This is a genomic window from Nostoc sp. C057, assembly GCF_013393925.1.
Classification (GTDB): Bacteria; Cyanobacteriota; Cyanobacteriia; order Cyanobacteriales; family Nostocaceae; genus Nostoc; species Nostoc muscorum_A.
In genome coordinates this window covers 230,686-288,189 of sequence record NZ_CP040288.1, presented here as the reverse complement: position 1 = coordinate 288,189, position 57,504 = coordinate 230,686, and the positions used below count along the sequence as shown (strand labels likewise).

At 41.3% G+C, this 57,504-nt stretch carries 60 protein-coding genes and 1 pseudogene (2 of these 61 cut by a window edge); 30 read left to right on the top strand and 31 right to left on the bottom strand.

What is annotated here, in order from left to right; all coding sequences use genetic code 11:
- From FD724_RS35985 to nrtS, 14 genes are all read left to right on the top strand, one after another.
- On the top strand, nt 1-377 hold the 3' portion of the coding sequence (locus FD724_RS35985; RefSeq protein WP_179076432.1) for a nitroreductase family protein. 235 nt of this gene lie to the left of the window's left edge; only the last 377 of its 612 coding nucleotides appear in the window; its start codon lies beyond the left edge, outside the window; it ends in the stop codon at nt 375-377.
- Between the two features lie 37 nt (nt 378-414).
- Complete coding sequence (locus FD724_RS35980; protein WP_179076431.1) at nt 415-801, top strand: nuclear transport factor 2 family protein; 387 nt, start codon at nt 415-417, stop codon at nt 799-801.
- A 159-nt stretch (nt 802-960) separates the two neighbouring features.
- Nucleotides 961-1,899, top strand: coding sequence for an NAD(P)-dependent oxidoreductase (locus tag FD724_RS35975; protein WP_179076430.1), 939 nt, complete (start codon nt 961-963; stop codon nt 1,897-1,899).
- 20 nt (nt 1,900-1,919) lie between these two features.
- The gene (locus FD724_RS35970) at nt 1,920-2,327 is read left to right on the top strand and encodes a hypothetical protein (RefSeq protein WP_179076429.1); all 408 of its coding nucleotides are present in this window, start codon (nt 1,920-1,922) and stop codon (nt 2,325-2,327) included.
- A gap of 126 nt (nt 2,328-2,453) precedes the next feature.
- Nucleotides 2,454-3,197 (top strand): SDR family oxidoreductase, encoded by a 744-nt coding sequence (locus tag FD724_RS35965; RefSeq protein WP_179076428.1) that lies wholly within the window; start codon nt 2,454-2,456, stop codon nt 3,195-3,197.
- Between the two features lie 216 nt (nt 3,198-3,413).
- The gene (locus FD724_RS35960; RefSeq protein ID WP_179076427.1) at nt 3,414-4,061 is read left to right on the top strand and encodes a nitroreductase; all 648 of its coding nucleotides are present in this window, start codon (nt 3,414-3,416) and stop codon (nt 4,059-4,061) included.
- Between the two features lie 114 nt (nt 4,062-4,175).
- Nucleotides 4,176-4,703 carry a universal stress protein gene (locus tag FD724_RS35955; protein ID WP_179076426.1) on the top strand — a complete coding sequence of 176 codons (528 nt, stop codon included), beginning with the start codon at nt 4,176-4,178 and terminating at the stop codon, nt 4,701-4,703.
- A gap of 128 nt (nt 4,704-4,831) precedes the next feature.
- Complete coding sequence (locus FD724_RS35950) at nt 4,832-5,113, top strand: hexameric tyrosine-coordinated heme protein (RefSeq protein ID WP_179070272.1); 282 nt, start codon at nt 4,832-4,834, stop codon at nt 5,111-5,113.
- Between the two features lie 382 nt (nt 5,114-5,495).
- A complete protein-coding gene (gene dps / locus FD724_RS35945) occupies nt 5,496-6,050 on the top strand; it encodes a DNA starvation/stationary phase protection protein Dps (protein ID WP_179076425.1) in 555 nt (184 codons plus the stop codon).
- Between the two features lie 135 nt (nt 6,051-6,185).
- Entirely contained in the window at nt 6,186-6,893 is a 708-nt protein-coding gene (locus FD724_RS35940; RefSeq protein WP_179076424.1) for an alpha/beta fold hydrolase, read from the top strand.
- 157 nt (nt 6,894-7,050) lie between these two features.
- Nucleotides 7,051-7,770, top strand: a complete 720-nt coding sequence (locus FD724_RS35935) for an alternative oxidase (protein WP_256874719.1) — start codon at nt 7,051-7,053, stop codon at nt 7,768-7,770.
- A gap of 184 nt (nt 7,771-7,954) precedes the next feature.
- Nucleotides 7,955-8,233 carry a hypothetical protein gene (locus tag FD724_RS35930; protein WP_179076423.1) on the top strand — a complete coding sequence of 93 codons (279 nt, stop codon included), beginning with the start codon at nt 7,955-7,957 and terminating at the stop codon, nt 8,231-8,233.
- Nucleotides 8,234-8,657: 424 nt separating this feature from the next.
- The gene (locus FD724_RS35920) at nt 8,658-10,217 is read left to right on the top strand and encodes a GMC family oxidoreductase (RefSeq protein ID WP_179076421.1); all 1,560 of its coding nucleotides are present in this window, start codon (nt 8,658-8,660) and stop codon (nt 10,215-10,217) included.
- A 146-nt stretch (nt 10,218-10,363) separates the two neighbouring features.
- The gene (nrtS, locus tag FD724_RS35915) at nt 10,364-10,594 is read left to right on the top strand and encodes a nitrate/nitrite transporter NrtS (RefSeq protein WP_179076420.1); all 231 of its coding nucleotides are present in this window, start codon (nt 10,364-10,366) and stop codon (nt 10,592-10,594) included.
- 105 nt (nt 10,595-10,699) lie between these two features.
- Here the strand turns inward: nrtS and FD724_RS41375 are convergent, their stop codons facing one another.
- Nucleotides 10,700-10,921 (bottom strand): hypothetical protein, encoded by a 222-nt coding sequence (locus FD724_RS41375; RefSeq protein WP_199346486.1) that lies wholly within the window; start codon nt 10,919-10,921, stop codon nt 10,700-10,702.
- Nucleotides 10,922-11,191: 270 nt separating this feature from the next.
- Between FD724_RS41375 and FD724_RS35905 the strand changes: the two genes are divergently transcribed.
- The 3 genes from FD724_RS35905 (at nt 11,192) to FD724_RS35895 (ending at nt 13,606) form a co-directional block, all read left to right on the top strand.
- Entirely contained in the window at nt 11,192-11,635 is a 444-nt protein-coding gene (locus FD724_RS35905; protein WP_179076419.1) for a globin family protein, read from the top strand.
- Between the two features lie 165 nt (nt 11,636-11,800).
- Entirely contained in the window at nt 11,801-12,283 is a 483-nt protein-coding gene (locus FD724_RS35900) for a transposase (RefSeq protein ID WP_179076418.1), read from the top strand.
- Between the two features lie 543 nt (nt 12,284-12,826).
- Nucleotides 12,827-13,606, top strand: coding sequence for a cyclopropane-fatty-acyl-phospholipid synthase family protein (locus tag FD724_RS35895; RefSeq protein WP_179076417.1), 780 nt, complete (start codon nt 12,827-12,829; stop codon nt 13,604-13,606).
- A 1,247-nt stretch (nt 13,607-14,853) separates the two neighbouring features.
- On the opposite strand, the gene FD724_RS35890 is transcribed toward FD724_RS35895, so the two are convergent.
- The 3 genes from FD724_RS35890 to FD724_RS35880 form a co-directional block, all read right to left on the bottom strand.
- The gene (locus tag FD724_RS35890) at nt 14,854-15,003 is read right to left on the bottom strand and encodes a hypothetical protein (RefSeq protein ID WP_179076416.1); all 150 of its coding nucleotides are present in this window, start codon (nt 15,001-15,003) and stop codon (nt 14,854-14,856) included.
- 87 nt (nt 15,004-15,090) lie between these two features.
- A complete protein-coding gene (locus FD724_RS35885) occupies nt 15,091-15,408 on the bottom strand; it encodes a helix-turn-helix transcriptional regulator (protein WP_179076415.1) in 318 nt (105 codons plus the stop codon).
- A gap of 327 nt (nt 15,409-15,735) precedes the next feature.
- Entirely contained in the window at nt 15,736-16,056 is a 321-nt protein-coding gene (locus FD724_RS35880; protein ID WP_179076414.1) for a hypothetical protein, read from the bottom strand.
- Nucleotides 16,057-16,158: 102 nt separating this feature from the next.
- Here FD724_RS35880 and FD724_RS35875 point away from each other — a divergent pair, with 102 nt between their 5' ends.
- Nucleotides 16,159-16,479, top strand: a complete 321-nt coding sequence (locus tag FD724_RS35875; RefSeq protein ID WP_179076465.1) for a helix-turn-helix transcriptional regulator — start codon at nt 16,159-16,161, stop codon at nt 16,477-16,479.
- 307 nt (nt 16,480-16,786) lie between these two features.
- Nucleotides 16,787-18,246, top strand: a pseudogene (locus FD724_RS35870) (ISLre2 family transposase).
- 376 nt (nt 18,247-18,622) lie between these two features.
- On the opposite strand, the gene FD724_RS35865 reads toward FD724_RS35870, so the two are convergent.
- From FD724_RS35865 to FD724_RS35850, 4 genes are all read right to left on the bottom strand, one after another.
- The gene (locus FD724_RS35865; RefSeq protein WP_179076413.1) at nt 18,623-19,066 is read right to left on the bottom strand and encodes a hypothetical protein; all 444 of its coding nucleotides are present in this window, start codon (nt 19,064-19,066) and stop codon (nt 18,623-18,625) included.
- Nucleotides 19,067-19,895: 829 nt separating this feature from the next.
- Nucleotides 19,896-20,147: a hypothetical protein gene (locus FD724_RS35860; RefSeq protein WP_179076412.1), complete on the bottom strand. Its 252-nt coding sequence runs from the start codon at nt 20,145-20,147 to the stop codon at nt 19,896-19,898.
- Nucleotides 20,148-20,273: 126 nt separating this feature from the next.
- On the bottom strand, nt 20,274-21,677 hold the full coding sequence (locus FD724_RS35855; protein WP_179076411.1) for a DUF4157 domain-containing protein: 1,404 nt from the start codon (nt 21,675-21,677) through the stop codon (nt 20,274-20,276).
- A 369-nt stretch (nt 21,678-22,046) separates the two neighbouring features.
- Complete coding sequence (locus FD724_RS35850) at nt 22,047-23,564, bottom strand: cryptochrome/photolyase family protein (RefSeq protein WP_179076410.1); 1,518 nt, start codon at nt 23,562-23,564, stop codon at nt 22,047-22,049.
- A gap of 236 nt (nt 23,565-23,800) precedes the next feature.
- On the opposite strand from FD724_RS35850, the gene dinB reads away from it, so the two are divergent.
- Entirely contained in the window at nt 23,801-24,892 is a 1,092-nt protein-coding gene (dinB, locus tag FD724_RS35845) for a DNA polymerase IV (protein WP_179076409.1), read from the top strand.
- Between the two features lie 145 nt (nt 24,893-25,037).
- Here dinB and rppB read toward each other — a convergent pair whose 3' ends face one another.
- The 9 genes from rppB to FD724_RS35800 form a co-directional block, all read right to left on the bottom strand.
- Complete coding sequence (gene rppB / locus FD724_RS35840; protein WP_179076408.1) at nt 25,038-26,450, bottom strand: two-component system sensor histidine kinase RppB; 1,413 nt, start codon at nt 26,448-26,450, stop codon at nt 25,038-25,040.
- Nucleotides 26,437-27,189 carry a two-component system response regulator RppA gene (rppA, locus tag FD724_RS35835; RefSeq protein ID WP_179076407.1) on the bottom strand — a complete coding sequence of 251 codons (753 nt, stop codon included), beginning with the start codon at nt 27,187-27,189 and terminating at the stop codon, nt 26,437-26,439. The genes rppB and rppA overlap by 14 nt, the downstream gene beginning before the upstream one ends.
- Before the next feature lie 735 nt (nt 27,190-27,924).
- Nucleotides 27,925-28,410 (bottom strand): DUF2808 domain-containing protein, encoded by a 486-nt coding sequence (locus tag FD724_RS35830; RefSeq protein WP_179076406.1) that lies wholly within the window; start codon nt 28,408-28,410, stop codon nt 27,925-27,927.
- 283 nt (nt 28,411-28,693) lie between these two features.
- Nucleotides 28,694-29,173: a DUF2808 domain-containing protein gene (locus tag FD724_RS35825; protein ID WP_179076405.1), complete on the bottom strand. Its 480-nt coding sequence runs from the start codon at nt 29,171-29,173 to the stop codon at nt 28,694-28,696.
- Between the two features lie 402 nt (nt 29,174-29,575).
- Entirely contained in the window at nt 29,576-30,070 is a 495-nt protein-coding gene (locus FD724_RS35820; RefSeq protein ID WP_179076404.1) for a hypothetical protein, read from the bottom strand.
- A gap of 165 nt (nt 30,071-30,235) precedes the next feature.
- Nucleotides 30,236-33,346 (bottom strand): efflux RND transporter permease subunit, encoded by a 3,111-nt coding sequence (locus FD724_RS35815; RefSeq protein ID WP_179076403.1) that lies wholly within the window; start codon nt 33,344-33,346, stop codon nt 30,236-30,238.
- A gap of 303 nt (nt 33,347-33,649) precedes the next feature.
- Nucleotides 33,650-36,775 carry an efflux RND transporter permease subunit gene (locus FD724_RS35810; protein ID WP_179076402.1) on the bottom strand — a complete coding sequence of 1,042 codons (3,126 nt, stop codon included), beginning with the start codon at nt 36,773-36,775 and terminating at the stop codon, nt 33,650-33,652.
- Nucleotides 36,776-36,777: 2 nt separating this feature from the next.
- Complete coding sequence (locus tag FD724_RS35805) at nt 36,778-38,451, bottom strand: efflux RND transporter periplasmic adaptor subunit (protein WP_179076401.1); 1,674 nt, start codon at nt 38,449-38,451, stop codon at nt 36,778-36,780.
- Between the two features lie 239 nt (nt 38,452-38,690).
- Entirely contained in the window at nt 38,691-39,413 is a 723-nt protein-coding gene (locus FD724_RS35800) for a DUF305 domain-containing protein (RefSeq protein ID WP_179076400.1), read from the bottom strand.
- A gap of 181 nt (nt 39,414-39,594) precedes the next feature.
- Here FD724_RS35800 and FD724_RS35795 point away from each other — a divergent pair, with 181 nt between their 5' ends.
- Nucleotides 39,595-39,738: a hypothetical protein gene (locus FD724_RS35795; RefSeq protein ID WP_218651556.1), complete on the top strand. Its 144-nt coding sequence runs from the start codon at nt 39,595-39,597 to the stop codon at nt 39,736-39,738.
- Nucleotides 39,739-39,949: 211 nt separating this feature from the next.
- Here FD724_RS35795 and FD724_RS35790 read toward each other — a convergent pair whose 3' ends face one another.
- Together FD724_RS35790 and FD724_RS35785 are read right to left on the bottom strand one after the other, a co-directional pair.
- Entirely contained in the window at nt 39,950-41,272 is a 1,323-nt protein-coding gene (locus FD724_RS35790; RefSeq protein ID WP_256874716.1) for a hypothetical protein, read from the bottom strand.
- 1 nt (nt 41,273) lies between these two features.
- Nucleotides 41,274-41,519, bottom strand: a complete 246-nt coding sequence (locus FD724_RS35785) for a hypothetical protein (RefSeq protein WP_100897114.1) — start codon at nt 41,517-41,519, stop codon at nt 41,274-41,276.
- Between the two features lie 185 nt (nt 41,520-41,704).
- On the opposite strand from FD724_RS35785, the gene FD724_RS35780 reads away from it, so the two are divergent.
- The 4 genes from FD724_RS35780 to FD724_RS35765 all read left to right on the top strand — a co-directional run bounded on the left by FD724_RS35780 (nt 41,705) and on the right by FD724_RS35765 (nt 45,791).
- Nucleotides 41,705-41,899 (top strand): heavy-metal-associated domain-containing protein, encoded by a 195-nt coding sequence (locus tag FD724_RS35780; RefSeq protein ID WP_179076398.1) that lies wholly within the window; start codon nt 41,705-41,707, stop codon nt 41,897-41,899.
- A 52-nt stretch (nt 41,900-41,951) separates the two neighbouring features.
- The gene (locus tag FD724_RS35775) at nt 41,952-44,213 is read left to right on the top strand and encodes a heavy metal translocating P-type ATPase (RefSeq protein WP_179076397.1); all 2,262 of its coding nucleotides are present in this window, start codon (nt 41,952-41,954) and stop codon (nt 44,211-44,213) included.
- A gap of 11 nt (nt 44,214-44,224) precedes the next feature.
- Nucleotides 44,225-45,130 (top strand): cupredoxin domain-containing protein, encoded by a 906-nt coding sequence (locus tag FD724_RS35770; RefSeq protein WP_179076396.1) that lies wholly within the window; start codon nt 44,225-44,227, stop codon nt 45,128-45,130.
- Nucleotides 45,131-45,377: 247 nt separating this feature from the next.
- Nucleotides 45,378-45,791 (top strand): heavy metal-responsive transcriptional regulator, encoded by a 414-nt coding sequence (locus tag FD724_RS35765; RefSeq protein WP_179076395.1) that lies wholly within the window; start codon nt 45,378-45,380, stop codon nt 45,789-45,791.
- A 183-nt stretch (nt 45,792-45,974) separates the two neighbouring features.
- Here the strand turns inward: FD724_RS35765 and FD724_RS41365 are convergent, their stop codons facing one another.
- A complete protein-coding gene (locus tag FD724_RS41365) occupies nt 45,975-46,106 on the bottom strand; it encodes a hypothetical protein (RefSeq protein ID WP_256874715.1) in 132 nt (43 codons plus the stop codon).
- Between the two features lie 65 nt (nt 46,107-46,171).
- Here FD724_RS41365 and FD724_RS35760 point away from each other — a divergent pair, with 65 nt between their 5' ends.
- Nucleotides 46,172-47,050, top strand: coding sequence for a hypothetical protein (locus FD724_RS35760; protein WP_179076394.1), 879 nt, complete (start codon nt 46,172-46,174; stop codon nt 47,048-47,050).
- A gap of 40 nt (nt 47,051-47,090) precedes the next feature.
- Here the strand turns inward: FD724_RS35760 and FD724_RS41785 are convergent, their stop codons facing one another.
- The 9 genes from FD724_RS41785 to FD724_RS35715 form a co-directional block, all read right to left on the bottom strand.
- Nucleotides 47,091-47,363 (bottom strand): DUF1392 family protein, encoded by a 273-nt coding sequence (locus FD724_RS41785; RefSeq protein WP_306297119.1) that lies wholly within the window; start codon nt 47,361-47,363, stop codon nt 47,091-47,093.
- Between the two features lie 2 nt (nt 47,364-47,365).
- A complete protein-coding gene (locus FD724_RS35750) occupies nt 47,366-47,647 on the bottom strand; it encodes a hypothetical protein (protein ID WP_256874714.1) in 282 nt (93 codons plus the stop codon).
- Complete coding sequence (locus FD724_RS35745) at nt 47,644-48,009, bottom strand: four helix bundle protein (RefSeq protein WP_179076393.1); 366 nt, start codon at nt 48,007-48,009, stop codon at nt 47,644-47,646. The genes FD724_RS35750 and FD724_RS35745 overlap by 4 nt, the downstream gene beginning before the upstream one ends.
- A gap of 11 nt (nt 48,010-48,020) precedes the next feature.
- Nucleotides 48,021-48,248 carry a hypothetical protein gene (locus tag FD724_RS35740; protein WP_256874713.1) on the bottom strand — a complete coding sequence of 76 codons (228 nt, stop codon included), beginning with the start codon at nt 48,246-48,248 and terminating at the stop codon, nt 48,021-48,023.
- Nucleotides 48,245-48,640, bottom strand: coding sequence for an ASCH domain-containing protein (locus FD724_RS35735; protein WP_179076392.1), 396 nt, complete (start codon nt 48,638-48,640; stop codon nt 48,245-48,247). Before FD724_RS35735 ends, FD724_RS35740 begins: the two co-directional genes overlap by 4 nt.
- Before the next feature lie 5 nt (nt 48,641-48,645).
- Nucleotides 48,646-49,179: a DnaB-like helicase C-terminal domain-containing protein gene (locus FD724_RS35730; protein ID WP_179076391.1), complete on the bottom strand. Its 534-nt coding sequence runs from the start codon at nt 49,177-49,179 to the stop codon at nt 48,646-48,648.
- A gap of 677 nt (nt 49,180-49,856) precedes the next feature.
- Complete coding sequence (locus tag FD724_RS35725) at nt 49,857-50,024, bottom strand: hypothetical protein (protein WP_179076390.1); 168 nt, start codon at nt 50,022-50,024, stop codon at nt 49,857-49,859.
- Nucleotides 50,025-50,269: 245 nt separating this feature from the next.
- The gene (locus FD724_RS35720) at nt 50,270-52,321 is read right to left on the bottom strand and encodes a VWA domain-containing protein (protein WP_179076389.1); all 2,052 of its coding nucleotides are present in this window, start codon (nt 52,319-52,321) and stop codon (nt 50,270-50,272) included.
- Between the two features lie 284 nt (nt 52,322-52,605).
- Nucleotides 52,606-52,812 carry a hypothetical protein gene (locus FD724_RS35715; protein WP_179076388.1) on the bottom strand — a complete coding sequence of 69 codons (207 nt, stop codon included), beginning with the start codon at nt 52,810-52,812 and terminating at the stop codon, nt 52,606-52,608.
- 297 nt (nt 52,813-53,109) lie between these two features.
- Between FD724_RS35715 and FD724_RS35710 the strand changes: the two genes are divergently transcribed.
- On the top strand, nt 53,110-53,307 hold the full coding sequence (locus FD724_RS35710) for an NblA/ycf18 family protein (RefSeq protein WP_179076387.1): 198 nt from the start codon (nt 53,110-53,112) through the stop codon (nt 53,305-53,307).
- Nucleotides 53,308-53,460: 153 nt separating this feature from the next.
- Here FD724_RS35710 and FD724_RS35705 read toward each other — a convergent pair whose 3' ends face one another.
- Nucleotides 53,461-54,525, bottom strand: coding sequence for a macro domain-containing protein (locus tag FD724_RS35705; protein WP_179076386.1), 1,065 nt, complete (start codon nt 54,523-54,525; stop codon nt 53,461-53,463).
- Between the two features lie 52 nt (nt 54,526-54,577).
- Nucleotides 54,578-55,174 carry a DUF4433 domain-containing protein gene (locus FD724_RS35700; RefSeq protein ID WP_179076385.1) on the bottom strand — a complete coding sequence of 199 codons (597 nt, stop codon included), beginning with the start codon at nt 55,172-55,174 and terminating at the stop codon, nt 54,578-54,580.
- A gap of 171 nt (nt 55,175-55,345) precedes the next feature.
- Here FD724_RS35700 and FD724_RS35695 point away from each other — a divergent pair, with 171 nt between their 5' ends.
- The 3 genes from FD724_RS35695 to FD724_RS35685 all read left to right on the top strand — a co-directional run.
- Nucleotides 55,346-55,555 (top strand): hypothetical protein, encoded by a 210-nt coding sequence (locus FD724_RS35695; protein ID WP_179076384.1) that lies wholly within the window; start codon nt 55,346-55,348, stop codon nt 55,553-55,555.
- A 346-nt stretch (nt 55,556-55,901) separates the two neighbouring features.
- On the top strand, nt 55,902-56,417 hold the full coding sequence (locus FD724_RS35690) for a hypothetical protein (protein WP_179076383.1): 516 nt from the start codon (nt 55,902-55,904) through the stop codon (nt 56,415-56,417).
- 195 nt (nt 56,418-56,612) lie between these two features.
- Nucleotides 56,613-57,504 carry the 5' portion of a tetratricopeptide repeat protein gene (locus FD724_RS35685; protein WP_179076382.1) on the top strand. 299 nt of this gene lie beyond the right edge of the window, so only the first 892 of its 1,191 coding nucleotides appear in the window; it begins with the start codon at nt 56,613-56,615; the stop codon falls past the right edge of the window.

Sequence of the window (57,504 nt, the reverse complement as noted above, 5' to 3'; positions counted from 1 at the left end):
AGATATGGGCGCAAAACGCTCCGGTTGTGGCTCTGGGCATTGCCAGTCTCAGATTTACTCGCAATAACCAAGAGAACAAGGCTGCTATTCACGACCTCGGACTTGCTAGCGGCAATCTTGTGGTAGAGGCAACGGCACGCGGAATTTGTGTCCATCAGATGATCGGTATCCTTCCCGACAAAACGCGCGAGTTGTTTGACATCCCTCAAGGTTTTGAAGCGTGGACAGCTATGGCAATTGGATATCAAGGAGATCCGATGACACTCCCAGATGCTCTCAAGGAACGTGACCTGATGCCCAGGCAACGAAAGCCGCTGAATCAATTCGTATTCAGTGGGAAGTGGGGTAATCCCTCGCCGTTGGTGCTGAAGCAGTAACACCTAACCAGGCTTAACTCAATGAGAAAAAATGCAAATGAACGCTCTAGAAATTGTCAAGCAGGCTTACATTTACCTAAACAAAAAAGATATTCCTCATTATTTTTCTCTGATGTCTCCTAATGTCGAATTCTATCAAACAGAAGAACTTCCTTGGGGCGGTCACTATCGTGGCTTTGATGAAAGCAAGATTTTTTTCTCCAAGTTTACACCTCTAATTGATTCAGAAGTCGAGATATCTCATTACATTCAAGCGGGCGATCGCATCGTTGCGATTGGTAAGACTAGTGGCGTCGCAAAGCAAACCGGAAAGGCATTCAGTTGTAACTTGGCTCACATTTGGACAGTCAAAGATGAAAAAATTGTTCGATTAGAAGTTTACATCGATACTCATGTCATCAAAGGCGTACTAATATCAGCCTAATTAGTCGTTTTAATTCGTCTTATCTATTATAGTTGTCGCCTAATAAGGTTTTTGGATTTTTCAAGCCAGGCAGAGCAAGAATTCCACACACCAATTTTTTATAAAGCGACAAGTCTATTCTCTAAAAATAATTCACAGATATTAGCAGGAGGTTTACAGATGAAGATTTTTGTTGCAGGCGCAACCGGAGTAATCGGTCGTCCGCTAATCGCACAATTGCTTGCCAAAGGTCACGATGTGGTTGCATTGACCCGTTCTTCAGAAAACATGCAAACTTTTACCGAACAAGGTGTAGAACCTGCGATCGCAGATGTATTTGATGCAGATGCTGTCAAAGCGGCTCTAGTTCGCGCTCAACCGGAAGTGGTAATCGAACAACTCACCGCACTACCCAAAACCTACACTGGCGAATCAATGAGTGCTGCCGCACCATTCAATCGGCGTATTCGTTTAGAAGGGGGTGCTAATGTCTTGGCAGCAGCACAAGCGGCAGGCGTGCGCCGTTACCTGAGACAGTCGATCGCATTCTGGGCAGTTCCCGGTACTGGATTGGCAGATGAAGAAACACCGCTATCGTTGGATGCTTCGCCCGCCGTTGCTACCGATGCACACACTGTCACCGAAATTGAGCATCGCCTCCTGGAAAGGCCCAACCTAGAAGGGATTGCCCTGCGGTATGGCTTCTTCTACGGTCCTGGTACTTGGTTTGCTACTGATGGCGACGTTGCCAACCAGGTGCGACACCAACAATTCCCAATCGTTGGGAATGGAAAAGGTGTATGGTCGTGGTTACACGTTGACGATGCAGCGATCGCCACAGTTGCAGCAGCAGAGCGAGGCAATCCTGGCATTTACCTAATTACGGACGATCAACCCTTAGCGGTGCGCCAGTGGCTTTCTGCTTATGCCCAATGGCTCAATGCTCCACCACCTTTGCAGGTATCGGTTGAGGATGCTCTGCGAATTAGTGGTGCGGATGCTGTTTATTATGGTACCCAGATGCGAGGCGCATCGAATGCTAAAGCAAAACGCGAATTAAATTTTCAGCCTCGACCCTTGGAATGGATGGTTAACACCGCCGTGGCTCATGCCAGTTAAAAATTTAAGGGAAAGTAAAGATGAAGATTGCTCAATATGGAACAGCGATCGTGGTCATCCATGCGATTGTACATGGACTACATGGTTTAGCACATGTGGAAATCCCAGTTCCTCTCTCAATACTTCAGAGTTTATTTGTGGGTATTGTAATTTATGCGATTCCCATCATTGCAGTAGTCTTACTTTGGACACAGTTTTACCGTATTGGTAGCTGGCTCTTGCTGAGTTCAATGGCAGCATCAGTCCTTTTTGGAATCTACAATCATTTGATCGTAATTAGTTCGGATCATCTGTCTCAAGTTTCTTTTGCAGGTTGGGGATTGCTATTCCAAATCACAGCTATTCTGACATTAATTGTGGATGGATTCGGCTGTTGGATTAGCATCTGGGCATTGAAAACCATTCAGGAACCAGAAAAGGTTATATGAATTGTTTCGATCATTTTCATCACTATCATCTGTTATTGTTTACTTGCTTGCTCCCAATTTAGAGCAGTTTTCTTCCATTAGAAATACACACTGAATTATCCAATTTCTCATTGCACGGGATCTAATATGAATCACATACTCAAGAATAAACGCGCACTCATTACTGGAGGCAGTCGCGGCATCGGGGCAGGGATCGTCAAGCGTTTAGCAAGTGTTGGTGCTGATGTCGCTTTCACCTATACTAGTTCACCCGATCGGGCTAACGAAATTGTGCAGGCAGCGCAGGCACTAGGTGTTCAAGCTCTTGCTATCCAAGCCGATAGTGCCGATGCCAGTGCGGTAGTCGCGGCTGTTGAAGAGACTGTGAACAAATTGGGCAGCATTGATATTCTCGTTAACAATGCGGGCGTACTGGCGATCGGCCCAATCGACGATTTCACGCTGGCAGACTTTGATCGAACCTTTGCCATTAACGTGCGTGCTGTATTTGTGGCGACGCAAGCCGCAGTCAAGCACATGAAAGAGGGCGGACGCATCATCAACATCGGCAGCACCAACGCCGAACGTATGCCATTTCCTGGTGGCGGCGTATATGCCATGAGTAAATCTGCTTTGCAAGGGCTTGTGCAAGGACTGTCGCGTGACCTTGGCCCACGCGGGATTACGATTAACAACGTGCAGCCCGGGCCGATCGCTACAGATATGAATCCCTCAGAGGGGGAGTTTGCCGAGATGCTCAAAAAGCACATTGCGGTAGCCCGCTACGGCACGGTTGACGAGGTTGCGGGGCTGGTTGCTTATCTGGCTGGCCCTGAATCCGGTTACATCACCGGCGCAAACCTGATGATTGACGGAGGGTTCAGTGCATAACTGCCGTAGGTGGATGCCTAATACCAATTCGTAATTCAGCAAGCCGGATCTATGCTGGGCTTGGCTCTGTTGCTTGATTTTAGAGAATTGGTATAAGTCAGGGGTAAATTCCTGGCTTAGGCATCCAAGTAAGGATTAAAAGAGCATATTTATTAGGTAAATTTCTTGAATCCTAGTTTGGCGATCACATTTATTTCTCATAGAGGTTGATAAAATATGTTTGATCTTGATCAAACTATTAAAGACCGACACTCAACACGCAAATTCTTATCTCAACCAGTACCACGGGCTTTGCTCGATGAAGCCCTGGCTCTAGCGCAGCTTTCACCGTCGAATTCAAACATCCAGCCGTGGCGATTGGTGTTTGCCCAAGGCGGATGTCGTGATCGCTTGCAAGAAGCTTTGCTAAACCTTGCCAAGCAGCAACCCAACATCTCTCCTTTGCCTTCCACCTTCCAGCATTACCGCCAGGAACTGGGAGCGCAAGTCTACGGAGCGATGGGGATTGCTCGTGACGATAAAGCGAACAGACAGTTGGCCGTTCTGCGTAATTACGAATTTTTTGGCGCACCAATGGTTGCTATTGTCTGTATGCACCAAGATTTGGGTGTTGCCGATGCTTTAAGTGTGGGGATGTATTTACAAACGCTGGTGTTAAGCCTAACCGCTCGTGGCATTGGCACCTGCGTAGAGGTTTCGCTAGCGACTTATCCCGAAATCATCCGTAACGAATTGAACATCCCACCGGAATTATTAATCATTTGTGGTTTAGCCGTTGGCTATCCCGATCCTGATTTTCCCGCTAATCATTTGCATATAAGCCGTGAGTCCGTTGAGAACAACGTCTCGTTTCAGGGCGATTGACAAAAAGCTATCTTTTTTCTACTAGATGCTAAACACAAGTGCAAAAGAGTATCTGCGTTCTTACTGCCATTAATGGTTGAAAAATTCTTTGATTTGTTTGATCCAGGAGATTTTATGTTTAGCAAGATTCTAGCTGCAATTGACCGTTCCCCAAATGGTAATGCTGTTTTTGATGAAGCGCTTACTCTAGCAAAGGCAACTAAAGGAAGCCTAATGCTGTTGCATATTCTATCTAGTGAAGAAAAGGATAGCCCCCAAATACCTTCACTGATTACTCTCGAATATCATCCATTACATGGAGAACTTCTAGAGGATTATTGGAAGCAGTGGCAAAGTTACGAAGAAGAGGGTTTCAAATTATTGCGATCGTATACAGAAGCAGCAACCAATGCCGGGGTGAGTACTGAATTCACCCAAAATTCTGGCAACCCCAGCCGGAATATCTGTGAACTTGCTCAAACTTGGGGCGCTGACTTAATTGTGATCGGTCGTCGAGGACATTCTGGTTTGAATGAGTTGATATTAGGCAGCGTGAGTAATTATGTTTTTCACCATGCTCCTTGTTCCGTGCATGTTGTTTATGCTCCAGTTCCTCTTAAATCTGAAGTCCCCGTAGCCAATAAAGTTCAAGTAGTTCATTAAGAATGGACTGTAAATATCTTTGTTGGTAGTAATGCAAAAGTTAGGTTCATAAACTTCAAGCTTTTGCCTTAGTTTTGCCGTGGAATCGAAATTGTTCTCAAGTAAACATTAATTCAGGAAATTTTGACATGGATAATGTAATAGCCCCGACCAATTCATCTGTTGTAAAACCACCTGAAGTTACATTGGTGCCTAATAACTCACTATTGACTGAAACACCAGAAGCAGGACGACAACTGGCAGTCAAAATGGCACGGCTAATTATTAAACTGACTCAGCCTGATGAAGAAAAACGCAACCAACTGCGAGATGTTTATGGCAATGATGCCATGATGCTGATTGCAGTTGGACAGACGGTTGCAACAGAGTTTGCCACGATTGCAGCTGCTAATAACTACTGGCAGAAGTAATATCAATACGGTTCGCTTAAAGGGGAAAGGGACTCATGTTTTGAATACATCCTTTCCCCAGACCACAAGGAAAGTGAAAAAACTGCTTACTGCACACTTGCAAATCGAGTCCCCCGTTTAGAGATTCAAAAAATTTCTCTACTCCAAAATTGTGTTGAAATCGTTTGTTCATATTTACTTCGGTCATTCACCTCTATCTAAACTTGTGTTTCCCTAAACGTTTACTCACAGGACTTACGCAAAATACGTCTCAAATTCTTATTCCTCCATGTTCTCTGTGTCTCTGTAGTAACCTGCGGCAAGCCGCTTTGCATCTACATCTTTTAACTATCTGTGCGTAAGTCCTAACTCATTACAAAACAACATATTGGGAGTAGAACTTATGGTTGCAACAACTAAGCAAAATGACACTAAATCATTCGTTTACTCAACCCGAATTGATATTCCCGTAGAAATCCGATCGCAAGTAAATACGTTACTCAATCAAAGCTTGGCAACTGCGATCGACTTGAAGACCCAGATCAAATATGCTCACTGGAATGTTAAAGGTAAAGATTTTTATCAACTGCATCTACTGTTTGATGAAATTGCTTCCGAAGTTGAAGAATTTATTGATTTGATTGCCGAACGGATCGCAACATTGGGGGGAAAAGCACTGGGAACCGCCCGGATTGCTGCCAAAGAATCCGAATTGCCTGAGTATCCCTTCGATGCTGTTGATGGCACAGATCATGTCATTGCACTTGGCGATCGCTTGGCAATTTATGCCAAATCTCTCCGCAAAAACATTGATAAAACAAATGATCTGGGTGATATGGATACCAATGATCTCTTTATTGAGATTTCACGGGTGATAGACAAGCGGTTGTGGTTTCTAGAAGCGCATCTGCAAACCTCATTTCAGAACAAAGATCATTCAGACCGAAGCGAGGAGTGATTGATGAAGAATAACTTATTTACACGTCGAAGATTATTGAATGTAGGAATTTTCATAGGTTTAGGTTTTACTACTACCCCACTGATTGCACTTGCAAAACCTCAGAAGCATTCACATCAAACGAAGGAGACTAAAATGGCTGCTAATAATATCGTGCTGGTGCATGGAGCCTTTGCCGACAGTTCAAGTTGGAGCAAGGTGATCCCACTACTGCAAGACAAAGGCTTTCGTGTTACAGCAGTGCAGATTCCGCTCACCTCCCTTGCAAACGACGTTGCTGTAGTAGAGCAGGTTCTTGCAGCTCAGACAGATCCGACAATTCTCGTCGGTCATTCTTATGGAGGTGCAGTCATTACAGTTGCTGGAGCCAATGCACCAAATGTTATTGGATTGGTGTACATTGCAGCTTATGCACCCGATACAGGAGAAAGCCTTGGCGACTTAAATGGGCGTTTCCGCACCCCATCTGGTTCTTCCCATGTCCGTCCTGTTTATAATAATCAGTTCCTTGAGATTGATCCTGATACTTTTCAAGAGGCATTTGCTCAGGATGTTGAAACTGTTCAAGCACGTGTGATGGCTGCTGTACAGAAGCCGATCGCAATCAAGAACTTTGACGATAAAGTGACCAAACCAGCCTGGAAGTCTAAGCGATCGTGGTATCAAGTATCTGATAATGATCGCATGATTTCACCAGAACTAGAGCGTTTTATGGCGAAGCGTATCGGGGCAACGGTCATTTCATTACCATCAAGCCATGCCTCAATGGTTTCACATCCTGTGGAAGTAGCAAATCTGATTATTGAAGCAGCAAAGGTAGAAGCCTCAAGTAAAGTTCATTAACCTTAATTATTTATACGCTGGTTAAGCGATCGCTAACCCTTATGGGCGTTGGGTTGACGCATTAAATCAAACCTACGTCTATCGGATTTTGGAATCGGCAAATCAGGAAAGTGTTCTGATTTTAGAGGAATTCACCATGAAAGTTTTGATTTAAGCGATCGTCAGTTTTTTTGTATTTATTGTCGATTTCGTCTACGGAAATCGTTCTTACCCTCGGTTTTATGTGCTGGAAACGATCGCTCGCGTTCCTTATTTTTCCTATCTCTCGGTGCTGCATCTTTACGAGACGCTGGGTTACTGGCGCAAAGCTGACTTGTTGAAACTTCACTTTGCTGAAACCTGGAACGAATTACATCATCTGTTGATTATGGAATCACTGGGTGGCGATCGCTACTGGATTGATCGCTTCATTGCTCAACATGTAGCTGTAGCTTACTACTGGGTAGTCGTGCTGATTTACATGCTGTTTCCCTCCTACGCCTACTACCTGATGGAACTGATTGAAGGTCATGCCTACTATACCTATGACGAATACTTGAAAACCTATGAAGCCCAACTGAAAGCTCAAAGAGCGCCCCAAGTCGCAATCAACTTCTATCGTGATGGTGATCTCTATATGTTTGATGAAGTTCAGACTGCACCAGACCATGAATTTCGCCGTCCCAAGGTAAATAATCTCTACGACGTATTCGTGAACATCCGTGATGATGAATGTGAACATGTGAAAACAATGGTGGCACTCCAAAAACCAGAAGCGCGGCTAACCTTCACAAGTCCCCATACAGTTTTAGTTTTTGAAGGGAACGCTGCGATCGCTGAAGGCGAAGCTTCTCTCCAAGACGCTACGCGAACGCGCATCACAGATAAACCAGACTGATCTGTGTTCCCTGTCTCCATGCATCAATTTAATTTTGTCCTTGAACAGGCATATCTAACTGGGTAATAACTATGGTGAAAAGCCTTTTCTGCTCAAACGTAAGGGAATAATTCACCAACAAGAGCAGCAAAGAACAGAAAACTGAATAAAACTCAAAACGCTTAATTTGTAAGGAGAAATTTGGATGAAAGTATCAACAACCTGGATAAGAAGTATTAGTTTACTTATTGGTACTTCTGCTGTGGGAATCGCTGCATTTTCTCAATTTAACTTCAAAGCTGCGGCTACTGCATCAAATATTTCACCAGCATTGACTAAACTTAGCGATAAATCTTATTTACTCACTTGGACAGATAATTCTACGGTATATGTCTCTTGCTATCCCACAGTTAAACCCAGAATGAAACCTGCACCAATTAAGCAAACACCAAATAGGTATGTGATTACCTGTAAAAATAAGTAAATTGTGAGCAAAAAATGAAACTTTACTATCGCGGACTTAGTTACGAATATAACTCAAGAGAAGCGGCTAAAAGAGCAATACGACCATTTGCACCAGTTCATTATCAAGGTTCTGCTTATAACCTAACCTATCGTGGGCAAACCAAACCTATCGTGTTGACCCGAATATCGAGCCTGCGAAAGTTTCTACACCACGAGTAGCTTATCAATTAATTTATCGGGGAGTCACCTATTTTGTGGAGAAAACGCATACAGGAGAAGTTTATACAACATCCTCTCAACCTTTTAATGCTCTAAAAGTTAGAAACTTTTTCATCAATATTTTGGGATGGCAAAAATAATAATGAAAAATTTTCTTTAAAAATTTTGTCGTACTAGCTCGCAATTTTATTTACCGAAAAACAGCAAAGGTACAGGAGAATTTCATGACTCAATATGACTACATTGTGATTGGTGCAGGTTCGGCAGGCTGTGTAATTGCCAATCGTTTGACAGAAGACCCTGATACAACTGTGTTATTACTCGAAGCAGGTAATCCAGATACGAAACCAGAGATTCAGATTCCGTTAGAATGCACAAATCTATTAGGCACTGAGGTGGACTGGGGATATTTCTCCCAACCAGAACCCTACCTAAATAACCGCAAAATCTTTTGTCCCCGTGGCAAAGTTTTGGGGGGTAGCAGTTCGATTAATTTCTTAATGTATATCCGAGGTAATCCTCACGATTATGACCACTGGCAGGAATTAGGTAATCCCGGTTGGAGTTACCAAGATGTGTTGCCCTATTTCAAGAAATCTGAAAACCAGCAACGCGGTGCTTCTAAATACCACGCTGTTGATGGCGAGTTGAGTGTCACCGATTTCATTTCCCCTACTACAATATCCCAGCGATTTGTAGACGCTGCGGTGGCACTAGGATATGACCACAATCCTGATTTCAACGGAATGCAGCAGTCAGGAGCGGGGCCTTTTCAGTTGACAGTCAAGGATGGGAAAAGACACAGTGCTGCTGCGGCATTTCTAGTGCCCATTCTCCAGCGTCCCAATTTAACAACAATAACAGGCGCGTTGGTAACTCGATTGTTGTTTGAGAGTACCTGCACTGTTGGAGTGGAATATCTACGCGAAAGAACGCTAAACCAAGCCAGGATCAACTCCGAAGTGATTTTAAGTGCGGGCGCGTTCGATTCGCCCAAACTGCTAATGCTGTCGGGTATTGGGGATGCAGAACAATTACAAGCCTTGGGGATTGAACTCGTAGCTAATCTGCCAGGGGTTGGTCAAAACCTCCAAGACCACGTTGTTGTTCCTGTGCCATACGAGGCAACTGTTGATTTGCATACTGCAATTACTAGTAATGGCATTGCTGAATCTGGATTATTTTTACATAGCGAGGGTAATCTAGACACTGCACCAGATTTAGAACTGATCTTCGGCCCCATTCTGTTCGCGCCTCCTGGCTATGCTCACTCTAGTTTGGGATTTACAGGTTTAGTCACTTTGACCCACCCCCAAAATATTGGCAGTGTCAAGTTGCAATCCCTTGACCCCAAAGACCCACCGATCATTCAGATGAACTATCTGCAAAGTCAATCTGATGTCCAAAAGCTCATTGAGGGAGTTAAATTAATCCGCAAATTGTTTCATACAAGTGCCTTTGATGAGTTTCGAGGCAAAGAAATTGCGCCGGGTGCCGACGTGACTAGCGATCCAGCACTCGAAGCCTATATCCGGGAAACCTGCGGTACGGTGTATCATCCAGTTGGTACCTGTCAAATGGGTACTGACTCAATGGCAGTTGTAGACCCTGAACTTCGGGTACATGGGGTTAAGGGGTTGCGTGTCGTTGACGCATCAATTATGCCAAAGCTAACCACGGGGCATACGAACGCGCCCACCATTATGATCGGCGAAAAAGCAGCCGATTTAATTAAAGCCAAAGGTCGCGTTTCACAGCAAGTATCGGCGGCAATTGCAAGCTAACAGCGCGCGCCTCAAGACGCGGTGGCTGTCTGGAGCCAGCCATCAAAAATTTCGGCAAAAGATCAAAGTTCGCAGTGCTTGAGCAGCACATTAACCTTTTGGAATCACCGTCTCTTCTACCTTATGAATATTAGGAACCTACAAGGATGAAGACGATCAATCAGTTCTATGCGGCTTGGACTGACCCCTCCTTGAAGCCAACTGCAATTCGTGTTGCCTTAGTCGTTGGAACAACCCTATTTATCTTGAATCATGGGGCAGCTGTTCTAGAGGGAAAAATGAACCGCAATCGTTGGCTTGCTGGACTTGTAACCTATCTTGTTCCTTACACAGTTAGCATTCATGGACAGCATGTTGCTCGGTCGAAACAGCGCTAATTGTAGAGCATGTAAATCAGTTGTAGATTCACTTAAATTCAAGCAGTAGCAAAATAGCAGATCACTCAGCAAAATATGACTCACAAAACTTTTTACCTTGCGTATTCACATCGTTTGCCCCTTGGCGATCGCATCTAACTTCATTTGGTCTAACACCAGAATCTTACCGCCTCGCTCGTAAATGACAACTACCTGAATCTGCTTGAATAGTCGTACACATTCTTCATACGTAATCCCGATGCTGCGGACAATCTGGTAGTAGGGCAAATATGATCGCAACTGTAATCCATGTTTCGTTACACCTGTTCCTTCTGCGATCGCCCTCATACAGAATAATTTCTCCCCGCAAATACTGTTTCACGACAGCATGAGTTCGCAACTGGACAAGCCGATCTAGATCGAGTCCACAAAAAAGTGAAATTTGCCGCAATTGTTCAATCGTAACTTGCATTGCCCTGCCACCCTAATCAAGCAATCCGATCATTTTCTTCTCCAATCTAAATTTTTCCCATGTTTAAACGCTTTTATGAGCTAGCTCATAAAGGGATTCACAGGAATTTAGCAAACTATAAACAGAAAACAAGAGGAACTGAATATATGTCTTTAAACATTGAATTGTTGGAATCCAGTTTTTTGCAGATTAAACCCCAGGAAACCGAGTTTATGGCTCACTTCTATAAAACTTTGTTTGCGGACTATCCAGAGGTCAAGCCATTGTTTGCTAATGCTCACATGGGAAAGCAAGCCAAGCAACTTTTCAAATCACTTGTTATGGTTGTAGAAAATCTCCGCAACCCCGACGTTTTGTCTAACGCACTTCAGGGACTAGGAACTCGACATGTTAAGTATGGCGTGCTGCCTGAACATTATCCAATGGTAGGTAGTACGTTGTTAAAAACGTTTTCGATTTACTTGGGAAGTACCTGGACACCGAATACTGAGCAGGCATGGATCGAGGCGTATACAGTCGTGACTGAATTAATGTTGAGCGGTACAGACTACTCATCTAAGATTCTGACTCCTCATGCTCAACAAGTTTAGGAGCCTCCAGAGTTGAAGCGAGTAAAGTCATTCCGCTCGGTTTAGGCTGCTCCTTAGTTGAAGCAAGAGTCCAAGCTGTAATCTCTTCCAACTATGAGCTAGATCAAAGAAGTTGTTGATGGAAACTGTCAGAGTAAAGGTAATCAAGGGAACGAGGGTAGTGATATGACTCTTACAAAAGTAAAGACAACCTCATATAAAGTAGAAACACTCGCCCAACTCTATCTAGAAGGCAAGCCAGCCCAAATTTCTGATCAAGCTATCGCCCAACTCTGTGACTGGCTGATGGATGAGTTCCATCAACTGCCTTTGAATCTACAGTTTTCCGATTACATGCGATATGACAATGCTGAAGCGATGTTTGCTGATATTGAGCAAAGTCATCTTTGGGTTTCTGCGGATAGTTATGATTCTTCTGTCTATCTCAATCCAATTTATGGGTTTATTTTCCAGGGAATGCACGACTATGACCACTACTTGACGGACAGTGATTTCAGTTTGGCAGGGGAAATTGTAGCTTACAACTTCACTGCAAAACGAGTTCCCAGCCTGGAGATTCAAAAGGTTCTCTACTCCGAAATCGTGTTGAGATCGGCTGCCTATCTTCATCTAGGACATGCAGTTGCTCCTAAAATTGTGTTTCCGTAAGCAATAACAGAGGTAACGATCGTGTATGACTGTCCATATTGCTCTTACCTATTACTTCGATACAGCACTTCCGCCTGCTATGAGGTACGCACACAGCCTCAAAAGTTAGGATAGGAAAGGGTTATGGGTAAAATTGTGCTTCATAATAGCCGGAAGTGCTGTATATCCAGCACCATGAAATTTGCTGGTTTTGTTCCCACTGTTAAACAACAGTACCTGTCTTTTCTGAAGTATTAACCCAACTGGAGGTTTAAAAATGTCAACCTCAACCCAAATTACTTAACTCTACTTTGACAATTTTGACGAAGAGATTGCTCATCTGCTCCGTTATGTGAAAACGAAGATGCTAGCCCAGATGCCGCGACAGCTAAAAATGGTGGCGACGTTTCTGGAACAGCGATCGCGGCACTCTTAAATATGATGATTTAATCATCGACAAGCTTCTACAACCGTTGGAATCTTTGATCAAAATCTACAGTTGTGCGTACTTAAGCAATTAAAAGCTGTTTCAAATAGCAATACAGGAGAATTATTAACTGAACGATGACACAAACTACTGTCAATCTGACAACAGCACCAAGTCATGTTGTCCTAGCGGCTGCGGGTAAAACCGTTCTCCGTCCGGGTGGACGCGCCGCCACCGAACAGCTCTTTGAATGGGCGAATTTCCAACCTGGTGAAACTGTTCTGGAACTCGCTTCTGGTTTAGGAAATAGCGCGATTGCTCTAGCAAAACGCTACAATGTCCAAGTTGTTGGTATTGAAAGAGATCCTGATCGAGTTGCGATCGCCCAAGTCAAAGCGCGATCGGCTGGCTTAGATCATCGGGTTGAGTTTATTCAAGGCAATATTTTTCAGCTAAAAACCATTTCTGCATCGTTTGACTATGTGTTAGCAGAAGCCATTCTCACTATGCAAACGTCTGCTGGCAAAGCCAAAATTCTGACAGGTGTGCGTGATCGGCTTAAAGTCGGCGGCAAATTTCTCAGCCATGAACTGCTAGCGCGTGACCATTTAGAATCACTTCGGCAAGACCTGACACAAGTGACTCGTGTGAATGCTACGCCACTGCCGGAACGAGACTGGATCAACACCTTCGCTCAGTTAGGGCTAACAGTAACCCAGCGGCAAATTGGTGCAATGAGATTGCTTGAGCCGATTCAGGTACTGAGAGATGAAGGAGTAATTCAGACGGTTCAGATTGTTTGGAATATTTTGACTCAGCCTCTGATCCGCGATCGCATTCTAATGATGCGACGAGTCTTCACTCAACACCAACAAGACTTGGGCTATATCGCTTTGTGCGCTGTTAGAGAATTGTAATAAACCGTAAAGAAGGCAGGAGGCAGAGGGCAGAAGGGAAGAATTTGAACGGGGCTTTAACCCCGCCCAGTTCTTGGCCACCAAATCAGAGATTATGGTGAGGGACGTAAGAACATGTTTCCTCTGGTCACGGGCAGAGGGCGAAAACAGTATTCCTTCTGCCTCCTGCCTCCTGCCCTCTGCCTTTCTTGTTGAAATGACAGGAGATAAATCATGGTGTACCCATCAAAAAATAATACTGAAATGCCAGCTAATCTGCGGTAATTGGCAAATTACACGAAACCCGGAGTGACTCGCAAAGCGTTAGTACAAGATGAATAAAACAGTTTCTCTTTACTCTGTCTCACAGACGGAACAAAACTGCCTGAGCATACTGCTTCTCGGCATATTTCGGTGACTGTAATCGAAGGACGCGGAGTACTCACTCTGCAAGGGCGTGAAATTACTTTGCAACGAGGGAATACCTTTGCCAAAAAAAGAGCATAAAAAAATAGTGCTAATGCGAATAACACTAATAAAAACCGAAATACTTGTGGCTTAGGCAATTTATAAAAGATTTCCTAGAGTCCGAAAATTAGGAACTTATTCCACTATTCTGAAAATACCTACTTTGTTTAGGTGAATGTGCTTGAAAGCCTTGATAATTCATTTTGATTTCTTATTCAGCTTAAACTTTTGAGGCTCTTCCAGACTAGTTATAGAAAATTAATACTTGATATTAGGTTAAATCTTTACATAGTAGGGGATTCAAGGATAAGAAATCATGTTTTTATTAAATCTTTGATTCTATTTTAGCGAAACCTAGTAATATCAAATATTTTAGGTGTTTTTTAGTATTATTTGATCAAATTAAGTCTAGGAGAGGCACTTTTGAGCATAAATATTATTGGAATAGATTCAGAAATAACTATTTAATAAAAATTAAATATCTTGTAAAATTATGATTTATGATAGAGCATTAAATTCATCATTGCTCAATCATTAGGGCAGATTTGAGGTTTATACCAAGTTACATGGGAATATCCCAGGGAATTTAGCCTCTTCAGTTTTAGGTACACCAACTCTAGGCACTTTAATTAGGGCATTTTAACTAAAATGATTTCAAAACTGTTGGTAGTTAATCCGAATTACTTACCTTTAATCTTTTGGAGATAACTCATTGAGAAAGGCAGAGGGCAGTTCTTGCTGAAGGCAGCTATGAATCTATCCCACTAATAAAATTCTGCGAACCCAGATGTGAACTGTCGCTAAGGAAAGAAAACCATTAAAGCAGGCGGAAGGCGGAGATGCGCGATCACTCTATACCAACCACAAGGTGTAGCACCCGAAGGTAAGGCAACGCGAAACCCCCTACTGGCAACCAGAACTAACCGCCGACGCGCTTGGGGCTCGGACATTGGGTCATTTTACCGTATTCCCAGTCCTATCTCCCCCGAAAAAAATAGCTCTCGATATTCGTTAGACCGAGATTCGACGTTTACCGATTACAGTTGTTCTAGGGTGTCGCGCACCTCAACTAAGTGATTGTTAAATACCTCTAAAGCCGCATCTAAAATTTGAAAAATAGCTGGGTCACGAATTGAGTAAAAGACGTAGTTTCCCTGCTTACGGCTCGTGACTAAATTACGACTCCGTAGTACTGCCAATTGCTGAGACACGGAAGACGCTTCCAACTTTAAGCATTCAGCAATGTCATTAACACTCTTTTCTCCCGTCCGCAGTGTGTCTAGAATCTGAATCCGCACTGGATTGGATAATACCTTGAAAAGATCAGCTTTAAAATAACTTGGCTTAAATACCATCTAAGTATTTTTCTATCTTCAAACCTAAAATTTGATTGTATATTTACATGCTTACTTTATGTAATCAAATAGCTAATTCTGAAGGCAAATTCTCATGTTGAAAATTACAGGGATAGATTCTATATCTAATCCAGAAACCCGATGAGATGAGATTTTCAAAATTCTTAACAGTATTTGCAACGGTTGGACTATTTCCCATAACGGAGTGAGTTTCAGAGACTACCAAAGAACTAGGCGGTTTCTGAGAAAAAATTTACCACTTCAATAAGGCATTCCACTTACTCATCAGAAGTTTAGCTAATATACGCGGTAATTTTTTCCTGAAAATCACCTAGAAGTGATTGGACGAATCCCACACTCGTTAGTGCTGTCAACAATATCTAGTGTATGAGCGCCAATAGGACGGATACCCATGACATCCATTGTCTTGGCGATTTTGAGTTTGCTAGCGCCAATGGGACGTATCCCTGCACAGGAAAATGTTTTAACAGTTTCTATGTCTTTGATAATCGGATTAACTTCAGAAATGGCTGGTGTTTGCTGAACTTCCAGATGGTTTGACGATTCTACTGATATTGGCATGATACCGATATTTGAGCGATCACGAAGCTCTGCGTAGGAATCGCTCTTGTTATCTTTTTCTTCCACTGTAGTTTCCTGCGAGAGTAACCCGAAAAGATATCTAATTTGCTAAACCATAGCATAAGTGTTAATCTATATGCAAGACTATGAAGATAGAGAGATATTAAGATACTCTTTGAGCCTAGTTACTTCAAGGCAGACTTTTTCAAGATTTTGTCCAACCCTGTGCGGATTCAAATCTTGGATACTCTGCGCCAGGGTAAACAAAACGTGAATTACATTGCTGGGTGGCTAGAAATAGATGCTTCATCAATCTCTCAGCAGTTGGGAGTGCTACGTCGCCTCAATCTGGTGACAAGTCGCAAACAAGGTAATTACGTCTTTTACTCGATTCGTGACCCAGCTATTTTCAAGGTACTGGATGCAGCACTAAAGGTATTTAACAACCATCTTGTTGAGGTGCGTGAAGCCTTGGAAAAGATGAAATAATACCAATTCTCCAAAATTCAGCAACAGATTCAAGCCTAAAAACCTAGATTGTGTGCGAATTTCGTAATTACGAATTGGTGTAACACCTATGTGGGAGCTATGCGGTTTCGTCAGATCCAGTAAAAAACAAGCGATCGCTAAATCATTTTCCCAGTAGTATAAATAGATTTATACTTTTTAAGCAGTATTAACACTTAAAAAGGAAAGATGAGTTTGAGTCATAACTTGCAAGACTCTCTTTTTTGAGCCAAAAAAAGCTAGGATTCCCTTTGAGCAAGAATTTAGAGATAGGGATTATCTACGCTTAATGGAAAAAAATATATGTGCAACTTTAGATTTGAGTAAATCATTATCCGACTTTTCTTCGCAGGTAACAAAATATTTAGAATTGACGAACATCACGGAATGGAATGGGAAAATTCTTAAAGAAAGAGAAGAAAAAATTAGAGAAATTGCACTTATTTTAGCTGGACAGTGTATTGCAATTTTGTTGTATAACCTCTCCCAATCTCAGTCAGCTAATCAAACAGCTATGATTCAAACAAGAAGCTGGTGGGATACTACTATGCAAAAACATGGTTATAGAAAACGCCAAATCTTAACAGTTGGAAACGTTTTATTCACTCTAAAATTACCATATATGGTAATAAAAAAGTCAACAAAGACCACAAATAAAATGTCTCCTCAGGGGTTTTATCCCCTGTTAAAGTGGTTGGGGATGTCAGAAGGATTAACCCCATTAGTATGGTCAATGGTTGCTCAATATGGTGCAATTACTAGCTCATTTGAAGCCGCCTGCACAACTTTAACTGGTTGGGGAATTGATCTTAGTTTAAAACGAATTGAGCGTTTGACATACAAATTTGGTCAAACTGGCATCAACTTACGGCAATCTAAAATATTAAATCGGCAAATGGGCATTTTACCTGAAGGTAATATTCTTAAAGACCAAAGAGTTGTTATAGCTGTAGATGGTGGTCGGAGTCGAATCCGAATTAATAAAAAGGGAAGAAAAAATTCCAAAACCAAGCGACACGGGTTTATCGGCAAATGGGTTGAGCCAAAGTTATTCACAATTTATGTTGTTGATGAGCAAGGTAAAAAAATAAATAGTTCTGAAATTCCTATTACGAATGATGGCACTTATGAAGGATATAAAGCGCTTTTGGAGATTTTAGAAGCGTATTTAGTTGACTTGGGAATTAGTCAAGCAAAACAAGTCTTATTAATTGGGGATGGAGCGGAGTGGATCTGGATACATATCCCCCCACTTTTGACAAGATTAGGATGCCCAGCAGAAACTTATCAGCTATTCGATTTCTATCATGTTACGGAAAATATAAAAGTATTTGCAGACGCGGCTTTTAATGAAGAAGTACAGTCTAAAGAATGGTTTATAAAAGTTAGAAAAGTTTAAAAAAAGGTAAAGCTAAATCCTTAATTAGCCAGATGGATGAGTTGATTGCTGTAGCTACTGGAGAGCGGTGTAAGATTATGGTAGTTAAGCGAAATTATATTTTAGATGCTTATCGTAAAGGGCGTTTAAATTACGATAAAGCAATAAATAAAAAACTACCTATTGGCAGTGGCGCGATTGAGAGTTTAATCCGCCAAGTTGTAAATTTAAGAATCAAAGGAAACAGTAAATTCTGGTTGAAAGAAAATGCAGAAATTATGTTACATCTGCGTTGTCAGTGGATAGCTAAAAGTTGGGATAATTTTTGTACTTCCATCTTTAATTCCTTTATCAAACCAGAAACCGCTTGATAAATTTTATACTTTACTTCTACTCTCAACTTATGATTTGGTTTAATTAACACTAAGTATAAAAGACTAATTGTAGATATTTTTGTTAACAATCGTCAAATAGCTTGCTATTAATCTTTTTGAGATATCTCATCAAGGTGAATTCTCGTGGCTATCAGCACATATTTAGTAAATAAAGTCACTTCTTACTTAGATTTTATTTTTGCGATCGCTTGTTTTCTACTGGATCTGACAAAACCGCATTGCTCCCCACCTATGTGTGCAAGCTCTAAACTGGGCGGCTGTTAAGTTAGCAACAGTGGTGATTGCCACTAAGGTTCTATGGCTACGCTTAAAACCGCCTTTGTTTTAATTCTCTATTCCCTTCCTTGTAGCCTCATTCATTAGGTATTAAGTTTAATTTCATGTTTCGTGTCGCTCTTGTATTGCATTTAAACATTTCATTGATACAGTGATATGTCAACTCTACATGTGCTTCCCATTCTTCATCAGTCAGATGTTTATATTCCTTGCGTAACAGTGAAAACTTAATATCTGAGTCCAATTGTATTTCTACTTCTGTCATGATTTTATCGTGCAGATTGTACAGAGAGTTTTTCACACTAGTACAATCAAACATCTTCAAACCTAATGTAATATCTTTTTGAGCAGTCTGAAAAAGTCCTTGAATTAAAATTTCTCCCATTGTTAACGTATTTTTAATACGTTCAATGTCTGTTAACAAGCAACATAAGCGACTCTTCTCACCTTCGTAAATTGGTTTTTCATTAATGTAACCAAGGAGAAGTGGATTTGATAGCTCTATTATCATTTTTATCATCAGATAAGGCTCCTATTTGATTTTGGCAAAGCTGGGTACACTTTTACTTTGTTAAAAATTTTCTGTATTGTAAGAGAAACTTTTAAAATCTCCAACTAGAAGATTTATATAGAGATAATTTAGTAGAATTAGATTTTACTAAATTATCTCTAAGAAATTTCCAGACAAAAAAGCAGTCAGAATTCAAAATTGGTGAATACTTCACCTATATTCCCGCAGCATCATGCTTTTAAGGGATAGAGTTTGAAGGTGATAAGGTTTGAATTTACTTTCGCCTAAAATTCGGCTTGGTTTAAAACCAATATTCATATTTAATTCTGACTAGAGGCGGAGGTTTCCGGCTCTGTTCCTAAGTTCTGAATTCTTCTTATAAAACGGAAAATCAGACTGTTAATTAAGGTTTTACTAATTATCTTTCCCATCTGTTAGCATTATTCCTTTTTAACAAACTAACAAGTCAAAAAGTTAAATCTGCTCCTAATAAATGTTAAAATCAAAGCTAACAGATGAATCTGATGCAGAGGTTATAATAATATTAGCTTCGATTCTATCTAAATTCAGAGGAACAAATCTAGTTGTTTTCATGTCAAATAAATCTGATTTTTTATTCTCATTAATAAATTACTCTTTATAAAAAAATCCAAGTATAGTTTTTGACTAATTTCATCAAAATTTTATGGTTTTAATTGCTAGATAAAGTAGCCATAAGGGAAAAGTAAGTAGAATAATTACTAATATTCATCAGCTAATTTCATCGAAATTTCAAAAATTATAGTAATTCTTTAAGTGTTAATACTGCATTGAATTCATATCTCACGTTAATTCAACTTTATCCATTTTCTTGAACAATCCCAGCCAGGGGCAACGCACGAATTTGACCTATGCTGTTAAGAGATAGCGGCGGTGATAAGAGTAGATTTGGAGTGATTGCCCTCATGCAGTGCTTGATGCGATCGCTGTAGGTAAGATATCGCTCCAACGCAGTTTTTGTAATCGATTTGTTGTCTTTGTGGGGGGTAATGTTCTGGGCAAGTGTCTTACGTTGTACACTATTCTCTTGATCGCAAGCATTACATTTCATCTGTACTTTGTTAGTCTGTGGTTGTGCTTGTATGGTCGCGTGGGGTTGCAGAGTAACTGAAATAGTAGGGCTAAGTTTGGTTTGCAGAGTTGTTTTATTAGATAAAAAATCACTAGCAGGTTTGCGTTATAGCGTTTTTGCTTCTACCTGTTTAGTTTGAACTTCTATCTGTGCATTGGATTTATCTTCATTTTGAGAAACTTTTTCTGGACCGCACTGTACAGGCGTTACTCCTGTACCTTGAGTCAGCCCGTGCTTGGTTGTGGTGTCGTAAGTGGCGTTATCAGTATTTGCTTTGGTATAAGTATTGTTAAAAATATTGTCGGCTTCTGAGGGCTTTTTACCAAGCAACTTTTTGTGTAAATCTTTAAAAGCTTTCTCATCAATACTGATATGCCCATTTTCGTGGGTATCCAAAGCACTATAAAACCTTGCCCATTCTTTTTTAACGGGTTCGCACTGCTTGTCAAGTTCAGTCCAGACTGGCATTGCCTTGGTTTCTGTTACTGAAACGTCTGCCTCGTAGACAATTTCATCAGATTTATCATCAGCTTGGTAAGTTTTGACATCTTTTTCTGGGGCACAAGTAACACTACCAGCTTCGCCCTTTCCTTGTGATGTTAAGTTGTTAATTGCTTCGGTAATATTTTTCCCAGAGGCAGTAATTGTGGTATTCTTTTTGTCAATTTTAGTCGTGCCTTTTTTGGGAGGCATTGCATCTGGTGCGCGTTGAATATGAGTTGGCGCTGGGGAAACATCGCTTTTTTTCTGGACTGCGCCTGTTTGTTGCACTACATGAGTTAATTCGTGGGCAGTCAACTCATTATTACCTGGTGATTTTCCTGCACCAAAGTAAACATCACTACCATGAGTAAATGCCTGCGCTCCCAACGACTGACTCATCTGCACAGCATTAGGGTCAGTATGTACTCGCACATTGTTAAAGTTACTACCAAAGCGTGGTTCCATAAACTCTCGCACTTCGGCAGATAACGGACTTCCCCTACCCTTACTACTATTTAACTGACTCTCAATGTTATTCTCACTCTGGACGCTGCCATCAGTCACCCGTTGTAGTGACAGCTTAGTTTGTACCTCCTCTTCTTCTTCACAAGCTGCACATTTTCGTTGCATGATATCTTGTGAACCCATCTCACCCAAATTTATCTTTGGCTCAGGTCTAGTCATCCGCATGATTTGGTTAGCAACCCAGTCAGCTGACTGCTCATAATGGTCTCCTGGCTGGCTAACTGCAAGTTGTGGCTGTGGACGACGCAAAGATATGCGACTAATATCGTGAACAAGAGGCTTTTCTTTGATAGCTTCTGGTTCTAATGATTGCTCATCAGCAGGCTGGGCTTCTTGTAGGTCGCCTGCTACCTCAGTGACTGTTTCAAGTGGAGTATTATTTGTTGTTAAACCAAAACCGCGTGTCGGATTCGCCAATGTGGGAATAGTTGATGAGACAAGCGATAAATTTGTAAAATTTGACGTACCTGCGTTGTGTTGCCGAAAAGTGCGATCGCTCATCTCTCACTTCCTACATTAATTTAGCAAACCCCTTGTCTCTGGTATTTAGGTATCTGTTATCAAATTTTATAATTATATCTACATAACATTGATCTAGACTTTAGTCTAACTTTGAAATCTAACATTTACTGACCCAAATTCCTTTATAGCGATATCTGGCAACACTAAATATGTAGAGTTACCCAATTTACAAACTACCTACGCAAATATGGACATCGTTTGCTCAGTCATATCTGTAATCGCCTTTATGCTTAAACAGGAGCTTATCGCCTCCCTTTGCCCTTGCCACAACCGCTCCTCCACAGTCTACTATTGCCGGCCTAGAATAATTATAGGTGTTATTTTACACTGTTAGTTAACGCTTGCTGCTTACGTGGTGTGCCAATTAGAAGCTAGAGAGCGGATTTTTTGAAGTTCCGATGGAGAGAGGCGCTCCAAGTTACGCAGTATTTGAGTCATACGTGGCTGGTCTTTTAGCAAGTCGTAATGACGAGCCAGAAAGTCCCAATAAAAAAAGTTGAAAGGACAAGCATTATCCGTACTGCGCTGGCGATGGTTATAAGCACAATTTTTACAATAGTCGCTCATGTTGTTGATGTAGTTAGCAGAAGCAGCGTAAGGCTTAGATGCAATCATTCCACCATCAGCAAACTGCCCCATGCCAATAACATTAGTCTGCATTACCCAATCGTAGCCATCAATAAAGGCGGCATGAAACCAGTTTTCAAGTTCTTGGGGCGAAATTCCGGCAATTAAAGCAAAGTTGTTCAATACCATTAAGCGTTGAATATGATGAGCATAACCTATTTGTTTAACCTGAGTTAGAATTTGGTGCAGACAATTCATCTGTGTATCGCCAGTCCAATAAAAAGCAGGCAGTGGATGAGTGTGGTTAAACCAGTTACGTTCTGAATAGTCATCATCTAGGTAAACATAAACACCGTGCATATACTCTCGCCAGCCAAGCACCTGACGGATAAAGCCTTCAATGCTGTTTAGCTCCCAGTCGCTGCTGTTGTCTAAATATGCAAGTTGTGCCGCCTGAACAACTTCCAAGGGATGAAGCAATCCAATATTGAGATAGGGAGAAAGCATCGCGTGCCACATTGTCTGTTCGCCAGTCACCATCGCGTCCTGGTATGGCCCGAATGAAGACAAACGTGTTTCGATAAAAAACTTCATTACTTGTAGTGCTTGCTGTCGCGTTACACCCCAGCAGAAGGGTTCAAGAAGCCAGTAACTTTGATTGTCTTGGAATGCCTCAGATTGCTTAATGAAGTCAATTACATCTTGTGTAATTGAGTCTGGTTCAAACCATAAAGCTTCGGGTAAGGTCAGTTTGCCTTTTGGTGGTTTGCGATTTTGTTTGTCAAAGTTCCATCGACCACCAACAGGTTGGTTGCCGGACATTAGAATGTTGAACCGCTTTCGTCCCTGGCGGTAAAAGTCCTCCATGATTAGGCGTTTGCGTCCACTTGCCCAGTCAATGAACTCCTGATCACTCCAGGTAAAACGGTTATTTGGTGTAAAAGTGACTTGAATTGTCAAGTTTAACTTTTGAATTAATGTAGCAAAAGGGCGATCTGTGGGAGTCATCACCCGCAGTTCGGTAATTTGGTATTGTTCAATCCATTGGAGTAAAGGTGTATTGAAATCTTGGCTTTGAGCGTATGTTACTGGGAAGCCAAGCGATCGCAATTCGGCAGCAAAGTGACGCATGGCTGACCAGACCAATACTAGTTTTTGCAAATGGTAAGGAAGTTGCCCTGCATGAGTTAGAGATTCAATAAAAATTACGGGAGTCTGTTGCTTTGGAAGCAAGCAACTTTGCAGTGCTGATTGCTGTGACCAAAGTTGATCTCCGAGAACCCAAACACCAATGGTCATCCTCTTGCTCCCTCTCATACCGTGCGTTGGCAACGTGACGACAAAATGCTATTCAATCAAGTGTAACGTTATTGTTACAACAACTTTCTCAATGAAAAAGCTGATGAAAGCTCAAAAGCACTAGTACTAATGTACTATTGTGGTGAGAAATTTCTCAAATATCCAGATTGAATCACAAATTTACCAGAGAATAGTCGTTCTCGCCGCTTGGTAGAAATAGTAATACTTCAACAACAATGCAGACGAGGAAGATAGTTCACGTAGACATGGATGCCTTCTACGCATCGGTGGAACAGAGGGACAACCCTAGCTACCGAGGTAAACCGTTAGTCGTCGGTGGCAGCCCGAATCAGCGAGGCGTAGTTGCAGCCGCCAGTTATGAAGCGAGGAAGTTTGGTATTCATTCCGCGATGCCTTCAATAACTGCGATCGCTAAGTGTCCCGGACTTATATTTGTTAGACCGAGATTCGATATTTACCGAGAAATTTCCACTTCAATCCACGCCATCTTTAAACGCTACAGTGATTTAGTGGAAGGAGTTGCGCTAGATGAAGCATACCTTGACGTTACTGAGAATAGGCAAAACATCCCCTACGCTTCTACTATTGCAAGACATATTAATACTGCGATTTTCCAAGAAACCCAGTTGACAGCAACCGCAGGCGTGTCGATTAACAAGTTCCTAGCAAAAATGGCATCAGGCCAAAATAAGCCCAATGGACTGACGGTGATTTTACCGGAGGATGCGATCGCATTTGTAGAACAGCTAGCGATTGAGAAGTTCCACGGCATTGGAGAGGTGACGGCGGCGAAGATGCATTCGCTCGGCATTCATACTGGTGCAGATTTGAAGGAGCGATCGCTGACTGACTTAACACACCATTTTGGTAAAGCAGGTAATTATTACTACAAGATTGCCAGAGCAGAAGATGACCGCCCAGTTGAGGCGAATCGAATTCGCAAGTCCATTGGTGCAGAAACCTCGTTTGCACAAGACTTAAGCGATGTTGGTCAGATGTTGCAAGAACTCGAACAGATTGCCCAAATTGTCGAGCAACGGTTGGAGCAGCATGAAACACGAGGACGCACATTAACCCTGAAAGTCAAGTTTTCTGACTATCAGCAGTTAACCCGTAGTAAGACAATGCTTGCTCCCATCAGTGAACTCTCTGCGATTTTTGAGATAGCCAAAGCGCTGTTTGAGTCGATTGATCTGGAAAACCGCAGTATTAGGTTGTTGGGAATTTCCTTGTCTAACCTTGATAACGCCAAACAAACCCAAGTAATTCAATTGCCACTATTTCAAAATGCAGGCATTATATTTTAGCGTAGGCTAGCAAGAACCGCAGGCATCGCGCTGTTTAAATACTGACTTACCCATGACAAAAATCATCGACTCTCAAATCCCGCCAGACATCAGACATTTGCCAGCCAGAGTTACCCACGGAGCGCAGAGCGCAGAGGGCAATATTCTATTTACGTAATGACTTATATAACATCTTCCAGATGGAGATAGAATGAACACTATTAATGGGACGGGCATTGAATGGTAACTTTATAGTAAAAGTACTGCCTTTGCCTAATTCACTTTGCACATCTATGCTGCCGTGGTGGGAGTGAACAATTGCTTGGACAATAGCTAATCCTAATCCAGATCCGCCAGTGCTACGGGAGCGATCGCTACTGACTCGATAAAAACGATGAAAAATTTGAGTTAGTTCGTGTTTAGGGATACCAATACCTGTATCTTGAACTTTGATGATGGCATTATAGTCATTACGCTCTAAGAGAACTGTTACTTCTCTACCTGTAGGCGTGTATTGGATTGCGTTGACAATTAAATTAGAAAACAAGCGATAAAGCTGGTCAGAATTACCCATAATATCCACGGATTGCTCCACTTGTATCAAAGATGTCAGCTTTACCCCTGCGGCAGCTGCCATCGCTTCAAACTCCTCAACTAAATCGCTAACAATATCATTTAGGCAACAAATTTCAGGTTGTAACTTTTGGGCTTGTCTATCTATACGTGCTAACAATAATAGATCAACAACTAAACCTGTTAGCCGTTGATTCTGACGCTGTATAGTTTGTAAAATATCTCTTGTTTCTTCTTCATCTATTTGGGACATTAAAAGTGCTGATTCCACGGTTGCACCTGTTGCAGCTAAAGGCGTTCGTAATTCATGTGCTACGTCTGCTGTAAACTGTTGAATTTGTCGATAGGATTGATAAATCGGCTGCATAGCTAATCCTGATAACCACCAACTAGCACTAGCAATCATACCCATTGCAATTAACAGCCCTAATACCGAAACTAATTTCACACTATCCAAGTAATGATTAAACTCTTGTAGACTTCGCCCGACTTGCATATATCCCCAGTCTTGATAACTTTGGGTATGCAGTGCTAGAGTAATTTGATGGTAATCTTTGCCTCTGCTGTCTTTAAGAAATTGCCAAGTTTTTTGATTAAAAATATCAGGTAATCCCTTTGGATAATAACCAGCATTAGCAATTAATTTTCTAGAAGTATCAAAAAAACGTATATAGTAACTAGTCTTAGTAACAATACCAAGAAGATGACGTTTAGAATCCGGCTGTTGTTGAATACAATTAGTAGCTCCAGTTCCACAGTTATCTAGATTTGGGAATAACTGATGTGCAAAAGGTTCCAAACGCCCAGGTGACTGTAGTTTGAGTTCGATACTGTCGTGTAGTGTCCCCGCAACAGACTCAATTTCACTGTCCAAAGCTACTACATGGGCATGGAACACAGCACGGTAAAAACCAAAAGCAAATATGCTTAGAATTAAACCCATAACGATGGCATAATACAGAGCCAACCGAATACGGGTGAGTCGAAATAGCTTATTCTGATTCATTGGTGAAATTCAGACGATATCCCATACCATGCAAAGTTTCAATCAAGTTAGGACAGTCGCTATTGGTAAGTTTACGACGTAACAAACGTATTTGCGCCGCCACTACATTGCTACTAGATTCCGCATTAACTTCCCAAATCTGATTGCGAATTTGTTCAGTAGTGACAATCTGCTTGGGATGCTTCATAAAATATTCCAATAGTTGGAACTCTTTATTAGTTAAAGAAATGCTTTGCTGTTCACCTATTGTATTTTGCCTTACAACTGTACTGTTGCCATAATCTAGAGTCAAGTTACCAACAGTCAATTGTTGGGGTTGGAAATGCGGAGATCGACGCTGCAAAGCCCGCAATCGTGCCAGTAGTTCTACCATACCGAATGGCTTTACTAAGTAGTCGTCAGCACCTGCATCTAGTCCGGCCACTTTATCTTCCATTCTATCTCTAGCAGTTAGCATCAGAATAGGAAGAGGATTTACTTTGTAACGCAGTCTTTTGCACAATTCTAAACCAGTAATTCCTGGAAGCATCCAATCAAGAATTGCTACTGTATATTGTGCCGAGCTATTTTCTAAGTAAGCCCATGCTTCATTACCATCCATTACCCAATCAACTAAGTATTTTTGTTGATTTAAGGTGCGCTTGATAGCAGCCCCTAAATCCGGCTCATCTTCGACTAGCAGCACCCTCATATCAAATTGAGTAGTTAAAGATTCATTGTAAACTTGTGATCTAAGCATAGTTTGCAACAGGAATACCCCTATCAATAGGTTGACAGAAGTTTATGAAATTAGGATGAAATTCTTAATAATTAGGATTAAGCTATACAAGACCTAACAGTAGTCTAGTATCTTAACGATACATAATTAAATAGAAAAGACTCAGTAGACCAACTTGCCAAAATAGGGTGTGAACTTAGTTTGAGGAGTTATAGAAACTAAGTTTTGCAAGCTATCTATTGAGTCAATAATAATTTTGACACGTAAATATGAAATCAAGATGAAATTTTAACTATTTCGACAATATTTATGAAAGTTTTTGCCATTAATTAGTTGAGGTACAAATAAAGTTAGTTTTTTGACTCATAGAAACTATCGTGGTAATTTTTTGTCCTAATTGATTTTTGACCTCAATTCCTCTATCAATTTTCACTCCTCCAGGTAAATTAATTGTAAGTCCTGCCAGAGCTTTACCCTGTAGATGAACTTAAAATTTATGAGTAGTATCTGTGGCACAAGTATGATTAGGAGTGGTAGCACTTTTCATTAAATGGGAAGCGTAAAATCGCCTGGTTTTCCACTTGCCCATACAGCAGTAACTGAAGATGCAATAGTTAGAGTAAATACAACAGTATAAATCAGCTTTTTCATCTTGATTATCCTCAACAATTAACTTAATTGGCTCTCTATCTATCAGTTTTACATTTACTTATGAAAGTCCTATGGAATCTCATAATTGCTATCTAAACTTGTAGCTTAGTAGAGACGAAACGAAGCTACACCTATGGGAATTTCTGCATCAATACCAACCTCTCTAGCTGAGAAGCTGTAGACAGAACCATTACCAAGATTTCGCCTTTTTATTTTATTAAGGTCAATCTCCAACTTAGTGTTAGGAGCAACTGGTTCGGCGAAAGCTAGTAGTATTGTTTTACCGTTGACAGATACATTAGTGTTAATTTTCTGCCCCTTTTCATCCACGACATCGATATCCTGAATGTTATTACTTATAGTTACATTGTCTGGAACTTTGACAATTAGTTGGGTAACAGCTTTGCTATTTTGGGGAACGTGCAACCGGAAAGTATGTCTAAAAGTTCCCCAGCGTATGGGAGGGAATTGTGAGTTTCCATCAATATGGGGAACCCTACCATCATCTGTTCTAGCACTTGCATAGCTAGGAGTAATAATAGCTGTGCTATTCAGAGTTAATACAATGGCGTAAATCAATGACCTCTTCATATTTATCTCCAAAATAATTAAACACGTTAGCTAAAGTGCAGGTTCATGCATTGTGAGTGAATCTGCTCTTAATAGATAGATCAAAACTTGGCAAAGCCATATTTAACTCCCCCCTTGATACAGCTATTACTCAGGAGAAGTAGGTAGTTAGCTTGCCCTAATCAAGTTCAAATCATCTATGATGTTTTTGCAAAAGAGGTATGCTACTTCTATCTACTAGTATGACAATTCATAATGAAATCAAGATGAAATTTCAGCAGCTATTATTAAAATCTACAAATAATTAAAATGTAGGAAATTGAGCTTCACCTATAGGAATCTCTACATCGCTACCAACGACTTTAGCCGAAAGGTGGTAGATAGAGGTAGAAGCAAGAATTGGTTGTTGCACTTTGTTGAGATTTATTTGCAACTTATTAGTGCTAGAAGTAACTGGTTCCGAAAAATCTATAATAATTCTTCTACTATTTACAGTAATGTTAGTTTTAATTTTTTGACCTTTATCATCCAATATATCAATATCGTTACTTACGGCTACTGTGGATGGAACGTCAATAATTAGCTGGGAAAGAGCGTTACCATTTTTAGGAATATGTAACTGGAATGTCTGTTTAACAAGTTGCCAACCAGCAGGAGTAGACTGCAAACTATTCTCAATATCAGCAACCTTATTATTATCCATTTTTGCATTTGCATAGCCAGCATAAACTAGAGCTACGGTAGCTACACTACATACGGCAGCATAAACCTGTGTTCTCTTCATCTGAAGTTTTACATTAACAAATTATGTCAACTAGATTGCAGATTTATTCTTAGCGAATGAACCTTTATAAAACTAGCTTGACAGGTCACTATGAAATTAAGATGAAATTTTTAGTAAATTTTTACAAAGAAGATGCTGTAATCGCTATTCAAGGTAGTCTGATTCTGTCACATGGATTGAATGATTTTGTTCCTTTTCAAAGAATCATCAAACAATTACCAGAACAACTATGCCAATATTTAAGTGCATAATATTTTGGTTGTCTTGCAACAGAACAGAAAACCAAGGCTGCACAACTTCACTGTTATGCAGCAGTAGGTAAATAGTACAGAGGTTCGGCACTGCCGTACCCGTCTCTAGCAAGATATTTGTATCGTGTCAAAACTTTACTAACAGTATGAATTAACGATTAAAGTTAAAACGGCCATTTGCTTTTTCACCTTTAACATCCGCAGTAATTTTTACCTGATACTGACCAGTTGCTTTTTCAGAAAGCACAGCCGTATAGTGTTTATCGCTAGCATCATAAGTCAGAGGAACTGTCTTTTCTTTTCCATCAGGTAGCTGAACTTGAGCCGTTACTTTTGCATCAGCTACTGTTTGGTGATTGTCACCTTTTAGCACGTATAAATCCATGTGAGTTGCACTTGCTTCTTTCTCAGGAACAAATTCTAGATGATAACTTCCTGTCTCTACAACTTGGCCTCCATGAGATTTACCATGCTGGCTATCTGTTTTAGTAACAGGTGAAGCTGAAGCAGATGGAGTTTGGGCGCTTGAGGTAGAAGCGGCTGGACTATTTTCTGTATTAGCTGCTTTATTATCGTTACTGCAAGCTCCTAAAAATAGTAGTCCTACACTTCCAAGAATAATCAAACCAGATTTAAAGGATTTCATTGGTTTATTCCTCATTTAAAATGTGTTGATAATTGAGATAACATTTCTATGGCAATCCAGTCTCTGCAATATTTTTAGATCCTGGACTTGAGTCTATATAAAGTCTTTAATACACCTCCCTCAATAAAACATCAAATAATGCTAAATACAAAACAGCAAAAACTTTCATACAATTGGCTCTTGGGTAACTTTAATATTGTATATTTTTGTAGTCTTATTCGGAACCAAAAACCTCCCAAATAGCGAATATAAAGATGGTAAAACTAATAGTGTTAAAGCCGTGGAAGTAAATAATCCCCCTAACACTACCACAGCCAAAGGTTGTAAAATTTCCTTACCTGCACCAGAACCAATTACTAGGGGAACCATACCTAGTGCTGACGAAAGAGCTGTCAGGAGAATCGCAACTAATCGTTCCATCGAACCATCAACAATTACTTGTTTGAGCGGTATTCCCTCCGCTAGGCGATTATTATAGTTATCCACTAACAGCAATCCGTTGCGAGTAGCTACACCAAATAGAGTGATAAAACCAACCATAGAAGCAACGGAAATAATACCACCACTCAAGGCCACAGAGATGACCCCACCAATTAATGCCAGTGGCAAGTTAATCATAATCATGACTGTGGCAGGAATTGACTTAACCGCAAAGTAAATCAGTACAGAAATTACTGCGATCGCAACCGCACCTGCAATAATTAATGTCTGCGTTGCTTGTTCCTGTGCTTGAAACTGACCGCCAAATTGGATGTAATAGCCTCCAGGAAGTTGAATTTGTTTAACGCGCTCGCGTACATCTTTAATTACAGAACCCAAATCCTTTCCAGAAACGTTGGCAGAAACCACAATCAGCCGGGAAACATTTTCACGATTAATGGTACTTGGCCCCGTGCCATAATCAACTTTGGCAACCTGGGATAAGGGAATTTTCTGCCCGTTGGGTGTATCCACTAGCAAGTTACCAATCACGTCTAAATTGTTACGATAGCGCTCTTGCAACCACACAACAAGATTAAACGTTTGTTGCTTCTCCAACACTTGGGAAACTGCTTTGCCATTCAATCCAGTCTCTATAGTTTCCGCCAGTTCCCCCACAGTTAACCCATAACGAGCTGCTGCATCGCGGTCAAACTGAATTTGAATTTGTTTAACTGGGATTTGGGGTTCGAGTTGCAGATCCACAATGCCAGGAACACCACTCATGGCGGATTGTACCTGTTGACCAAGGGTGCGGAGTTGTTCGAGTTCGGGGCCGTAAATTTTGACAGCGATCGCACTTCTCACGCCTGAGAGGATATCATCTATGCGGTGTGAGATAAATCCACCAATGTTAGTTGCCACACCAGGAAGTTTTTCAAACTCTTTGCGGAGTACTTCAACAGTCTTCTCCCGATTTTTCGCGCCTACTTCACTAATCTGCACATCCAACTCGCCAAAGTTGACCCCTGCTATTTCCGGATCTCCTTGAGCAAAGCCAGACCGTAACGCAATAAAATCAAAGCGGCGATCGTTTTTGAGGGCATCCATCACTGCCAAAGCTGCTTGGTTAGTTGCATTCAGGGATTCCCCAGGTAGAAGAACTATTGAATTGACCAAAGAGCGGTCTTGAAACTCTGGCAGGAAGACTTTGCCTAACCCAGGCAAAATAATTATGGAAGCTACAAAACCCGCAAGTGCCACTCCCAAAATCACCTTCGGGTAACGAATCGAGAACTTCAACGCTGGACGATAAAATTGATGTGTTTTGCGCTCTAGCCAAGTTTCCGCACTCGGTAAACGGCGATTTGCTAGTAATAAAGCACATAGTGCTGGAGTTAGTGTTAATGCAACTAAGGTAGAAGCAAGAATCGATAGTAAATATGCCATTCCCATCGGCGTAAAAATTCGACCTTCCACCCCAGACAGGACGAAAATCGGTGCAAATACTACTGCGATAATGACTGTAGAAAATAAAACACTAACACGTACCTCTACTGAACCATCAAATACCACTTGTAAAGGATTTTTCGGGTTGCCTGCTATTTGGTTTTCTCTCAGTCGGCGGTAGACGTTTTCCATATCAACGATCGCATCATCTACCACTGAACCAATTGCAACTACTAGTCCACCCAAGGTCATTGTATTAATGCCCTGTCCAGTCCAACTCAGAATAATCATGCCTAACAGTAACGACAGAGGCAAGGCGCTGAGGCTAATAATTACCGTGCGCCAGTTCATCAAAAAGATAATTAGGATAACTGAAACGATAATGATGCCATCCCGCAGAGCTTCCTCAACGTTTTTAACTGAAGCCTCAATAAATAAATCTTGGTCAAAAGTTTTAGTAAACTTAACATCCTGCGGTAGCCCTGGTTTAATCTCCTCCATTGCTGCTTCCACAGCTTTGACTACAGTGGGTGTATCTGCGGCTGGCTGCTTAGAGACAGTTAAAATTACTGCTCGTTTGCCCTGAAATAGTCCATCTCCTCGTCTTAGTCCTGGGCCAATTTTGACTTCTGATACTTGTTCCAGCAATACGGGTGTACCTTTAACCGCCTTGATAACCGAACGCTTGAGTTGATTAATTGACTCTATTCGCCCAATTCCCCGAATTAGTGTTTCTTGGTCAGGAGTAATCAAAAATCCTCCCGGCACATTAACGTTAGCATTCTGCGCTGCTTGAGTGACTTCTGGCAGGGAGACGTTATAGGCTCTTAGTTTCGTTGGATCTACCAAGACTTGATATTGCCGCTCATCGCCTCCATAAAGAAATACGTTGCTCACACCTGGTACAGCCAGCAAGCGATTTTTTACGTCCCAGTTGACAATGCGCCATACCTCCATCATGTCGGTGCTTTGGGAGGAAAAAGCGTATTTGACAGCCCATCCCAAGGGCGAGTTAACAGGCAGAATTTCGGGTTGCTCTACCCCTTGTGGTAGTTTCACCCCTTGTAATCGCTCTGTTACTAGTTGACGAGCGCGGTATATATCAGTATCCCAGCTAAAGACAGTTTTAATAGCAGAAATTCCAATAGCAGATGAAGACCGAAGAGATTCCAGTCCTGGTGTGCCATTAATCGCGCTCTCAATTGGGCGAGTCACCAAAGACTCGATTTCTTCTGGTGCTAAACCAGAAGCTTGAACTTGAATTTCTACTTGGGGAGGAGCAAAGGCAGGAAATACGTCGAGCGGCATTTGTGTGATGACGCGCAATCCCCACAGATTAATTAATATCGAGGCAATAACGATTAGCCACCTTTGCGCGATCGACCATTTGACAATGGAATTGAGCATTTTTGAGACAACTCAAGGGTTTTTTGCTTGATGATACAGTGAATCTATCTGGGATAATCTGTAGTTTTGACACTTTGGCACTGTATCTAATGTCTCAAATGAAGATGAAATCAGGATGAAATCAAGATTGAATATTTGTGATACCGTGTACCTGGGATTTAGCCATACTCACTGTCATCCAGACTTGAGAACTTTATTATGAAGCTGCACAAGGAGAAAATTCTTGTCCGCTCTCAAAGAAAATTTAGTTAGGCGTTACGATTTAGATTCTTTGAGGATATTAGCAACTTTATTGCTGATTCCTTATTGCTTAAAAACTGCTTTTGATACTTTGCCATCCTCTACAACTGACATAGTACGCTTAGGCAGCAATAACTTACCAAACTTGGCATACAAAGCAGGCAAAACTACTAATGTTAACCCCGTAGAGGTAAACAACCCACCTAACACAACTATCGAAAGTGGTTGTAAAATTTCTTTTCCAGGGCCACTCTCAACTACTAGAGGTGCTAATCCTAAAGCAGAGGTAAAAGCTGTCATCAAAATGGCATTCAGACGTTCCATTGACCCTTTAATAAGAACATCTTTAAGTGGTATACCCTCAGTAAATTTGGTGTTGTAATTATCCACAAGTAACAAACCATTGCGGGTAGCAACTCCAAATAAAGTAATAAAACCAACCAAGGAGGCAATAGAAATAACGCCGCCAGACAAAGCTACTGAAAATACTCCCCCCACTAACGCCAAAGGCAAATTAATCATAATCATGGCGGTAGAAGGGATAGATTTGACTGACAGGTACATGATGACTGTAATTGCGACAAAAGCGATTGCACTCGAAATTAAGATATTCTGAGTTGCTCTTTCTTCCGCCTCGAATTGTCCCGCATACTGGATATAGTAACCAGAGGGTGGATGTACCTGTTGCTTAACTTTAGCTTGAATTTCATTGACGATAGAGCGCAAATCTCTACCATTAGCGTTAGCAGAAACAACAATTAATCGGGATACATTCTCTCTATTTATAATATTAGGCCCAGTACCATTTTCAATTGTTGCAACCTGTGCAAGAGGAATTTTTTGACCGTTAGGAGTATCAACTAACAAATTGCGAATAGTATCCAAATTATGCCGTGCATCTGGCTTTAACCACACAGCTAAATCGAAAGTTTGTTGTTTCTCTAAAACTTGAGAGACTACTCGTCCATTGAGAGCAGTTTCAATAATTTCGGAAAGTTTGCCTACTGTTAAACCATACCGTGAAGCAGCAGGTCGGTTGAATTTAATTTGTATTTGTTCAATTGGTATTTGGGGTTCTAGTTGTAAATCTACAATCCCATTCACAGTTTTCATGACATCATCAACCTGTTGTCCAATGATGCGGAGTTGTTCTAAATCGGGGCCGAAGATTTTGACTGCGATCGCACTCCTCACTCCAGACAACACCTCATCCATACGGTGCGAGATAAAACCACCAATGTTTGGCGCTACCCCTGGTAACTTAGCAAATTCCTCCCGTAACTTCTCAATCGTCCCCTCCCTGTCTTTCATCCCTGCGTCGCTTAACTCGATATCCAAGTGTCCCAAATTCACCCCGGCTGCGTCTCCATCTCCTGGCGCACGCCCAGAACGCAATTGCACATAAGGAAATCTAGAGTCTCCCTTGAGTGCGTGCTGAAGTGTTTCACCAGCTGCATTAGTAGCTTCTAGAGAAACCCCCGGATAAAGAGTTAGAGTATTCACCAAAGTTTGTTCCTGAAACTCTGGTAAAAATATTCTGCCAAAGGAGGGGACAATTACAGCCGCAGCCACTAAACTAGCGATCGCGGCACCTATAACAATTTCAGAACGCCGCAGAGAAAATGTTAGTAGAGGAAGATACAGTCCTTTAAAAAATCTTGCTACCCAAGGTTCAGTTTCTGGCAAGCGACCATAAGGCAGTAAAATTGCACATAAAGCCGGAGTCACAGTTAATGCCGTGATACTAGAGGCTATAACTGCTGCCATATAGCCTAATCCCATTGGGATAAAAATGCTGCCTTCTACACCAGCCAAAGCAAAAACTGGCGAGAACACAACTATGGTAATGATGGTAGCTCCAAAAACCGAATCCCGTACCTCTTGACAACCGTCAAATACAACATCTAAAACTGGACGCGGGTTTGGAGAATATTTATTTTCTCGCAAGTTACGGTAGACATTCTCGGCATCGACAATCGCATCATCAACGGCTGAACCGATTGCTACTGCTAACCCTCCCAAAGTCATGGTATTTAAACCTTGTCCCAACCAATTTAGTAGTAATACTCCTAGTAATAAAGATAAAGGTAGGGCAGTTAAACAAATAGCTAAATTCCGCCAATTCATTAAAAAGGGAATTAGAATTAAGGCAACAATAATGCTGCCTTCAATTAAAGCTTCTCGAACATTTTCAATAGAAGAATCAATATAGTTTTCTTGACGAAATGTTGGGGTAACTTTGATATCTTTAGGCAATCCTGCTTGAATCTCTGACATCGCCGACTCTATGGCACGAGTGACAGTAGGAGTATCGGCTTGAGGCTGTTTATTAATCATTACAATAACTGCCTTTTGACCGTTAAAACTGCCATCACCCCGTTTAATAGCTGCACCAATTTGCACATCAGCAATATCGGAGATTTTAACAGGCGTACCATTACGAGCAGTAATCACTGATTGCTGTAATTCTTCGATAGATTCAATCCGCCCAATCCCCCGAATTAACTTTTCTCGGTCTGGAGTAATTAAATAGCCACCAGGAGCATTCACATTGGCAGCTTTGGCTGCTTGCTCTACGTCTTCTAAAGTGACATTAAAGGCTCTTAACTTCGCTGGATCGACTAATACTTGGTATTGACGAACATCACCACCATACGCCACTACTTGACTAACACCAGGCACAGCTAAAAGGCGGTTTGTCACTTGCCAATCAACAATGCGCCGCACTTCCATTAAAGGAGTGTTTTGGGAGGTAAAGGCATATTGTAATACAGTCCCAATGGGAGAGCTTGTCGGAGAAATTTGCGGAGTTTCTACCCCTGATGGCAGCTTACTTTGAGCTTGTTGTAATCGCTCTGTTACCAGTTGGCGAGCTTGATAAATATCAGTATCCCAGTTAAAAATGACTTTAACGACAGAAATTCCCGCAGCAGAGGATGAACGTACTGCTTGTACCTGCGGAGTACCGTTAATGGCACTTTCAATTGGTAAAGTTACCAGGGATTCTAATTCTTCAGGGGCGAGTCCTGGTGCTTCAGTTTGAATTTCAACTTGGGGTGGTGCAAAGCTTGGGAAAACATCCAAAGGCATTTGGATAATCGTCCGAAATATCCAAATAGTGAGGATAATTGTACCCAGGATGACTAACCAACGGCGAGCGATCGCCCACTTAATGATAGCACTGAGCATCTTTATTGTTGAGTATTTTTACTGATGATTATGACTTTTGGTTCTTCATGAGGCGCGCGGTGGTTATCATCTGAGTTTGTAGTAGAACCATTAATAGAATCTTCTGGTACATTATAGGCAAGTTCTGCCCCTACTGGAGCTAGTTGAGGCTTGCTGCGACGACCTGCCATGAAACCTACAGCAGCTATTGCAGTTCCTCCACCTGCTCCTAGCAACCACAACGGTACTGGGAAACTGGGCGTTTTAACTTCAGTCGCTTGTGCAGGAGCTTCTTTTGTCTCACCTGTTGGCTTAGTACCACCCCGCAATGATTGTGCATAAAGTTGTGGTGCGCGTTGAGTGACAATCATATCTCCTTCAAATAAGCCACTCTTAACCTCAACCATATCTCCAGAGGTTTGCCCTAAAGTCACTTCAACTGTTTGGTAAGCATTACCATTTTGCACGTAAACAACTTTCTTACCATTCGCGTCAACCACTGCTGAGGCAGGAATAGCTGAAATAGCAGAGGACGTTTGATCTGTTAAGACTTCTAGCTCGGCGAACATTCCTGGTTTGAGTTGTCCGCTTAAGTTATTCACCTCTGCTTGTACTGGTACAATTCGTGTTTCTCCTTCTACCACCGTTCCAATCCGGGAAATTCGTCCAGAAAAGGTACGATCAAGCATACTGGCTACTTTTAGAGTTACCCTTTGACCAGTTTTAACTCTAGCTAAATCTTTTTCATAAATATTAGCTGTGGCGAAAAGCCGACTATCATTGACAATCGTCATCAATTTACCACCAGCATCATTAAAAGTTTGACCGATAGTAACTTCTCTATCAGCAACCTTACCAGATATAGGAGCGGTTACTGTTACTAATCCTTTAGCATTGGGAAGGTTTCCCAGTTGAGCAAGTCGAGTTTGATAACTAGTATTACTGCGATTAATATTTGACTTTGCTAGTTGAACTGATGCTTGGGCGCGTTTAAGTTGATTTTCTGCCCCGATAACGTCCCGACGACTGTTAGCTTTGGTAAGTTCGGCTTTCGCTTGCGCTAGCTGGGTTTGAGATTCCAGAGCATTGCGACGGGGTAAAGCGCCAGCATCAGCTAACTGCTTGTCTTTGTTATACTTTTCTTGAGCAAAATCAACTTGACTCTGTGCTTGGGCAATTTCAGAGTCAGCTATTTGTTGATATCTTTGGTAATTTTGTTGAGCCAGTCTTAAGTCAGCTTGGGCCAATTGTAAATCAGCTTGACCTTGTGCTAATTTGTCCTGAGATTCCACACGTAATGTCACCAAGCCTGGACTAGTAACTATAGCAACAGGTTGACCAAGCTTTACTGATGCACCAGGTTCCACCAACAATTCAACAACTTTCGCCCCTTCAATTGGGGTGGTCACTTCTACTTTTTGGTTAGGAAGAGTCTCTATTTGTCCAGTGGTTTTAATGCCAATGGCTAGCCGCTGACGTTGGACAGGCTCGACCTTAATTCCTAAACGTTTGGCTGTGTCGGCATCAACCTGAATAGAACTATTAGTTGAAGTAGCTTCACTTGCTCCTTGAAACTCGTCTCCATGCCCACCATGAGCCAGGACAACTGCGGGACTTGCTAATAACAACAGGCTCAGGAATGTGCCAGAGACACAACGAATTACTATAGGTGTTTGGGAGCGTAGAGAATTAGACATCGCTACTAAAAGTCCTTGAGTATGGGACGGATGAAATTGTGAACGGTCAAAGTGCTTTTAAGTTTTAGAAATACACTCTTTTACCAGTCTTTCATTTAGAAATGAAATTAGGATGAAATCAAGCTTTGACCCCTCTTAAAATCAAATCGCTCTAAACATTGCTGGGATTTAATTGCAGCAAATATTTCCTGTCTATTAGCTTTGCATACTTGCTTTATGCTTCACACAGACACTTTTGCTTACTGGTTATACCAAGTTTTTCGCCACTGTTTCATTTGGTTAATCTCTGTTTGTTGTGAATCAATGATACTTTGAGCTAATTTCTTGATTTCAGGGCGCTTAGACTTACTCAATGCATCTTGAGCCATTGTAATTGCACTTTCATGATGGGGAATCATTGCATTTATGAACCGCAAGTCAAACTCAGCATTGGCGGCTCCTAAGTCCATATTCATCATCATGCCTTGCATTTGTTCGTGAGGCATTGCGACTGTTTTACCTGTTTTCGCATCATAAGCCACTGGGGTACTGCTGGCGGAGGGATACCAAGCTGTGCGCCACTGTTTTAGCTGGGCGATTTCTTTATCTTGATCTTTAATAATTTCCGAAGCCAGCTTTTTGAGTTCAGGGCGTTTTGATTTTTGCTGTGCAACATTTGCCATCTCCACTGCTCCTTGATGGTGCGGAGTCATCGCATCAATAAAACGCAAATCATAATTAGCATCGGCTGAACCTAAATCCATTGACATGTTATGGTTCATCGTGCCACTACCATGATTCATCATGCTCCCATCGTGGTTCATCGGTTGCTTGTCGCTAGTATCAGTGGCGGTGGTAGTAGTGTTTGATGCTTGGTTTCGGGAAGTAGTTGTAGAACAGGCTGTTAACAGGCCGATAGGAACAGAGGCGATCGCTACTAAGGTCAATGACAAAAAGCTGTTTTTCAGAGTAGAAAGTTGCATAGTGATTATCTAAATATTTCCTAATTTTATTTTGCAATCTCCAGTTAACTGGGGAGTCAACCCTTTAGGTGATTTATTTTTTCCGAGGTAATAAAATCACCTAAGTAACTGGTTGCTTACAATGCAACTATGGTAATTACTACATAGTTTGGCAGATGAAGATGAAATTAGGATGAAATTAATGCGATCGTCGAAACAGAAGCTCCTAACCCAGCTACCACTAAATTTTCTACCAGATGTTGAGCGATTGCTCTTAACACTACTCACCCACTTTATTTTACTTTCCCTGTCCGATGTAGCTATGAGCCTCAGCGATCGGGATTAGTTTGACTTGATTCTGAACGTAAGTATCTATAGTTAGGAACAGCACAAAACATTTTTCTTGTACTACTGAAGTCGAATATGAGCAGCGAAGCTTAATCTCAGTTGTGTAAGAAAAATAAATCCTACTCTATAAGGGCTACAGCCTAGAGATTTATTTTTTATATGGCTGAAGCCTAGGGTGTTGACTTTGTGAGAAATTATCTCAAAAGTTTTCATGCAGTTTCTGTGTCGTCATTTGAAGCAAAAAACACAGTTCTTCTCTTTGAAAGCATAGATCGACCAAAAACTTCAAGAGACCAAGCTTCAAGATCAATATACCGAACTGTTTCTAAGGCAAGTTTTACACCAGATCCTGTCAACTTCATAGTAGATAAAGAAATGCTCAAAATCATCTGACCTATCTGTTTAAGAGGACATCGAGCAGAAAACTGTTTATATTTGCCAAAAAGTGATTCAATCACATCAGAAGTTGCAAGAATTGTATGCCCTGACTGAATTTGAGAGCTTTCAATTGTCAAATATTCTGTAATTTTTAGTTGAAAGTTAACTAAAGAATTAGTTCCCATTGATAACTGCTGTAAATTCAAAAAGCTGCTTGATTGTTCGTTAAGTCCACAATTTTTTAGTTGGGTCTCTACAGTTCGAGTCATTTTGACCATCAGCTTCCAAATGCTGAGTGATTCTTGATAATTGATTAACCATCCTAATTTATCTTTTAATTTCTGCTGTAAAACGGAAGAATCAATATTTGGTAAAAGTTCTACTATTGTGTCTACTGGAGATTCTAAAATTTTAGTAGCCCAATTAATCAACCTTTCAATATTAAAATAACGACATTGTGAACGTTGAGATGGGGGAGATAAAAAAGATAACTCTGTTTGTTGTAGTTGTTGCCGACATCGTGTACATTGCTGGGTAAAAGACTGGTATTTTTCATCTGCTACTAACTCATGCTTGAGCAATAAAGCCATTGCATGAGTCACATCATAGGTGTAAATTACTTCCGAATATTTTTCTTGGTACAACTTGATTCCTTTTTGGATGTCACTGCCGTGGTCAGCGATTATTTGTATTGGACGACCAACTTTTTTCGTTAGTTCAGAGAGTTTTTGCTCGATTATCTCTCCCCTCGTTGAACACATAATTTCTAATGCAAGAAGTTCAACATCTTGATGTCTTAATCCTCGTTTTAAAGGAAAAATTTCTGATTCAAGTTGTTGTTGTGAAACTCCCAAAACTACAAAAGCTTTTTCTGCTCCTAGTTCTACAGTCAAATCTACAATAAAGATCCAATCGCTTCGATATTCTTTTTCTCTGTTGAGTTCGTATAGCCCAATTCGTCCTAACCATTTTCTAATACTACTAAAGCTTGGAGTCCCCTGTTCGGAAAAATCAACGTACAACTCAAAAGTTTTCTCAACTCCTCGCAAACTAGTGCCACAATTGATAACTTGTTGTACTGATATTTGAATTGTTTCGACTGAATAATGATGTCCCTTCGCTATCTGAGTAAGAGCCTGTCCACTTGTTTCCAAACTAGCTAGAGCGCTTGTAACTATCTCTTTTTTTTTCGTCCTCTATCTCAATATTCTGTTTGAGTAGCTTTGATTCAGCAATTTTTGCTCTGCTTTTCCAATAGTCTCGTGAGGCTGATAAATCTCTGACTTTTATTTCTAATGCTCTAAGTTTTTTCTGTTTTTCCAAAGCTCTCTCTTTCCAATTGTCTCGACCGTTACGAAACAATCTTGCTAATCGGCTGGTTGGGCTTTTAAACTCTTGCATTAACTTTTATGCAACTACGTACTTCTTGCATGAAAATTTACCACCTTAAAACCCTTAGAGTCAACACCCTAGCTGAAGCCATTCCAAGTTTCTAACCAGAGGCTAAAAAAATTTTCTTCGCCCTCTTGACTCTCCAGTGGAATGGAGATTTCACAATAGAATTAGTTCATAAAAGGAAAGTATTGATGACACTCCAACTAATAGTTCCTGACATGGCTTGTTCTGCTTGTGGAGAAACGATTACAAAAGCCATCCAAGCAGTTGACCCCACGGCTAAGGTTGAGGCCGATCCGAAAACTAAGCTAGTCAGAATCGAAACTCAGACAACCGAAGCAGCAGTACAAGAAGCAATTACATCTGCTGGCTATTCGGTCGCATGACATTGAACTTTCCCATTTTGTTAAAACAACTGAGTGTTAAGGAGCCAGAAGAATGGAAACAGTCACACTTAAACTGCGTGGCATGAGTTGTGCTTCTTGTGCCAGCAGCATTGAAGGCGCGATTAATTCTGTCCCCGGTGTTAACGAATCTATCGTTAATTTTGGAGCAGAACAGGCAACAGTTGAATATGACCCTAAAAGAACTGATTTAGAAGCCATTCAAGAGGCAGTGGATGCAGCCGGTTACTCTGCCTACCCACTCCAACAACAAAATCTGATGACGGGAGAAGATGATGCTGAAAAAAGACATCGCTTAAGAGAATCCCGCGATTTAATGCGAAAAGTGACGGTAGGGGGCATCATTAGCATTGTATTGGTCATTGGGTCACTGCCAATAATGACAGGGTTGCACTTACCCTTTATCCCAGCATGGTTGCATAATCCTTGGGTGCAGTTGATACTTACTACCCCAGTACAGTTCTGGTGTGGTTATTCTTTCTACATCAATGGTTGGAAAGCTTTAAAACGCCATGCTGCCACAATGGATACCTTAATCGCTTTGAGTACAAGTGCAGCGTATTTTTATTCGCTATTTCCAACTTTATTCCCCAGCTTTTTCATTAATCAGGGGTTAACACCAGATGTATATTATGAAACTGCTGCTGTTGTCATCACCCTGATTTTGCTAGGAAGACTATTTGAGAATCGTGCTAGAGGGCAAACTTCAGAAGCTATCCGCAAGCTGATTGGTTTACAAGCTAAAACAGCGCGTTTGATTCGTAATGGACGAGAAGTAGATGTCCCAATTGAAGAAGTGCAGATTGGAGATGTGATACTGGTTCGTCCTGGCGAGAAGATTCCTGTTGATGGGGAAGTGATTGAGGGAGCATCCACAATTGATGAAGCGATGGTGACAGGGGAAAGTTTGCCTGTTAAAAAGCAACTAGGCGATGAAGTGATTGGAGCTACCATTAACAAAACTGGAAGTTTCAAGTTTCGGGCGACACGAGTCGGAAGTGATACTGTGTTGGCGCAGATTGTCCAATTAGTACAGCAGGCACAGGGTTCTAAAGCCCCAATTCAAAGATTAGCAGACCAAGTAACTGGATGGTTTGTACCTGCGGTGATTGCGATCGCACTGCTCACTTTCATCATTTGGTTTAATTTTACAGGTAACGTGACTTTGGCGCTGATTACCACGGTTGGGGTACTAATTATCGCCTGTCCTTGTGCGTTGGGTTTAGCCACACCAACTTCTGTAATGGTAGGAACGGGTAAAGGTGCAGAAAATGGTATTTTGATTAAAGGTGCCGAAAGCTTAGAACTGGCGCACAAAATTCAAACAATAGTACTAGATAAAACTGGAACCATCACTCAAGGTAAACCAACAGTTACGGATTTTGTCACCGTCAATGGTACTGCTAATGGTAATGAGATGAAGTTGGTGCAACTTACGGCATCTGTGGAACGCAATTCTGAACATCCGTTGGCAGAAGCTGTTGTCAAATACGCCCAATCTCAAGAAGTGGAATTAGTTCCGGTCAAGGAATTTGAGGCAATTACAGGCAGTGGTGTACAGGGTATAGTTTCTGGTCATCTTGTGCAAATTGGTACGCAACGATGGATGTCAGAATTAGGCATTGATGCCCAAGCCTTACAACAAGATAAAGAGCGTTTGGAGTATCTAGGTAAAACTGCGATTTGGATTACTGTTGACGGACAAATTCAAGGATTGATGGGTATTTCTGATGCTATTAAACCTACCTCCATACAGGCAATTCGCGCTTTGCAAAAACTGGGTTTAGAGGTAGTTATGCTCACAGGTGATAATTACCGTACCGCAGAAACCATTGCTCGTGAAGTTGGTATCAAGCGTGTTTTGGCAGAAGTTCGCCCCGACCAAAAAGCTGCTACAGTGCAGAAATTGCAATCGGAAGGAAAGATTGTCGCAATGGTAGGTGATGGTATTAATGATGCACCAGCCCTAGCCCAAGCCGATGTGGGAATGGCAATTGGCACCGGGACAGACGTAGCGATCGCAGCTAGTGACATCACACTCATCTCCGGTGACTTGCGAAGCATTGTCACTGCCATTCAACTCAGCCGCGCTACGATTCGTAACATTCGTCAAAACCTATTTTTTGCTTTCATTTACAACGTTGCCGGCATTCCAATTGCCGCTGGTATTCTGTTCCCTATTTTTGGTTGGTTGCTTAACCCGATCATTGCAGGTGCAGCAATGGCATTTAGCTCGGTTTCGGTGGTTACAAATGCCCTACGTCTGCGTAAATTTCAAGCTAAACCATTAGCATAAGGAGGTAGTAAATGTTGAGTAAAGCAATTCTTGGCACTATAGTAAGCTTGGCATTGTCATTCAGTGTTGCCTTGGATAAAGTAGTTGCACAGATGAATCATGAAATGCCAGCTACCGAGCAATCGCAGACAGATCAATTCCGCCGCATTGAGCAACCATTCTGGGTAAAAAGTGCAGTTACAACAGTCGGCTTGGGGTTAGTCGGATTAGAAATTTGGTGGTTTCTCCTAAGTAAACCAAAGTCCCAAAAAGCCGAAGCCCATGATGGTATTCAAGAAATTGATATTACTGTAGATGGAGGCTACGAACCTAGTCGAATTCTAGTCAATGCAGGTCAAAGAGTCCGCCTTAATTTCCTACGTCGTGACCCTAGTAGTTGTCTTGAAGAAATACGCCTACCTGATTTCCATATCGCCAAAAATCTACCACTTAACGAAGTCACACCCATTGAGTTCACATCCGACAAACCAGGTACTTATACCTTCAACTGCGGTATGAATATGTTCCGAGGAGTGATAGAAGTTCAACCTCCTGACTCGACTGCAAAAGTAACCCCAGTAACTATTTCTCAAGCTACTCACCATATTCAACCAGAGCTTTCTGTGCCTACAGAGTCAGCAACAAAAGCAGTGAAAACACTAGAAGGTACTCAAGAAGCGACTGTTACGGTTGAAAAGGGTTATAAACCGGAGCGAGTAATTGTAGAGGCGGGACAACCAGTAAGATTGGACTTCCAACGTCACAATTTGAGCAAGTGTTTTGATAAATTGCTAATACCGGACTTTGACTTAGCCGTTGACCTTGTTCCTAACCAAACCACTTCAGTGGAATTTACTCCTAAGTATCATGGTGAATATCAGTTCACCTGCGGGATGAAAATGTATCGTGGTGTTGTGGAAGTAAAGCCTGCCACATAATCCAGTAGCAAATAATTAGCAAGATGATCCTGTTCCCACTTGACTCTCCAGCTAACTGGAGAGTTTAAGATAAGGTAAATAAACCTAGAGTGGTAAAACTTGCTAGAGTAGATTTTTCATGATTGAAATAGGCGTAAATAGGTAAACCAAAATTTTCAATAATAACGAATTTACTACGTTTAAGTTTTTGCTCTAGCTAGTTTTGCCACTCTAGAAATAAACTTATTTAACATGAGAGCAGCTAAATATGTTAGTCCAAGAAGCGCCAAAACTCATTGGTAATGTTGCCAAGTCTAGCGGTGTACCAATTAAAACTATTCGCTACTATGAGGAGCTAGGTCTACTCAGGTCATTAGGGAGAACCGAGGGTGGATTTAGATTATTTAACTCTGATGTTTTGGAGCGACTGCACTTTATCAAACGTGCCCAAAGTCTGGGATTGACTTTATCAGAAATTAAGGATTTTTTGAATGTTCACGACGGAGGTGAATTACCATGCGTACATATAAAAGCTAAACTGCAAGATAAGATAACAGCCATTGATGAACAAATTCAGCAATTACTTATTCTGAGAGAAGAATTATCAGGGCTAGTTTCTGGTTGGGAGACAATACCTGAAAATCCCGAACAAACAATTTGTCCTATTATTGAAAGAAATTAAACAATCAAGCTGTCCGTTTGATTTTTGTCAGCATATCAACGCATTAATCTAAGTTGATATGCTGATTTTATATTGATATAAATTATTTATAAATAAATTAGTTGTTTTTTCAGTTTTACCTCTTGTCTCTCCAGCTTACGGGAGAGATTAAACTAATTTTAGTTGAGTAGATTAATTGTATATCTACTCAACGATTTTCAGAAAATCTAGTGACGACATGGCAGAATTAACAAGTTTATCTACAGTTGCTTGCCTAATTGTCAGTTTAATATTAGCACCTTGGCAACTAAAAGTTGTGGTTCTAATGCTTGGCATATTAACTCCCCAGACGAATTCAGACTTTTGAATAACTTAAATTATTAAAAAATGGAGCAAAATCAATGAATCGATTTCTGAATGCAATTGCTATAACTACTACTTTGATACTGGCTCAAAGTTGCTCCTTATTAGTTAGAGACGAAGGCAAACCAATATCTGCTGCCACACATCAGCATCAAGAACATTCGATGGGTGAGATAAATCACAGAGAACATTTAACAAGTGGCGCGGGTGATCAGAAGAAAGTATTTACTCTGGCAAAGCTCAAAGTTCCAAGTATTATTACCCCCAATAAGAGTATTCCGATATTGATTGATGTTCAAGATTTGGATGGGAAAGAGATTGCAAATTTTGACATTTTTCAAGAAAAATTAATGCACCTCATTCTTGTCAGTGATGATCTTCAGTTTTTCAATCATCTTCATCCCATATATAAAGAAAATGGGCAATTTGAAGTTACAGCCCGTTTTCCGCAAGCAGGCGGTTACACATTTTTTAGCGACTACAAACCTGCTGGTCAAGCGGAACAAGTTTCAGTATTGAAAACACAAGTTACTGGAAACAGTATTGCATCTCCAGAAATTGACCTAAATCGCAATAAAACGTTTAATGATACTAAAGTCAATCTCGTTGTTTCTGAACCCACTGTGAAAGTAGGTAAAGAAGTCAGCATCATGTTTAAATTACAAGATGCTTTTAACAATCAGCCGCTTACAGACTTGCAGCCTTACTTGGGAGAAAGAGGACATTTAGTCATCTTACGGCAGTCAACTCCATTGAACGCTTACGATTATGTTCATGCCCATGCGCTAAAAGATGCCCCTGTTGGACAGGTTCATTTTATGGCTAGTTTTCCTCAACCAGGAAAGTATAAGCTCTGGGGTCAGTTTAATCGCAATGGCAAAATCGTCACAGCTGATTTTTGGATAAATGCTGTTTAATTATAGAGACTTTAGAATGACTTTAGTTTCTCGTAGACTACTAACTTAACAGAATAATTGAAAGTAAAAAAATGAACATCAGTACAGGTGTTAAGACAGTATTGAGTGGAGCCGTAGCTAGTTTTGCATTGCTTACGTTAACCACTACCGCTTCCTTTGCCACTCTACACCGCAACAGTAACCGAAAGATTTGGTGGTAGTGAGTAGTGACGTAGACTTTCTCCAACAGGGAAACTTCTAAGGGAGGAATCTCTTTTCCCCAAGGTGGTGAAACATACCAGCAAGTTTCTAAAGTTTGGACAAGGTTAATCATGCTTATGCCTCCTGACAGGACAATAGATGCCACAAATAATCAATCCGTTTCCAAGCGATCGCAGCTTGCCTTGGAGAACAACTCAAGCCATAAGCATGACGGGCATCATAATTACCCTTAATTCCCTTGGCTACTCCAACGGGAATCCCAAAAGCCACCTCACGAATGCCGGGTTGATAGCTTCGGTCTTCATGAGAGAGCCGTACTTGCGTAATCTGATTTCCAATTTGGTCTGCCCAGGGGGTCAAACCAATTCGCAATTCGCAATTCGCAATTAATTTCATTGCTTGATTTTCTCTTTAACTTTTCGAGTAGATGCAACTAAGATTTTTCCAATTTCTCTAGTTTCTTGAAGTAAGGATTCAAACTTGTTTTTATCAACCAATTCTGCCTCGATTAATATTTCTAACCAATATTCAGTCTCTCTTTCTTCTTTAAGCGCAATTTCTAATTTGCTCAGAAAATCTTTATCAAATTGGGCAGATTGAGCTTCTTTAACGTTTGCACCTATAGAAGTACCACTTCGGAGTAACTGTTTTGATAATGTTCGACAAACTCCGGGTTTTTCATCTAAAAAAGTACAAGCTTTAACTATTCTTATTGCCAAAGCTTTCGTTCTATCAGCAATACTAATTTTTTGATTCATTTCTTTTACTCCTAGTTAATAATTGCGAATTGCGAATTGCGAATTGATTCTTGGCAGTGGTAGTTAGTAATATCTGCGTGGATTGGAATTCCTGGTTGTTCATGGCGCAATTGTGATTGAGAATAAGGGGAGATTTCGACAAATTGCTGGACTCGGAATTTGTGGGATAGACCTGCGGCTGATATTCCGTGGTGGCAGAGTCCGCCGATACCGGAGAAAAGAGAAACGACTGATTTCATGAGGCGATCGCACTCCTGACCAGTTCATCAGGTACTTCAAAAATTCCCAACCGCCCAATGTAAGGAATTGGTGTGATTTCTCGCGGATTCTCCAGCTTCCAATGATATTGCCCAGGCATTCCCCAGCCAGACGCAACTTGTGAGAACCGGCAGTCAACTATTGTGACAATACCGATAACTTGACCGCGACGTAAAGAGATTAACTCTGGGATTACTACCCCCATGCTTTGACAAAATTCTTTCGCTAACTGGTACTCTTTCTTGGTACAGGTTTTTGCAGCGTGAATCAGAATGTCGCCGCGATAATGAATGGGCCAGCCTCGGTTTTCAATATTTTTGAGAGCATAAATTATTGCCCATGCCCAAGGCTGACGAACAGATAGCGCTTTCATGGGTTTTAATAGTTGGATTTAGCTAAGTTCTTAAACTGTCCAAATCGCTCGTCAAATAAGAGATTAACAGTCGTCTCACTACTAAATCGACTTTTCAAAACTGAAACTTCAAAAATGCCTTTTTGGGTAGTCTGCTTGTCGTAGTAATCTTCTCGGTATAAACCCAACATCACAGCAGCTTCTTGTTCAAATCCTCCAGATTCTCGAAAATCAGCTTTGGTTGGACGCTTTTCGGAGCGGGAATCAACTTCTCTTTTTAATTGCGCCAAACCCAAGACAGCGCAATTGAATTGTTTAGCGATCGCTCTGAGTTGTTTCAAGATGGAGTCGATTTCTTGTACACGATTTTCGCCACGTTCACGGCGCATTGGTTCAATCAACTGCACATAATCCACAATCACCAAACTGACTGACCTGCAACGAGCTTGTATATCTTGCATATCACCCTTGATTTGTGAGGTGGTGATTACAAGGTTGTCATTCGCTTGTTTGACAACAAGAGTGCTGATTGATTCAAAATCCAATTGAAAAATGTTCAAATCTGCTTACATTTCTCCACTGTTATAGCGGTCTGTTATATGCTGTTTAATTGCTGCTTTTGATAATCCAGTAGTCAGATGAATGTAAACTGATGATGTGATTTTTAAGGGCTACTGTAACTATCGCTTTCATTCTTGTTATCCTAGAAATGCAAGAGTGTTTTAGTGTGGCGATTGTTACTTATTAAGCGGCAGTCGCTTTTTACTTTGATTGTCAGAAACCTTGAAATTACAGTACTTTTGTCATGTGTTTAGTACTCGCTAAATAAGTCTTTTTTATCACAAATGATTTCAAGATATTGCTAGTTGCTTGACTAAGTGAAAAGAAAGCTTTTGATGTTAAATATTGGTAATATTTGATGCTTTGCTAAGAACTTGGATCTTTAGATGAGCGTTCGCTACTGTGGTGGAAGTGTTGGCTCTATAGCCTTCCTCAAGACAGGACACACTGTTCGGATTCGGGCATCCTACAGCAGGTGTTGGTGGGCGAAAAATAATTTTCTTTGACCAAGCCCTGACTTTCTTGACGATTGCAAAGGTCTGGGTTTGAGAGCTACAGTCGAATGGCACTAAGAAAACCTGAAACCTTTGTCTGAGGGAGGTGTGGGGAGTGTGGGAGGATGAGGAAGAAATCTGGCTCCCCACACTCAAAAGCCAGTTAAATCAAGGGTTTGCGCTTAACAAGCGTGCCATTCGGTATTTCCCTTACCAGTGACATCTGCTATTTGGGATGAAACGTTTCCCGTGGTTTGATCTACTGAACCGAAAGAAAATAGAACGTTATTGGTGCTAGGTGAGGAAGTTTTAGCAATGTTAGCTACTGTAGTATAGCTAACTAACATCATGGCAAATTTGCTTCCTGCCGTTATCAAAAACTGCTGTGGATCTTTATACTTGAATTTGGACTAAGTAGAACAGGTGGGAAAAACCAAACTATGTTAATAAAAGTAAAGTGGACTAAAACCCTCTTTCCTCCTGCCTTCTGCCCCCTGCCTCCTGCCTGAACCTGATGATAGATATTCACACCGACTTACTTATGAGCGATCGCAGATAAAAAAAGAAGTGCAATGGTAGGTCAAAGCAATTCAAATTATTTCCTCGTAATCAACCCCCTAGATTGCTCCACCAAGCGAATAAACTCACCTCGATAGCCCTCCTGGTCTTCTCCCTTCCCTTGAGTTGCCAATTCCATTACCAAATCATAATTAGCATTCCCCTTATACTCAGAGTCACGCAGCACCATCCCAAAGGTCGCCACCGCCGCAGCAAATCTCAGGTTGGTGGAGGGGTCGGCTCTCAAATCATCATCTTGGATGGTTTGGGTAATTAGTTGACTGGTGTTGTCCTGGGGCAACTTATAGCGCAGTTGTACCTGCATCAATTCATTGCCGCCAGCATCCGCGGCAGTTTCAGCAGAACGCTGATACCGCAATGGGTCTAATGTAGGCAGTTTCACATCGCTCTTCATGCCAGTGGGAATTATTTCATAAAGCGCTGTCACAGAATGACCAGCCCCAATATCACCTGCATCTTTCTTATCGTCATTGAAATCCTGGTTTTGCAGCAAGCGGTTTTCGTAACCAATCAAGCGATATGCCTGAACTTTCGCTGGATTAAACTCCACTTGAATTTTCACATCCTTGGCAATGGTAAACAGAGTTCCCCTCAAATCGTTAACTAAAACCTTTTTGGCTTCCAATAGGGTATCGATGTAAGCGTAGTTGCCGTTACCCTTATCAGCCAGTTGCTCCATTTTTCCGTCCTTATAGTTGCCAGTACCAAATCCCAACACCGTCAGGAAAATTCCCTGATCTCGCTTCTGTTCAATTAATCGCGTCAGGTCGGCATCACTGGAAACCCCGACATTAAAATCTCCATCGGTAGCTAGAATTACTCTATTATTACCAGACTTAAGGAAGCTTTGTTTAGCTATCTTGTAGGCCAGTTCAATGCCCTGACCGCCAGCAGTGGAGCCTCCAGCTTCTAAGCGGTCAATCGCCGCCAGAATTGTTGATTTTTGACTACCAGGAGTAGCAGGTAATACTAATCCAGCATTGCCAGCATAAACTACCAAACTTACCCGGTCTTCAGGACGTAGTTTATTTACCAGCAATTTCAGGGACTGTTGCACCAACGGTAATTTGTTGGGGTCATCCATAGAACCGGAGACATCAATCAGAAATACTAAGTTGCTGGGTGGTAAGGTTTCACTCTCTAAGCGTTTACCTTGCAAACCCACCTGTACCAGCTTGTGTTGAGGATTCCAGGGAGCAGCAGCAACTTCAGTGGTGACAGAAAAAGGGCGATTGTCTTTAGGTTGGGGATAATTGTAGTTAAAATAGTTGATTAGTTCTTCAATTCGCACTGCATCCTTGGGTGGTAATTCTCCTTGAGTAATAAAGCGTCGCACGTTGCTGTAAGATGCTGTATCTGCATCAATGGAAAAGGTGGAAAGGGGGTCATTACCGACGCGATGAAAGGGATTATCCTCAATTCGGTTGTAGTTTTCTGTATTAAATCTTCTACCTGTTTGTGGCTCTGGGGCAACCCCTCCCCTAATTCCACCAGCTTGGGTTTTAGGTATGTACGCACGGTTAACAACTTGATTCTGCACAGATGAGCCAGACGAAATACTAAGGGATGGAGCCGTAGGTAAGGGTTGAGTCTTTCGGGTAGACTCGTCTTGAGTACGTTCTCTGGGAGCCTGAGTAGGAGTAGAATCTTGCAATTCATCTATCTGACTTCTTAGGGTTGCTAACTCCGGTGCGAATTCGGACTGCAAGCGTTGCAAAGTTTTCATATCCGCTTCGGTAACTATCTTGGGATCAGTCGCTATTAGCTCATTGCTCCGATTCACACAGGTATTCAAGACTGTGGCAAACTCAGTCCGGGTTATCGCAACTGTACCAAAGTTTTGAACGGAGACGACACAACTATACTTTTGTATAAATGCCTGGAGTGTTTGGTAGTCAGGATGATTAGGTAGAATGGAGGTTGTTGGTGTAGAACTCTTAGGAGTCTGATTGACTGGAACCGCAACCGTACCAGACTGACGTAATGCAATTCCTACTGACGGTATCAATAACAACAGTGCTACAATACTGACTCGCTGCCACATTTTGGACGGAATCGGGTAAGACATGGCTAAATCCTCACACTAAATTTGTGTATTGGCTCAAAACCTCGTGGGATGTGTGGAAGCTTTGTCTCTTTAGACTAGGGTTGCTGACATTTGAAGTTTCCACTTACCTAGAATAGTCTTGAGTAGCCTGGGATTTCATAACCGTTGCAGTTTTGGTAACTGTAGTTGATCGAATCCCTTTGCACACATGGCACTGCCTCAAAATTTACGTGCTGGCAGACGCGATTTTAACAGAATTAGTGGGGCGATGAGCAGGAGCCTGGAGTACATTTATTGTTGATTACTTAAGCAGGCATATCCAAGTGTATTGGGAGGAACTGACCTTTTAGCGATCGCAATCTGTGCCGAAAAATCACCCCATCCATCCATTCAGTCCACTGTGGGGCATCTGCCACCAGTTGAGCAAACTTTTGAGGGTCAACATCCTCAAACTCCAGCATCGCGCCTCGACGCTCACCACTCTTGCCCAAAAAAATAATTGTATTGCCCATCTCTTCTTTTGAGCGATGGCGCTGTTTCGCCCGCCTTAAGAGTGATCGCCAGTCGCAAGCAGAGGCTAAAAATGCTTTTAAAAACCTCAAACTAGGAAAATTGAGGACTTAGGTTTTTATTTGGGTTGCCACAGTGGAGTGATATCAAGGTTTCCAGCAGCAGATACGGCATTTCTAACCTACATCGGTACGGCTTACACCCCTTTGATTTTTGTAAAGTTATCGTAACATTTATTTATATAAAGCAATATTTGCTTACATAAGCAAACTCAAATAAAAGAGTAGGTAATAAAAGTGATGAATCAACCTATTGAATTATCTTTAGAACAAGAATTTAGCCTGAGAACTTTTTCTGATCAAGTGCAGCAGATGTCCCGTGAACAAGCTCAAGAATTTTTGCAGATGCTGTATAAGCAGATGATGATAAGGGAAAAGACTTACCAAGAATTGCTCAAACATGAGTGGGAACTTGATTCCGGTTCAGTCTTGGGCTAAAACAAACCTTGCGAAGTCAACTGTAGAAAGAGCCAACACTGTCCAGTCCAAGGTGCAGGTTTACAGTCTATTGACCAATTGCACTGCGCTTCAATCTGACAGCTAGCATCTAATGTCCAATCCTTTTGGGCCCCACGTTTCCCTGTCTCACGGTTAATGCGAATCAGAAACTTTAACATTTAACCAATTTTGCTGATCTAAACGTTGCCAAGCCTTGCGAATATGTTGAGGCTTAAAAAGAGTACGTTTTCTCTCATTCCACTCATGCACTAAGGATATAGCCTGTTCGCTATCTTGGGCAGGGCTGGCTTCCTTGGTTGCAACCCAATGGACTGTAGCCAGCAATTCCATACCATAGGGTGTTTCAAAACCATATATGAGCTTGCTAACTTGCTCTAACCGCGCCTGGGCATCTGGTGTAGTGGCTAAAAATACTTGTGCTGCAACTCTTGCTGCTGGTAATACATAAATTTCAGCACTGTCAGCTTTGCTAGTTCCATCACCGTAGCCCCGAATGTAGTGTCCTTCAATATGTTTTAAAACATGATTCAGGTTATGAGCGTAGGGGCCATATCTATCTTTTACATAATTAAGCTTCAAGGTTTCCCCCGCTTCTTGCAAGAGATAGCCTAGTTTTTGGATTTCTAGCTTGGTCAATTCATAACCCGGAATACCGTACAGTTCTAAGAGGTGGATGATGATGGCACGTCCACGGGTCATGTTGGGTATTTTAGTCGCAACAGGCATTTTTTCACCAGTTGGTGCGCCTGTCGGTTCAAAAATAATTACCTGCACTTCTGGGAGTTGGGCAAAGGCTGATTCTATCAAGGGTTTCACTTGTATCCAATCTAAACCACCGTTGCCGCATCCTAATGGAGGAATGGCAATTGAGGTGATGCTTAGTTGCTTTACTTGAGTGACTAAAGCCAGCAGTCCACTTTTGATGTCTTCTATTTTTGATTTTCCTTTCCAGTGGCGCTTGGTAGGGAAATTAATGATATACCGGGGATTAAATAGACTTCCTGTGGCTACAGTAAACATTTGTCCTGGTTGTACTTCCTTGGCACGACAGGCTTTTTCGTATTGGCGGAAGTTTTCAGGATAGGCTTGCTTAAATTGCAAGGCGATACCTTTGCCCATTATACCGACACAATTAACGGTATTAACTAGGGCTTCAGCGTTTTCTTCTAATAGGTTGCCTTGCTTAATTTCAATCATCTCTCTTAACTGTCTTAACAGTAATAGAATTGTACATTTTAAGGAAATAAATTTAGTAGTACCAATTAGAGTAAACCTTAATTGGGGTCTGAATATTAAATTTCTGTAATATTTCTCTAACTTTTGTTTGCATTGTCAAGTTGATTACACCAATTTCTTTAATTAGGTTCCAAGGACAAAATTCATATAATAAAAATTCCGCTTGCCGTCTGCATTTACGGTTGGGATTATCTGAGGTATTAAACCAGTATCTTGACTCCATTAATTCCCAATCAATTACATCTTCTAAAGCATTAAGATCATCATAAAAGTCAGCATAAGCCATAATGGCATGTCCGTCTGTAAATGCGAAAGCTATTTGGGAATCTACTATTGTTTCTATTTGAGAAACTAGATGAATAATTGGCTTTTGTCCTCCACTGTAACCATCGACATTACGGTTGTGGATGGCGCAGAGCATGGGAGAGTGTGGAGCAAAATAAAAGGGTACGTAATCATGTAAATATCCGCCTGCGCCACAGGGGACTGGGGTTATGGCTCGTCTATCTTGGATGTTTTCATGAGCGATATCAAGATAGTTTCTTTGTTTTTGTCTCAGCCTACTATTTGCTATTAAACCATTTGATTTGAGGATGGAGGGTAAATTCATCGATATGGGTGATGTGATAAATAGGCGTAGCCATCAATTTATCTTTTATAACTGTGTAGAATGGAATTAAATAATGTCCCGCCTGTAGGAACATTCCACTTTCTGGACAACAAATCAAAGCTAATTAACCAAATGCCATAGTCTGTGAATAGGCGTGAGCTTTGTGAGGGCATGAACTACACACTACACTGCCACCAGTCAACTGCACAACGCCTACGCTTTAGCTATTTTACCGGAGAGCCAATCTTTGTGATTAATAGGTATGAGCTTGATGACAAGATGACCTACACCGCTTCTAGCCAATCGCACACTACAGACCTACACCCATCAGCAAAGTTAACCCAAAGAAGAGCCACTGCCCCTTCAGACCCATTCCAGTAAGGCTCACCATCAGCAACGCCAATTTTGGAGACTAACTGTTGGTAGAAGGAGCCAACGCTATTTTGCGTACAAAGAATGCTTAAGCTATAGGTTTTTCAGGAATTTGGTATTTGAGTTGTGAATCTATATAATGCTTCAACACTATATCGAAATGACATTCATTTCTCCACATACAAGATGGGAGAATAAAGCTAGAGTGGTAAAACTTGCTAGAGTAGATTTTTCATGATTGAAATAGGCGTAAATAGGTAAACCAAAATTTTCAATAATAACGAATTTACTACGTTTAAGTTTTTGCTCTAGCTAGTTTTGCCACGCTAGGAATAAAGAAATTGGGGTGCAGATCGTGAATAACAATAATCGGTGGTTTTCGTGGTTGAGTTGGGGTCTGGTTGCAGGGCAAACGCATCTAAAGTATAAGAATCCTTTAATAGCAAGGGTTTTGGCGTTTTTTAATTTAGCCTATTTTTTCATCAAGATCCTTGCCCAGCAAGGGTTTCAGAAATCCCGTGCGTTCGCCCTGGGTCTGGTTGCGGTATTAGCACTGTTCTTGTGGGTGTGGTGGATATACTTATCTCCTCTCCCCTACACGAATCCCTGGCGGAGCCTCGGACTGCATGGCACGACTTTGCTAGCAAGCATCTTAGTATGGATTAGTAACTATTCCCGTCGTGGAAATGGGCCAGGTCGTTGGTGGTTCTGGGTGTATTCGGTGATTGTTGGCTTTAGCATTCCAGGCGTTATCGAAGATATCCTTCATGTCAATCATGTGATGACTTTATCACCGTTGTGCGAAAATGCCCTTTTGAGCTTTGGATTATTGACGGCGATTGGGTTGGGCTTCATTGCCCAAAGAAGATGATACAGAACCATTCCAAGCCAGCTTTCAGAAATGGCACAAATAGTATAAATAAAAGTAAAAAAGGCTCAAACCTTTCTCACTCTGCTCCTAGCAAGAACTGCCTTATGCCAACAATAATTATTTCCACCGAGCTACTTATAACTAACTTCTATAAATAATGAGGAAAATATAGCCCCACAAAAGGAGAGTGATACTGTGTCTTTAGAAATTCAACCAGAAATAGACAAGGTTTGGTTTAACTTGGGCGTTGAACTTTTAAACAAAAGATGTTTCGATAGGGCTATCGAAGCATTTGAACGAGCCAATGAACTAAAACCTGGCAACTATGAAGTCTGGGTTAATAAGAGTTGGGCGCTGTCAAATTTGGGACGCTTTGATGAGGCTCTGGCTGCCTGCGATCAAGCACTGGTATTTCAATCCAACTTTCATGGTGCTTGGTGTAATAGAGGTATTGCTTTAAGGCTTTTAGGACGTAACTTGGAAGCACTTGAAGCGTTTGAACAAGCCTTAAAACTCATGCCTGGTTTGCATGAAGCTTGGGAAAACCGAGGTATTACGTTATTAACTTTAGAGCGTTTCGAAGAGGCACTTGCTAATTTTGACAATGCTGTTAAATTAAAATCTGATGACTCTGAAGCTTGGTATTTTCGTAGCATTGCTTTGTTAAATTTAGAACGCTATGAAGATGCTCTTACTAGCACTGAACAATCGTTGAAACTTAAAGGTGACTTGAGCGCAGCTTGGCAAAATCAGGGGTGTGCTTTGGATGAATTGGGGCGCTATGATGAAGCAATAGCTTCCTACGATAAAGCGATTGAATTTCAAAAAGATAACTTTGATGCTTGGTATAACCGGGGTAATTTGTTGATAAACTTGGAACGCTTTGAAGAGGCGATCGCTTCCTACGAGCGCGCGATTGAATTTCATCATGATTTTCCCCAAGCTTGGTGTAATCTGGGTATTGCCTTAATGAATTTGGAGCGATTTGAAGAGGCGCTCCCTTGCTTCGAGCGATCCCTTAAATTTCAAAGAGATTTACCTCAAGCCTGGTATAACCGAGCTAATACACTGTTAAGTCTCAAACGCT

What these genes read in the sequence shown, in the direction of transcription:
- FD724_RS35980 (WP_179076431.1), top strand. Translation starts at nt 415, where the DNA reads ATGAACGCTCTAGAAATTGTCAAGCAGGCTTACATTTACCTAAACAAA.
- FD724_RS35975 (WP_179076430.1), top strand. Translation starts at nt 961, where the DNA reads ATGAAGATTTTTGTTGCAGGCGCAACCGGAGTAATCGGTCGTCCGCTA.
- FD724_RS35970 (WP_179076429.1), top strand. Translation starts at nt 1,920, where the DNA reads ATGAAGATTGCTCAATATGGAACAGCGATCGTGGTCATCCATGCGATT.
- FD724_RS35965 (WP_179076428.1), top strand. Translation starts at nt 2,454, where the DNA reads ATGAATCACATACTCAAGAATAAACGCGCACTCATTACTGGAGGCAGT.
- FD724_RS35960 (WP_179076427.1), top strand. Translation starts at nt 3,414, where the DNA reads ATGTTTGATCTTGATCAAACTATTAAAGACCGACACTCAACACGCAAA.
- FD724_RS35955 (WP_179076426.1), top strand. Translation starts at nt 4,176, where the DNA reads ATGTTTAGCAAGATTCTAGCTGCAATTGACCGTTCCCCAAATGGTAAT.
- FD724_RS35950 (WP_179070272.1), top strand. Translation starts at nt 4,832, where the DNA reads ATGGATAATGTAATAGCCCCGACCAATTCATCTGTTGTAAAACCACCT.
- dps (WP_179076425.1), top strand. Translation starts at nt 5,496, where the DNA reads ATGGTTGCAACAACTAAGCAAAATGACACTAAATCATTCGTTTACTCA.
- FD724_RS35940 (WP_179076424.1), top strand. Translation starts at nt 6,186, where the DNA reads ATGGCTGCTAATAATATCGTGCTGGTGCATGGAGCCTTTGCCGACAGT.
- FD724_RS35930 (WP_179076423.1), top strand. Translation starts at nt 7,955, where the DNA reads ATGAAAGTATCAACAACCTGGATAAGAAGTATTAGTTTACTTATTGGT.
- FD724_RS35920 (WP_179076421.1), top strand. Translation starts at nt 8,658, where the DNA reads ATGACTCAATATGACTACATTGTGATTGGTGCAGGTTCGGCAGGCTGT.
- nrtS (WP_179076420.1), top strand. Translation starts at nt 10,364, where the DNA reads ATGAAGACGATCAATCAGTTCTATGCGGCTTGGACTGACCCCTCCTTG.
- FD724_RS41375 (WP_199346486.1), bottom strand. Translation starts at nt 10,921, where the DNA reads ATGAGGGCGATCGCAGAAGGAACAGGTGTAACGAAACATGGATTACAG.
- FD724_RS35905 (WP_179076419.1), top strand. Translation starts at nt 11,192, where the DNA reads ATGTCTTTAAACATTGAATTGTTGGAATCCAGTTTTTTGCAGATTAAA.
- FD724_RS35900 (WP_179076418.1), top strand. Translation starts at nt 11,801, where the DNA reads ATGACTCTTACAAAAGTAAAGACAACCTCATATAAAGTAGAAACACTC.
- FD724_RS35895 (WP_179076417.1), top strand. Translation starts at nt 12,827, where the DNA reads ATGACACAAACTACTGTCAATCTGACAACAGCACCAAGTCATGTTGTC.
- FD724_RS35890 (WP_179076416.1), bottom strand. Translation starts at nt 15,003, where the DNA reads ATGTCCGAGCCCCAAGCGCGTCGGCGGTTAGTTCTGGTTGCCAGTAGG.
- FD724_RS35885 (WP_179076415.1), bottom strand. Translation starts at nt 15,408, where the DNA reads ATGGTATTTAAGCCAAGTTATTTTAAAGCTGATCTTTTCAAGGTATTA.
- FD724_RS35865 (WP_179076413.1), bottom strand. Translation starts at nt 19,066, where the DNA reads ATGATAAAAATGATAATAGAGCTATCAAATCCACTTCTCCTTGGTTAC.
- FD724_RS35860 (WP_179076412.1), bottom strand. Translation starts at nt 20,147, where the DNA reads ATGAAATGTAATGCTTGCGATCAAGAGAATAGTGTACAACGTAAGACA.
- FD724_RS35855 (WP_179076411.1), bottom strand. Translation starts at nt 21,677, where the DNA reads ATGAGCGATCGCACTTTTCGGCAACACAACGCAGGTACGTCAAATTTT.
- FD724_RS35850 (WP_179076410.1), bottom strand. Translation starts at nt 23,564, where the DNA reads ATGACCATTGGTGTTTGGGTTCTCGGAGATCAACTTTGGTCACAGCAA.
- dinB (WP_179076409.1), top strand. Translation starts at nt 23,801, where the DNA reads ATGCAGACGAGGAAGATAGTTCACGTAGACATGGATGCCTTCTACGCA.
- rppB (WP_179076408.1), bottom strand. Translation starts at nt 26,450, where the DNA reads ATGAATCAGAATAAGCTATTTCGACTCACCCGTATTCGGTTGGCTCTG.
- rppA (WP_179076407.1), bottom strand. Translation starts at nt 27,189, where the DNA reads ATGCTTAGATCACAAGTTTACAATGAATCTTTAACTACTCAATTTGAT.
- FD724_RS35830 (WP_179076406.1), bottom strand. Translation starts at nt 28,410, where the DNA reads ATGAAGAGGTCATTGATTTACGCCATTGTATTAACTCTGAATAGCACA.
- FD724_RS35825 (WP_179076405.1), bottom strand. Translation starts at nt 29,173, where the DNA reads ATGAAGAGAACACAGGTTTATGCTGCCGTATGTAGTGTAGCTACCGTA.
- FD724_RS35820 (WP_179076404.1), bottom strand. Translation starts at nt 30,070, where the DNA reads ATGAAATCCTTTAAATCTGGTTTGATTATTCTTGGAAGTGTAGGACTA.
- FD724_RS35815 (WP_179076403.1), bottom strand. Translation starts at nt 33,346, where the DNA reads ATGCTCAATTCCATTGTCAAATGGTCGATCGCGCAAAGGTGGCTAATC.
- FD724_RS35810 (WP_179076402.1), bottom strand. Translation starts at nt 36,775, where the DNA reads ATGCTCAGTGCTATCATTAAGTGGGCGATCGCTCGCCGTTGGTTAGTC.
- FD724_RS35805 (WP_179076401.1), bottom strand. Translation starts at nt 38,451, where the DNA reads ATGTCTAATTCTCTACGCTCCCAAACACCTATAGTAATTCGTTGTGTC.
- FD724_RS35800 (WP_179076400.1), bottom strand. Translation starts at nt 39,413, where the DNA reads ATGCAACTTTCTACTCTGAAAAACAGCTTTTTGTCATTGACCTTAGTA.
- FD724_RS35795 (WP_218651556.1), top strand. Translation starts at nt 39,595, where the DNA reads ATGCGATCGTCGAAACAGAAGCTCCTAACCCAGCTACCACTAAATTTT.
- FD724_RS35785 (WP_100897114.1), bottom strand. Translation starts at nt 41,519, where the DNA reads ATGCAAGAGTTTAAAAGCCCAACCAGCCGATTAGCAAGATTGTTTCGT.
- FD724_RS35780 (WP_179076398.1), top strand. Translation starts at nt 41,705, where the DNA reads ATGACACTCCAACTAATAGTTCCTGACATGGCTTGTTCTGCTTGTGGA.
- FD724_RS35775 (WP_179076397.1), top strand. Translation starts at nt 41,952, where the DNA reads ATGGAAACAGTCACACTTAAACTGCGTGGCATGAGTTGTGCTTCTTGT.
- FD724_RS35770 (WP_179076396.1), top strand. Translation starts at nt 44,225, where the DNA reads ATGTTGAGTAAAGCAATTCTTGGCACTATAGTAAGCTTGGCATTGTCA.
- FD724_RS35765 (WP_179076395.1), top strand. Translation starts at nt 45,378, where the DNA reads ATGTTAGTCCAAGAAGCGCCAAAACTCATTGGTAATGTTGCCAAGTCT.
- FD724_RS41365 (WP_256874715.1), bottom strand. Translation starts at nt 46,106, where the DNA reads ATGCCAAGCATTAGAACCACAACTTTTAGTTGCCAAGGTGCTAATATT.
- FD724_RS35760 (WP_179076394.1), top strand. Translation starts at nt 46,172, where the DNA reads ATGAATCGATTTCTGAATGCAATTGCTATAACTACTACTTTGATACTG.
- FD724_RS41785 (WP_306297119.1), bottom strand. Translation starts at nt 47,363, where the DNA reads ATGATTAACCTTGTCCAAACTTTAGAAACTTGCTGGTATGTTTCACCA.
- FD724_RS35750 (WP_256874714.1), bottom strand. Translation starts at nt 47,647, where the DNA reads ATGAAATTAATTGCGAATTGCGAATTGCGAATTGGTTTGACCCCCTGG.
- FD724_RS35745 (WP_179076393.1), bottom strand. Translation starts at nt 48,009, where the DNA reads ATGAATCAAAAAATTAGTATTGCTGATAGAACGAAAGCTTTGGCAATA.
- FD724_RS35740 (WP_256874713.1), bottom strand. Translation starts at nt 48,248, where the DNA reads ATGAAATCAGTCGTTTCTCTTTTCTCCGGTATCGGCGGACTCTGCCAC.
- FD724_RS35735 (WP_179076392.1), bottom strand. Translation starts at nt 48,640, where the DNA reads ATGAAAGCGCTATCTGTTCGTCAGCCTTGGGCATGGGCAATAATTTAT.
- FD724_RS35725 (WP_179076390.1), bottom strand. Translation starts at nt 50,024, where the DNA reads ATGATGTTAGTTAGCTATACTACAGTAGCTAACATTGCTAAAACTTCC.
- FD724_RS35720 (WP_179076389.1), bottom strand. Translation starts at nt 52,321, where the DNA reads ATGTCTTACCCGATTCCGTCCAAAATGTGGCAGCGAGTCAGTATTGTA.
- FD724_RS35715 (WP_179076388.1), bottom strand. Translation starts at nt 52,812, where the DNA reads ATGGGCAATACAATTATTTTTTTGGGCAAGAGTGGTGAGCGTCGAGGC.
- FD724_RS35710 (WP_179076387.1), top strand. Translation starts at nt 53,110, where the DNA reads ATGAATCAACCTATTGAATTATCTTTAGAACAAGAATTTAGCCTGAGA.
- FD724_RS35705 (WP_179076386.1), bottom strand. Translation starts at nt 54,525, where the DNA reads ATGATTGAAATTAAGCAAGGCAACCTATTAGAAGAAAACGCTGAAGCC.
- FD724_RS35700 (WP_179076385.1), bottom strand. Translation starts at nt 55,174, where the DNA reads ATGAATTTACCCTCCATCCTCAAATCAAATGGTTTAATAGCAAATAGT.
- FD724_RS35695 (WP_179076384.1), top strand. Translation starts at nt 55,346, where the DNA reads ATGAACTACACACTACACTGCCACCAGTCAACTGCACAACGCCTACGC.